The following is a 57,473-nucleotide window of genomic DNA, read 5'->3' as shown; positions in this document are numbered from 1 at the left end:
AAGACTTCAGTATTTTCTTTGATCCGAGCCGGATGGACGGATTTTGGTAGTGGCAAATAGCCGTGTTGTAACGACCAGCGTAAGCAGATCTGAGCGACAGATTGGCCCTTTGTTTCTGCTAGAGCTTTTAGTGTTTCGTCATTAAAAATCTGACCGGTTCCAAATGGACTGTAAGCTTCCAATAAAATATCGTGCTGTTGACAGTAATCAATGGTCGGTCGATCGACGTCACCTGGGCAGATTCGGATCTGGTCGACCATCGGCTGGATCGTTTGTGTCTCAGCCAAGATCTCAAGGTGCTTTGGCTTGAAGTTTGAAACGCCGATAGCTCTGACTTTGCCAGCTTTATAGGCATCTTCTAAAGCACGCCAAGTTTCTTGGAGATGTTTTTTCCAGTCTTGGTCACGAAAGGCCTTTGGATTAGGCCAATGGATCAAAAATAAGTCCAAATAATCGGTCTCAAGGTCGGATAAAGAACGATCAAGGGCTTGAGTAGCCAGTTCGTAAGTATGAGCCTGATTATCCAATTTGCTTGTGATAAAAAGGTCATTACGAGCGATTCCGCTTGCTTTGACGGCTTGACCGATACTTTTTTCGTTGCCGTACATTTCAGCTGTATCAATATGGGTAAACCCGGCATCCAATGCGGCTAAAACAGAATCTGTTGCTGTTTTACCGGCTGGAGTTTGCCAGGTACCAAAGCCCAAAACTGGAATCTTAACGCCATTTGCAAGTGTGTATGTGTTCATCAAACTCATAAATTCCCACCTATCCTTTATTGAATTATTGTGTACTACACGCCTCGATTATACCATAATTAAGTAAATGTCCACTTTTCGAGTGCTTACAAATCAAAGAAAATTAATCTTTTTTGAATAAAAGCATTTTCACGTCTAATATTTGTGTGAAACACAATATAAGTATGCTATACTACTAAATGAGTTGTGGACGAGTTAGTCTGCTATTTTTGTTGATCACTTTTTTGAAAAATGTAGTTTATTGCTTTATTTAGGGGGAAACGATGTGAAATTTTGGGGCAAGACAACACAAGATGCAATTAGATCTGGCTTAGAGGAATTGCATAAGACTAAAAGCGCAGGTCGAAGTAAAAGTTATCAGCGAAGGAAGAAAAGGCTTTTTAGGGTTTGGCAAGAAACCAGCTGAGGTGGAACTCGTTGTTAAGGAAGAAACAACACATAAAAATGCTGGACGACCACACGCTAAAAAAGTGGCTGTTGCAAAACAAAAGGTTGAAGACTGGGAGAAATATCTGCACGAATTAGGTTACTATTTGGCAGATGTCACACAGAAGATGGGGATCAAGACAACGATAGATGTGGTGGTGGAAAAACGGGTCGTGACCTATAATTTTGAAACCGAGCAGGAAGGTAGCTTGATCGGGCGCCACGGAAAAACGCTCAATGCGTTACAGTTGTTAGCCCAGGATTTCTTGGATAGGAAGAGCAAAAGGAAGGTCCAAGTCATCTTAGATGCGGCTGATTACCGGGCGCGACGCAAAGAAACACTCCAGTTTTTAGCACGAAAAGTTGCACGGGATGCAATTCGCCAAGACCGGCGGCAACGGTTGGATCCAATGCCTTCGTTTGAAAGAAAGATCATCCACGCTGCTTTGGCTAGAAATACCGAGGTCAAAACCTATTCGAGCGGTAATGAACCGCGACGCTTCGTCGTTGTTGAGCCGGCGTATGCCAAAAATACAGGGAAGAACTAAGAGAGGATTTTGACTATGTTTGAGCATAAACCCAACCATTTGGAAGATGAATTGTGCTTTTCGATCTACACAGCACAACGCTTTTATAATCGTTTCTATACTGAAGCCTTGAAGAAGTATAACTTGACCTATGCACAATACATCACGTTATTAGTTTTATGGGAAAGTAAAGAAAAGATGATCATTCGTGATCTAGGTCTACGTTTGAAACTCGATACAGGTACATTGACACCTTTATTGAAGCGCATGGAAAAAGAAGGCTGGGTAACTCGTACGAAGACAAAGGCTGATGGACGCAAAGTTTATATCACTTTGACTGACAAAGCACTTGAATTGGAAGATCAGATCAAGGGCCGTGTCACTGGTTTCTTTGGTTCAGTCGATATGTCCAGTGACGAGTATAAAAATGCCGTCAAATTTATCCAAGACATCGCTAAGAAATTAGAAGATAACAACAAGTTGTTGGTGGAAAAAACTAAATTCTAGTAGCGTTATATCCGCTAGGCAGATATCTGCTTAGCGGATATTTTTTTGGGAAAATTCCCACAAGTTGACACTTTATCCCACTAGAGGAAAGGAAATGCCACTTTACTAGAAAATGATGAAAACGGATACATTAAAATGGTATGCTTAGTTTGGTAAGAAAAGCTAAAGTTTTTTAGGAAAGGTAGTGAAGTTTTATGATGGAGAAGATCCAGCGCTTTGGGGGCGCAATGTTTACGCCAGTCTTGCTTTTCTCGTTTGCCGGGATCATGGTCTCGATCGCGATCGTAGCGACGAATCCAGTTTTAGTCGGTGATCTAGCTAAAGAAGGCACGATCTGGTATAACTTTTGGAAGATCGTTGAAAATGGTTCTTGGACTGTTTTTAACAACATGGAGCTCTTGTTTGTGATCGGTCTACCGATAGGGTCAAGCTAAAACGGCTAATGCGCGGGCGGTAATGGAAGCCGTAGTCACATATTTGACCTTTAATTATTTCATCAGCACAATGTTGCAATTATTTGGCTCAAGTTTTGGCGTTAATTTCAAACAAGCAGCTGGTGGCGAAAGTGGATTGAAGCTGATCGCCGGGATCAAGACGTTAGATACTGGGATCATCGGTGCGATCTTTATCTCAGCGATCGTGGTCTACTTGCACAATCGCTATTTTGAAAAGAAATTACCTGATTTCTTAGGGATCTTCCAAGGATCATCTTATGTTGTTGTTTTAGGATTTTTTGCAATGTTACCGATCGCCTTATTGACCTGCTATATCTGGCCTAAGATCCAATTTGGGATCAGCTCATTACAAGCGATCTTAGCTACTTCAGGCGTAGTCGGAGTCTGGATCTACACCTTCTTAGAACGGATCTTGATCCCAACAGGCTTGCATCACTTTGTTTATACCCCATTTGTCTTTGGTCCCGCGGTCGTTGAAGGTGGGATCACACAATACTGGTTTGCTCACTTAAACGAATTCTCACGTTCGACCCAACCGCTTAAGACGCTGTTCCCAGAAGGTGGTTTTGCTCTTCATGGTAACTCTAAAGTCTTTGGGGCACCAGGGATCGCGTTAGTCTTTTACTTCACAGCGCGGCCAGAGAATCGTAAAAAAGTGCTCTCCATGTTGATCCCTGTAACCTTGACAGCCGTCTTGTCCGGGATCACTGAACCGTTAGAATTTACGTTCTTATTCCTATCACCACCATTGTTTGCAGTTCATGCTGTTTTAGCTGCAACTTTGGCAGCAACACTATACACATTTGGTGTTGTTGGTGATATGGGCGGGGGCTTGATCGATCTGTTGACGAGAAACTGGATCCCAGTCTTTTCAAATCATGCCGGTACGGTGCTCATCCATATCGTGATCGGACTATGTTTCACATTTATCTGGTTTGTTGTTTTCAAATTCTTGATCGTAAAATTCAACATTATGACACCAGGGCGCGATATCGACAAGGAAGCTGACATCAAGCTTTACTCCAAGCAAGATTACAAAGATAAAAAAGCGGGTAAAAGTGATGAAAAGGCGGCTCCAGCAAATCGTTATCGGGAACAAGCAGCGATCTATTTGGAAGCAGTCGGTGGACGTGACAATATCGAAAAAGTCAACAACTGTGCGACACGCTTACGTTTGACCGTCAAAGATCCAGCTTTGGTCGAAGATGATGCTGCCTTTAGAGCCGGTGGCGCACATGGTGTCGTGCGAAATGGCAATGCTTTACAAGTGATCGTGGGCTTAGATGTGCCCTAAGTCAGAGAACAATTTGAAGAATTAATGAACATTGGTGATTAGAGGAGGAATTTAACATGGATAAGAAGTTTTCAGTTGTAATTGCTGGTGGTGGGAGTACCTTTACTCCAGGGATCGTCTTGATGTTATTGGAGAACTTAGATAAATTTCCGATCCGTCAGATCAAGTTTTATGATAATCTCGAATCGCGTCAAAAAGTGATCGCAGATGCTTGCGAGATCATTTTAAAAGAAAAGGCACCCGAGATCGATTTTGTTGCAACAACTGATCCAAAGACAGCCTTTACTGACGTAGATTTTGTCATGGCTCATATTCGTGTCGGACTATATGCGATGCGTGAAAAAGATGAAAAGATCCCACTTAAATATGGGGTCATCGGGCAAGAGACCTGTGGACCAGGGAGGATCGCTTACGGGATGCGTTCGATCGGGGGCGTCTTAGAGTTGATCGACTACATGGAACAATATTCACCAGATGCATGGATGTTGAACTATTCCAACCCAGCAGCGATCGTGGATGAAGCAACACGCAAGTTACGGCCTAACTCTAAGATCATCAACATTTGTGACATGCCGGTCGGGATCGAAGAACGGATGGCGCATGCGATCGGGCTCAAGTCACGCAAAGAGATGGAAGTGCGCTACTACGGCTTAAATCACTTTGGCTGGTGGACTGATATCAGAGATCATGCTGGCAACGACTTGATGCCACAGATCAAAGAGCACGTAGCTAAATACGGCTATTCACTCAAAGAAGAATTAGGTGAACATGAATCACAACATACTGATCCAAGTTGGATGCACACCTTTGCTAAAGCCCGTGAAGTCTATGCAGTCGATCCAGATACCTTACCAAATACGTATCTCAAATACTATCTCTATTCACAAGATGAAGTTGAGCATGCCGATCCAGAATATACTCGGACAAATGAAGTTATGAATGGGCGTGAAAAACACGTCTTTGGCGAATGTGAAAAGATCGCACAAGCCGGAACAGCTAAAGATACCAGTTTAGAAGTTGATGAACATGCCAGCTATATCGTGGATCTAGCACGGGCGATCGCCTACAATACGCATGAACGCATGCTGTTGATCGTGGAAAATAACGGTGCTTTGAGTAACTTTGAACCAACCGCGATGGTCGAAGTTCCATGTATCGTAGGTAAAAACGGACCTGAGCCATTAGTTCAAGGCCAGATCCCTCGTTTCCAAAAGGGCTTGATGGAACAACAAGTTGCAGTCGAAAAGCTCGTTGTTGAAGCTTGGGAAGAACACTCCTATCAAAAATTATGGCAAGCCCTCACTTTATCCAAGATCATTCCAAGTGCGCGTGTCGCTAAACAGATCTTGGATGATCTGATCGAAGTCAACCGTGATTTTTGGCCAGAACTCAAATAGTGTAATCGCTTTAGTTGATTGTGCGAAATATGCTATAATTTAGCATAGTTAAACAAAGTAGGGGGACGCACATGACACTGGAAGAATTGATCACAAAACATCAAAAGGCCTTAGGAGATCTTGATAAGACAGTCTTGCGTTATGTGCTGGATAACAGACCAAAGATCCAACAGATAAGTATTACTGAATTAGCAACTGCCACATATACCTCTAAATCGACAGTTTTGCGCCTAGTCAGGAAATTAGGCTTTACTGGTTTTTCAGAATTCAAATACTTTTTAAAGACGAGCACTAAAGAGGCTAAGCCAGCTACGGAGATGTTTGCCGATCTCCAGGTCTCAGATATCATTAAGACGATCAAAGGCTTGGAACATATCGAATGGGATGATCTGACAGCCCAGCTCAAAGAGGCCCAAACGATCTATTGTTACGGCACGGGTTTTTCGCAACGGCGAATCTTAGATGAATTTGCTAAAAATCTGTTGCAACTAGGTAAACGGGCGATCACGATCCCCAATAAGACAGAGCTTGATATGGCGATGAAGATGATCACGCCGCAAGATGTAGTTTTGTTGGCCTCGCTTAGTGGAGAGACGGAAAATATCAAGGAAAACATCTTCATGTGGACGCTAAAAAATGTCCCCCTTGTAAGTATGACCCGAGCAGGCGAGAACACCTTTGCGAGTCATTCGGATTTTGCTTTGCATTACTATGTGACGCCATTTTCCGTTATCAAAGAAAAAAAGGTCGAGTCGTTAGTCACATTATCAGTCGTTGTTGATTATCTTTTTCGAAAGTTGACCGAAAAAATGAGTAAAGATAGGTGAGAAAAATGTTGAAACAAGTACTGGCAAGACCAGCTGTATACAAGAAGATCTTATTAGGCTACTGGATCGGTTCAAGTGTGATCTTATTTGGATATCTATATTTGGTCGCACTTGACCTTGGCAAAAGTCTGCCAGCGACTTTACAAGCAATGCCTAGTTTAGCTCTAGTAACGATCATTGCAGGTCTCAACTTATTGTTAGCGGCGGGTTTATGGAAGATCTCAGCCACGGATAGTCCACTATTTTTGAGTCTAGCTTTGGTACAACAACTCTTGAGTTTAAACTTTGTAGGGGCGTTACTGATCTATTTTTACCAACGTTTCAGTCAACAGAAGTTTCTCCAGAAGCCGACAAGAGATCAAGGTGCGCTGGTAATTTCCTTTACGCTGGTCATCTTACTGACACTTTTTGTTCTCTTGATCAGGATCAGATTGGAATTTGTAAACTAACACAGTGCGCAAGAATGCGCTTATTTCCTAGGAGTTGCATTCTGGAGCACGACTATGAGCACAGTACGTAAGAATTGCATAGTTACACAAAAAAGCATGCCAAAACAATTTTGGCATGCTTTTTTATATTAAAATGAGTATTGTTCGACCGGGGTTTCAAACCAGTCGTAACGTAAAAGTTGTTTGAGTTTTTTATTTACAGGGATCCAGATCCCACTCTTTAAGATGTCTTTCATTGTTTGGATGAAGAGCATGTCATGTGCCACGCTGTCAGGGCGGGCAACTTCAATGACTTCATCATCTTCAGTTTTTAAGGTGATCTTGTTTGATTTTACGTCTACAACTTGTGCAGAGACAATATCAGTCTTTTTATCCATATAGATGTTCCTTTCTGGATGGTATCTTAACTTGATACTGTCTTAACTATACGCTAGTTGCTTAAATTTGTTTATAAATATGCCTTAAATTTAGTTTAAGAATCACTTGTTTGAACTTGAGTGATCAATTTTTTGACTAACTGTTGAGTTGCTTGCTCTTGTAACTCTTTGAGCACATTCTCCCGTTCGGTGCTAGACATCGTTGGGTTTTGTTGCAATTTCTGCGCTAATTCTTGTTGAATTACCTGGGAAATATTTTCCTTGAGCTCGGTGTCATGTTCTTCGAGTAATTTTTTAAGCTGTTTAGCTTGTTTAGTGCTCAAAACAAACCAATTATCAGTCAATTTGAATTCATAAGTTCGATGTTTGAGACGATCATTATTGTCTAAAATGCCAAAGAAAAGCTCGGAAAGGCCATTTTGGTAGACATAACGCTCTTCAGTTACGACTAATTGCGGAGTTTTGCCAGTTTGCGAGTATTTGGTAGTCGTATCAGTCGTTGGCGTTTGGCGCAATTTCTTCTCATCAGAAGAATTGTGGTAGAGATAAACTCTTTCTGACTTAGTACCAAGTGGTTGGTACAGCAATACATCGAGGTGATCGGGGACTGAAGAAACGAGTTTTTGTTTTTTGGTGACCGTTTGAACTTTCATCCCCCAATTATAGGAATCATTTAACACGATCGCACCGGTACAGAGCACCATGATCGCCAATGACAGTAAAGCATATAAAACGCGATGCTTAAGGGTAGGTAGGACTGTAAAACAAAAGAAACTGATCGTGGCTAAAACTAAAATAATGATACTCATTTACTTAGCCCCCTTTTTAGTGATCGTGACTTTAGGTGCATTATTGCCCTTCTTTAAGAAGAAAGCAAAGAACAATGCGACAGCTGCAAAGAGGATCGAAATAAAGAATGCAGCATGATAACCATTCAAAACAGCCCCAGTAGCGAGGTCAGCATATTTGAGCGGTGTTTGGACCAAAACACTGTGGGCTGGCATTGAGTTTTTGGTGACCGAGCTCAAAACGGAGATCAAGATCGCAGTCCCGATCGAGCTTAAGACTTGGCGGAAAGTATTGTTGACCGCCGTCCCGTGAGAGATCTTATTGAACGGTAAGACATTCATCCCTGAAGTCGTGACGGGCATCATTGTTGCGGAGATCCCAAACATCCGGATCGCATAAAAGACGATGATCAACATGATCGAAGTCTCTTTAGTGATGAAAAGAAATGGGATCGAGCCTAAAGTCAACATCGTCATCCCGGCAAGCGCCATGAATTTAGCTCCGTAACGGTCAAATAAGCGTCCCGTGATCGGTGACATGATCCCCATTGCTAGAGCTCCGGGTAATAAGATCAAGCCAGAATGAAAGGCGGATTCGCCGCGAATATTTTGGATGTAAAGTGGGATCACCATTTCTGAACCAACTAAAGCCAAGTTAGCCACCCCACTTAAGATCGCAGCCAGGCTAAATTCACCATATTTGAAAACTGTGATGTCCAAGAAAGGTTCGTCCATTTTTAATTGGCGCCAACAAAAGAGAACAACAAAAATCGCCCCGACAGCTAGATAGACGAGGACGTAGAAATCGCTCCAGCCGTCGTTACCAGCTTTAGAAAAGCCATATAATAATGCTCCAAACCCGATCGTTGAGGTGATGATCGAAATGACGTCGATCTTTTGATGGGTGTTAGGCACCACGCTTTTCATAAAGAAGAAGGCTAAGATGATAACGGCGATCACGATCGGAATGATCATGCCGAATAATTCACGCCAAGTCCAGTTATCGACGATCCACCCAGAAAGTGTTGGCCCTAAAGCTGGTGCAAGCCCGATCACAAGTCCGACCGTCCCCATAGCAGCTCCACGTTTTTCCGGGGGAAAGATCGAGAGCATGATCGTTTGAAGTAACGGCATTGAAACGCCGACCCCGATACCTTGGATCAAACGACCGGCGAGAAGGACTCCAAAATTTTGGGCGGTAAAGGAAACGACTGTCCCTAGTAAAAAGGTCAACATCGCCCAGAGATACATCGTTTTTGAGCTGAAGCGGTTGATCAACCAAGCTGAGATCGGGATCATGACCCCATTGACCATCATAAAACCAGTCGTTAACCATTGAACGGTTGCCGTTGAGATCGAAAAATCCTTCATGATCGCAGGAAAAGCAGTGTTCATCAAGGTACTATTCAAAAAAGTACAAAAAGAACCGACCATTAAAACTAAGACCAATAGATTACGATTATAACTATTGCCATTGATGTCGGTCGGATGTGTAGCATTATTCAAACAAGTTCACTCCTTTATTATTTTAGATATTATTTTCAATTTATGTGCGTTGCCTACTATAAACCTTATTTACCAACTTTGTCAAGATAGTTGACAAATCGCCTAAACAATATAAAATCTAAAGTAGGAAAATTATTTGCGAGGGGGAAGAAACTTGAAAGAGACGAAGCACAAGATGCACAAACCCCACTTTATCCATGACATTCGGATCGGGATCGGTGATATGTGTAAGATCACAGGGGTCACAGGGCGGCAATTGCGCTATTGGGAAGAGCGTGGTTATATCAAGTCGCTAGCTGATGAGAAGAATTCAGTGCGTAAGTATAGCTGGGAAATGTTGTACAAAGTCGGTTCGATCAAAGTTTTTATCGATGAGGGTTATACTTTAGCCAAAGCCGTAGAAAAATCTGAATTGCGTGAAAAAGAAATGGCGATCATCCGCAAATTTATGGCAGCCAATATGCATGGCGTGGAGATCACGGATGAAGAAAAACTCTACGGACAGTTAGATCTAGGGCAATGTGAAGGTAAAAAGATATACGGTGTTGTCGATGAAAATGGCAGTCATTTGGAATTTGGTGAAGGGTAATGTTTGTCCATCATATTGCGATCATTTGTAGTGATCGAGCGCAAGCAGTTGATTTTTATGTCGACAAATTAGGCTTTAAGATCGTATCTGAGCATGTTCGTCCCGAAAAAGATGATATTTTGTTGAATGTAGCTAAAGATGGGCTAGTATTGGAGTTATTCATCAGGCCCAATGCACCAAAACGTGTCAGTGGAGCTACTGGAGAGGCAAGGGGTTTGCGTCATTTGGCTTTCAAATGTGACGATGTTGCAGCGGAAAGGAAGCGTTTGTTGGCGTTAGGCGTCAAATGTGAGCCGTTGCGGCGTGATGACTTTGATGGTAAGTTGATGACCTTTTTCTTTGATCCCTACGGCTTACCCCTCGAATTACATGAATAGAAGGAATCGTAATGGTAGAAAAATTAAAACAATATCCAGTCACAGCTATTACTGTGGTAGCAATGGTGTTGATAACATTATTATTAGGTGATCTGGCTTGGTTTAGAAAATTAGCAGTAGTCTTATTGACCTGGTGGGTCGGAGTAGGCTTTGAAAAACCGGTCAATGAGATGATCGCTCAAGAAAAATTAGGAAAGCTCATGGGCAAAGGCTTTGTTTTGATAGCAACAGCAGTTTTTGCGGCCGTAGTGACCTATGTTCAAATAAGATTTTAAGAGTGTGAGACAATGCGGTCAGCGCCGTATGAATAACACGGAGAGCCCCATAATGCGTATTTTGCATTGTGGGGCTCTCCGTGTTATTTACTAGGCGTTGCATTGTCGAACACGTTTCCACTATATAACTCAGATGCGTATTTTTGCATCATGGGGGATCTTCTGTTATCTGCTAGGAGTTGTGCTGTCGAACACGTTTCAGCTACATAGCTTGGATGCGTATTTTGCCCGCTTGAGCTAACTTTCAGACCGTTTGCCTATCATTACCGACCATTTAGGCGTCTTTAGCGAAAATCAGCCTAATATTTGCTAGAATTTAGCTAAAGGAAGGGGGAAAGCCAAAATGAAAAGTAAATTTGAGATCGACCCTAAATTACCCGAAGAATGGGCCGAATTTCATGTGCATGAATTGACGGCCAAGTTACAACAAGTCATCCAACTACTTGAGCATGATGAACAAATTTGGGGCTATGCTGATCAGATCGTTAAGCCGTTAGCCTTAGCTCAGATCATTTCCTTAAATAGCCAAGCTGGTAAGGTCTATGCTATCACCGAGCACGGTAGCTATCAGATAAAGAAGAAATTGTATGAAGTGGCTGAACTTTTATCCCCGGATTTTGTTAAGATCAGTCGCAGTGAATTTGTTAACTTGAATTATTTAGATCATTTGGAATTGACTGTGCAAGGAACGATCGCTTTAAAACTAAAAAATGGTACTACGACCTTTGTGGCTAGACGTTGTGTCAAAAATCTCAAAGAAAGGCTAGGGATCTAAGATGAAAATATTTAAAAAGATAATTAATGCTAGTTGCCTGGGGATCGCGATCGGGGTGATCTTATCCGTCATCTTTTCCAGTATTTTGGGGCAGGGAGAATATATGCCCTCAACGCCAACGTTTATGGAACTATTTACGACCCCAGTTAGAGCGATGGCAAGCTCGATCATTTTGTGGGCTCTAATGGGAAATGTTTTTTATTTTTCCGGATCGATCTTCAAACAAGAACAGTGGAGTTTGCTCAAGATGTCGCTCCTTCATTATCTTGTGACATTGATCTGCTTTTTCCCGTTAGCTTATCTGGCGGGCTGGTTTCCTCATAATATTTTGTGGATCGCTAGCTTTTTACTGATGTATACGGGAATTTATCTCATTATTTACCTTGGAAATTATCTTTCCACATGGTTAGAGATAAAAAAGATCAATCAAAAAATCAAATAAAAGCCTAGTCCTAAGCGGTTTTATAGCCTACTTAGGGCTTTTTATATCAAATTTAATTTATTTTACAATATTAGTTGACTCTATATATTATACATCATATAATATTAGTGAAGTTAAGATATAACAGAGAAAAAAGAAAGGTGGGAAAAACCGCATGGAAATCAAAGTAACAGCTGATCTATTAGATGGTTTGGTCTTAGCCTTGTTAGAAAGTCAAGATTACTATGGATATGCGCTGACACAAGATATGCAGCAAGCGATCTCGATCTCAGAATCAACGATGTATCCGGTCTTACGTCGCTTACAAAAGGCAGAATATGTGACCACATACGATGCGCCTTATCAAGGACGCAATCGTCGTTACTACAAGATCACTGAGAGCGGGGAAAACCATTTACAACGTATCAAAAAAATGTGGAATGATTATAAGGAAAGTTTAGATGCTGTCTTTGCCGCAGCGGATAAGCGCAAGCAAAATGCACAAGATGAGGAGGGGCAACATGAATAGGGAAAAATATCTGGCTGAATTAGAAGAATACTTACAACCTTTAACGCCAGAAGAACGTGCCGATGCCATTATGTTTTATTCAGAATTTATCGATGATGCAGGGTTAGAGACCCGCAGTCAGATCGAAGAACGGTTAGGCACACCACGGCAATTGAGTCGGAAAGTCTTAGCTGATTATTCGATCAAGACGACCGATGAAGAAGTCAAGTATCAACGCACGGCGACCCCACAGTCAAATGTGAAGATGATCTGGTTGATCTTACTAGCTTTATTAGCTTCACCATTCCTCTTAGGTTTTGGTGGGATCATGATCGCAGTGTTGATCGGGATCTTAGTCTTACTGGCAGGGTTAGTTTTTGGCGCTGGCGTGCTCTTATGCGCCGGTGTAGTTGTAATGGGGCTCTTGATCTATATCGGGGTCGCAATGCTATTTAGCAGTTGGGCAGTCGGGCTCTTTTATCTAGGCTTAGGGCTGTTAGCCTTAGGGGGGCTTTTAGTCGTTATCCCGCTAGTCTATTGGTTGATCCGCTTGATCTTGCAAGGGATCGCCAACTTCTCCAAGTATCTCTATGATAACTTGAGTAAGAAACGCAAAGAAAAAGGAGGCAGTGACCATGAAGAAGACATTTAAATTTGGTTGGTTGATCTTAGCTATCGGTGCCGTGATCGCAATTGTGGGCGCTGTGTTCCACGGCGTTAAGGCAGTCGAATTCGATGGCTTAAAGGTCCAAGCCGTTAAAAAAGATAGAGATATTCAAAAGACGTATGCTAAAAAAGAATTTGATCGGATCGAGATCGAAAATGGGTCGGGTTATTTTGCGCCGGTCGATCTTGATATCAGACAAGGCTCTGATTATAGCGTTTCTTACAGTGGAAGTTCACGCTTTGAACCAAAGATCAGTTATCAAAATGGAACATTGAAGATCATTCGGGGGCGTAATATATCTGGTACAGTGAGCTTTGATTTTACGGATCATCGCACAAAGATCGATAGCAAATTAGTCATTACGGTACCCGAAAATGTAAAATTGAGCACGTTAAAAGTTGAAGGTATCTATAATAACCTCGACTTGGAAAAACTAAATGTTGGAATGCTAGAGCTTGACTTAAATCACACTAAAAAACTTGAATTAAATGAAGTGACGGCAGAAAGAACAGACGTTGATACTGGTATTGACGCTGGTCAGATCATCAACTCTAAGCTCAACAATGGTAAATTAGAATTTACTGCAGAGGCTGATCTAGACCTAGTGGTTTCAGGTGGTGAACTAAATAACATCAAAGTCAAAACAGAAGGTCGAGGCAGAGTCTACTATAAAGACGGGCTAGTCTTGAATGGTGGGAGTACACAATTAGCTGACATCGAATACGGTTATGAGTATAGCGATGATGAAAGTGATAGCGAAGATGTTGATGACACCGAGCCAAGTCCAGATCTTGATGCCGATACGATCACAGTCAAGGGTAAATATGAGATCAAAAACACAAATGGTGCGATCCGTGTCGGCAATGTAACAGTACAAGGTTACCGTTTGACCAACAAACATAGTAAAAATACATTACATGACCAACAACAGACAAATGGTGGTACACTAGAAGAAAATGCAGATCAAGCTGATGTCTTGACTTTAGATAATCAAACCGGCGAAAATACGGTAAAGTAAATCAATTAATTGAAAGGATGAAGTTGCGATGGCAAAAACAAAAAAAGAATTAACAAAATCAAATGATAAAGTAGTTTCAGGTGTCTTTGGTGGTGTCGCAGAATACTTTGGCTGGGATAAAGCGATCACCCGGATCATTGGTGCGATCTTGATCATTTTCCCGGGAAATATTGTCCTTGGTTTATTGATCTACTTCATTGCCGCTTTAGTTATACCTGATGCACCAAGTAATGGTCGTAAAGATTCACACCATTCAGAAGATGATAGTGTGATCGAAGGCGAATTTAAAGAAAAATAATGTTAAGTAATAGAGCTTCGCTGGTCGGATAGATCAGCGAAGTTTTTTTCTATTTTTAATTTTTTATTCAAAAAAATAGGTATAGTATTTTAGACAATTCCTCGGTATCATAAAAATAAAAAAATGACTGAGGTAATGAAAATGACATTTTATACCTTACAATATCTTCAAAATCAACGTGAGGTAAATCAGTTGGTGATCTATACCTTAGCTGCGATCGGTTTAGTTATATTATTGTTTGCAGTTTTGATGTATTCACGCAATCGTTTAGATACTAAATACCGCGATATCAGTATCATTATGTTACTGGTGATGCTTTTCTTGTTTGGCTTAGGCTACAGTAACTATGAGCAACACCGTACGCAAACATTAACGACTTCACAGGTCCAACCATTTTTACGTTCGGTTGTACGTGAAGAAGGTGTCAGTACAAAAGACGTGGCTGTCAACAGTCGTAGTCTTGCGGATGGGATCATCGTGAAAGTCAAAGATAAGTACTATCGGGTCGAATTAAGTGTCGATCGTAACAGTTATAAGTTGGCCCGGACGCATTTGATCAATAAAGATATTACGATCCAATAGGGGGATTTTAACGTGGAATTTTATGGACCGATAATTGGCAAATTTATTTTAGGGATGTTATGTATCATCTTACAGATAAATATTGTTGGTAAACGAAATTTAGCCCCAGTGACAGCACTCGATCAAGTACAAAATTACGTACTTGGTGGGATCATCGGGGGGATCATTTATAATCAAGATATTACGGTGCTACAGTTTTTGATGGTGCTCATCATTTGGACTTTAGTGGTGATGGTCTTGCAATTTTTAAAAAATCATAATCGCTTAGCCAAGGTGATGATCGATGGACGCCCAGCGATCTTAGTCAAAAATGGCAAGCTCGACGTGGAAACTTGTTTAAAACGCGGGGTGACGGCCGATGAATTGATGTTTAGATTGCGGGTCAACGGGATCTATGAGTTAGCGCGGGTCAAACGGGCCGTTTTGGAACAAAATGGCCAATTGACAGTGCTCGAATACGGTGATGATGAAAGTATTCGCTACCCCTTGATCAGTGATGGGATCATCAATTACGATATTTTAGAAATGATCTCACGGGATGAAGCCTGGCTTGATGAGCAATTGCAAAAGAACGGCTTTAAGAGCAGTACAGAGGTCTTTTTAGGCGAATACATCAGTGGTAAGTTACATTTTGTGGGTTATCCAAAGAAATAATTAGCAGTTTTTAGCTAATAGGTTTAGAATAGTCCTAGTGCTATACTAATAAAGTAAGTCTGCTGAAAGAAGGATGAATTATGCCATTAAATGAAATTAATTTGGCCTTAGGACCAGAAAAAATGTTGACGACGATCTCAGACCGTTACGCTGACCGGAATTTTTTACTTTATCGTGCATTAGCCAATAAAGATGGATATTTGCTCGTTGATATTTCCGGTGAACATACAGTGTTTGAATCTGGTTTGAATTATCGCGTCTTAAAAGAGATCGGTGAAACGGATTGGGACGGCCTACTAGAATTGCGGTATGTGACTTTAGATACTGATCAACAAAAAGTTTTCAATGCAGTTGTTGATTCTTGGAACAACAAAGCTGCGCGTCCCCTTGGGTTGAAGGCTTCTAAAGTGTTGATCTCTTTGAAAAAGGATTTCCAATTCCTCTTGTTGAATGTCTGGGAAGATGAACAAGACTATTTGGCTTGGAATAATTCACCTGAAAATAAATTAGCGCAATTTGGACACGATGGTAACCGTGCCCCAGTAGATAAGCTCTACATGCGCGTAAGATAAGCTACACAAGAATATGAGATATGACAAGGGATCCACTGTGATACAAAAATATGTATCACAGTGGATCCCTTGTTGCATAGCCTGTTCATAGTCGTGCTCCAGAATGCAGCCTCTAGAAAATAGCAACACCCCAACTTTGAGGTGTTTTTTGCCTCGGAGTTGGGGTGCAGTTATTTCTACGGAGCTGAGCGCAATCCTCCGCACTGTGATTAGTCTTCGTTGATGTGTTCTTCTACTTGCTTGAAGATCGTGATGATGTGGTTGTCGGCTAGCGTGTAGTAGACGTGTTGCCCGTCACGCTTGCTGGAAACTAGTCCCGTTTGGCGCAAGATCTTTAATTGATGTGAGACCGCTGATTGCGTCATACCGATCGCCTCGGTGATCTCATTTACTGTAAGTTGTTTTTCAAATAATAAATACAAGATCTTATAGCGAGTCTCATTGCCAAATGCTTTGAAGATCTGTACACTGGCTTCTGTTTCCTCCTTTGAAGGGAGATTTAAATCATTATCCATCATAATATTCACCTTGTGTCTTGCTAGAGTTAATAGATTTCCTAACTATTATAGCAAAACTATTTTTAAATTGAGTGGTTGAATAAAAATTAAAATTCCGCTAGACTTGTACATACGAAGCAAAAATGTCTTAATAAATTTATCATTATGGAGGGGAATATGGAGATCTTAAAACCACACTTGAAAAACTATTTGGGTGCGATCATTGGTGCGGTCATTTCGATCATTGTGGCTGCAGGTGCATCTCTATTGCAACCGCGTATCCTACAATTTATCTTAGATAATTTATTAAAAAATGATCGCCAGGCAATGTTCAATTACGGGATGATCTTGATCGCTTTAGCGGTGATCGGGGTGATCGCTGGGATCTTGAATGTTTATTTTGCCGCTCGGGTCGCTCAAGGCGTTACCAGTGATCTGCGGGAGGAGACATACCGTAAGATCCAAACATTTTCTTTGAGCAATATTGAAAAATTTTCGGCTAGTACCCTAGTCGTCCGTTTGATCAACGATATGAATCAAGTGCTAAATGTTGTGATGACGACCTTTATGCAAGTTTTACGGATGCCGATCATGATCATCGGGGCTTTTGTGTTGGGGATTGTCACTATTCCACGTTTTTGGTGGCTACAAGTCGTGATGTTTTTAGCCGTTGCTTTAGTCATCGGGCTGACTTTCCCGCAATTAGGTAAGATGTTTGATCGTTTCCAAAAGAAATTAGATCGCAGTAATACGATCGCTAAGGAAGCGATGCAAGGTATTCGAGTGATCAAATCTTTTAACCAACAAGAAAACGAAGAAGAACGTTTTGGTGAAGTTTCAGATGAGATGAATGATCTAAATATCAAGATCGGTTATGTGTTCTCCTGTTTATTGCCAGCCTTTTTCTTAGTCTGCAATGTGGGGATCACGGCAGTCGTTTATTTAGTTGGGATAAATGTAGAAAATAACCCGGGTGAACTGGCAGCGATCACTTCATATATCGGGTATCTGATGCAGATGTTATTTACATTAGCCTTTGGTGGGATGACGATGGCGATGTATGCGCGTGGTTTTGTTTCTTTGGGCCGAATAAAGGAAGTTTTAGATACAAAACCAGATTTAACATTTGATCCAAATGCACCAGAAGTAGAGCTTGATGGGACTGTTGAATTTGATAATGTCTCATTTGCTTATCCTGGGGCTGAAAATGAAACGCTCAAAAATATCAGTTTTAAAGTTGCTCCAGGTGAATCGATCGGGGTCATCGGGGCCACTGGCTCAGGGAAATCGACCTTAGCTCAGTTGATGACTCGTTTATACGATCCGACTTCTGGGGTCGTTAAAGTTGGTGGGGTCGATCTGCGTGAGGTAAATGAAGGTTCATTGCGTAAGGCGGTATCACTAGTCTTACAAAAAGCCTTACTCTTCTCAGGTAAGATCTCAGATAACTTGCGCCAAGGTGATCGGAATGCTACCACTAAAGATTTTAGATGGGCAGCCCGGATCTCACAGGCAGCTGAGTTTGTGGAGCGCTATGATGATCAATATGAACATCCCGTTGAAGAGCGTTCGGCGAACTTCTCTGGTGGGCAAAAGCAGCGTTTGTCGATCACGCGTGGGGTCGTCGGTAAGCCAAAAGTTTTGATCTTGGATGATTCGACCTCGGCTCTAGATGCTAAGTCGGAAAAACGAGTCAAAGAAGCGCTAGAAAAAGAATTGACGCAGACGACGACCTTTGTGATCGCAGAAAAGATCTTCTCCGTGATGGATGCTGATCGGATCATGGTCTTAGATCAAGGTCAGATCGTAGCATTGGGATCGCATCAGGAGTTATTAGCGAATTCACAGGTCTACCGTGAGATCTATGAGACGCAACGTGCTAAAGATAAGATCGAGGAAGGGGAGCTGTAAATGAAGGATTTTAAAATTGCCTGTGGCTACTTTTGGAAGTATTTGAAGCAATATTGGCTAGCTGTGACAATTATGATCGTTTTGACTTTACTAGCGACCTTTTTCCAAGTGATCGCACCGATCTACATGGGAAATGCGGTCACGGCTTTGACTAAGTATGTCGCTCAATTAGCTGACCCAGTGACACGTGCGAGTGCCTCAATGGCTGCTTTTTATACGGCATTGAAATTGATGGCACTGTACTTCTTATTGAATGTGTTAGCTCAATTCATTGCTTGGATGATCATGTCTAAGTTTAATGCGGACGCAACCAATGGCATGCGCAAAAACTTATTTGCTAAATTGCAACGTATGAAGATCCGTTATTTTGATACGCATCAAGACGGGAAGATCTTATCGTTATTTACGTCAGATATCGATAATATCTTCAACGCTTTGAACAATGCGGTCTTTGAGATCGTTTCTCAGGGGGCACTTTATATCGGAACATTGATCGTGATGTTTTCGATCAACGTCAAACTAGCTTTGATCACTGTAGCCTCGACACCATTTGTGCTAGTGATCGCTCTAGTTATCATGTCAAAGGCCCGGAAATATTTAGATGCCCAACAAGATGAGATCTCAAATCTAAACGGTTATGTCAATGAACAGATCAACGGTGAACAGGTCATTTTGAGCAACGGTCTCCAACAAGAATCGATCGCTGGGTTTAAAAAATATAACCAGCGTGTTAAAGATACGATGTTTAAAGGTCAATTCTATTCCGGTCTCTTGTTTCCTTTGATGCAAGGTCTGTCATTATTGAACCTAGCGATCGTGATCGTTGGGGGGATCTGGTTGATCGTGGCGGACTCGATGAATACAGCGACTGGTCTAGGCTTGATCGTGATGTTTGTGCAATATTCGCAAACCTATTTCCAACCACTGACACAATTGACCTCGATCTACTCGATGATTCAGCTGGCATTGACCGGTGCGAGACGTTTGGCTAAAGTCGAAGCCCAAGCAGAAGAGGATCTAGTTTTGGACGGTAAAAAGCAGGAGGGCTTACGTTCAAAAGTAGCTTTAAATGATGTGCATTTTAGCTATGATGAAGGTAAAGAGATCTTGCATGGGATCGATCTGTCAGTAGATAAAGGTCAGATGCTAGCCTTAGTTGGACCAACGGGATCAGGTAAGACGACGACGATGAATCTTTTCAATCGCTTTTATGACGTTGATTCTGGGTCGGTGACTTTTGATGGAGTGGATGTACGCGACCTTACACTCAAGTCATTGCGTTCAAAAGTTGGGATCGTATTGCAAGATTCGTTGCTCTTTACCGGAACGATCGCCGATAATATCAAATACGGCAAACCAGATGCTAGTGATGAAGAGATGATCGCCGCGGCTAAACAAGCACAGATCCACGATTTCGTCGTTAGTTTGCCCGATGGATATGCAACTAAAGTCAGTGATGAGCAGTCGATCTTTTCAACGGGGCAAAAGCAATTGGTAAGTATTGCGCGGACTTTACTGTCCGACCCTGATTTCTTGATCTTAGACGAAGCGACATCTAACGTTGATACGGTGACGGAAGAAAATATCCAACAAGCAATGGATGCAGTCCTAGCTGGACGCACGAGCTTTGTGATCGCGCACCGCTTAAAGACGATCGTCAATGCCGATAAGATCGCAGTTCTACGCGACGGTAATGTGATCGAGCAGGGCAGTCATGCAGAGTTGATCGCCCAAAAAGGTTTCTATTACGATCTATATACAAACCAAATGGTGCTGGATTAACGAACACAGTGCGCAGAAAAGCGGGTAACTCCGTAAAAATCATGTATCCCACTTTTGAGACCGTTTTTGTCTCGAAAGTGGGATCTTTTTATTTCCGGGGAAATATTGATTTGAGCGTATCAATTGTATTTTTGCTTACTTTCCGTCAGACTAGATGATATGAAAGTACGAGGTGAAAGCGATGATCCATTATCAAGATGTAGGGATGAAATATGGTGAGAACACGATCTTAGAGCATATCGATCTTGAGATAGATGCTGGGGAATTTTTTGTGCTAGTGGGTCCCAGTGGTAGTGGTAAAACAACGCTCTTACGGATGTTAAATCAACTGACGATCCCCACTCAAGGCAATATTTATCTAAATGACAAGAAGATCAAAGAGTATGATAAGCAAAAATTACGCCTAAATACTGGATATGTGTTACAAGATAGCAGTTTATTCCCAAATTTGACACTGGAAGATAATATCACGATCCAACTCGAACAACTCGGAGTAGGCAAGGAAAAACGCCGGGCGCGAGCACATGAATTGTTGCGAGCGGTCGAACTTGATCCTAAAGTATTTGCCAAACGTAAGCCAGCTGAACTTTCAGGTGGCCAAAAGCAACGCGTGGCGATCGTCAGAGCTTTAGCCACTAAGCCAGACTTAGTTTTGATGGATGAATCATTTAGTGCCTTAGACCCTGTGTTGAGGCGCCAGTCGCAGGATCTGATCTTAGATCTGCACCAAAAATTAAAGCCGACGATCGTTTTTGTGACACACGATATGCAAGAAGCTTTGCGTTTGGGTGATCGGATCGCTGTTATCCATGCGGGACATTCACAACAAGTCGGCACACCTACGCAGATCATGCAACATCCTGCCAATGAATTTGTAAAGGACTTCTTTGATCCTGAATGCCCTCACTTTTGGAACTTGGAATATTTATTACAAACTACGTATCCGACTAAGATCGCAGATGCTAAATATGCGATCGAGCTCGAGAGTTTTGATGACTTATTGATCCAACTGCAAAAAACGCCTGAGTTGCAATTCACGTATCAAGCCCAGACTTATCAGATCACCTATCAAGCGCTCCTGGCTTATCTAGCAGAACAAGGGGGACGGAGCTAATGGCAAAATTATTTGAAACGCTCAGTGTGCAACGCACTGAGATCTTACAGGCACTGGGGCAGCATTTGACGATCTCACTTATTTCATTAGTGATCGCTATTTTGATCGCAGTCCCTTTAGCGATCAGTTTGCGTGATCGACCATTTTGGGGCGAGGCTGGTTTGCAGGTAGCTGGGATCATCCAAACGATCCCCAGTTTAGCGTTATTAGGGCTCTTGATCCCATTAGTTGGCATTGGAACGCTCCCAGCTGTGATCGCTTTGACGTTATATGCGATCATGCCGATCTATCAAAATACGTATGCAGGGCTGAAAAATGTCGATCCCAATTTAAAAGAGGCTGCTCAAGCATTTGGGCTTTCACGCTGGAAACAACTGCAACGGCTCGAATTTCCGTTAGCTTTACCGTTGATCTTATCGGGGATCAGGATCGCCTTAGTCATGGTCATCGGTACGGCAACTTTAGCTGCTTTTATCGGTGCTGGTGGCCTAGGAAGTTATATCATGCTGGGGATCCAGCAAAATAACAATGATTATCTGCTGATCGGGGGCATCTTGTCGGCAGCTTTAGCCTTTATCTGTAGTGGTCTTTTAAAATTTATCGGCAAAAATTCTCGTCGGATCTATGCAACTTTGGCGCTCTTAGCTCTTTTGGGAGCAGGCGTTGGTGGGGTAAAAGTATACGAAACTTTACAGCCCAAGCCCGTTAAAGTCGTGATCGCCGGCAAACTTGGCAGTGAACCCGAGATCTTGATGAATATGTATAAGGAATTGATAACCCAAGCTGATCCTAAAGCCGAAGTGACATTAAAACCTAACTTTGGTGGAACGACATTTCTGTTCAAAGCACTGCAAAAGGGGCAAGTTGATATCTATCCTGAATTTACTGGGACAGTCTTAGAGGCGTTGGTCGATTACGATCAAAAGACACCTGGTGATCCAAAAAAGACCTATACGCTAGCGCAAAAGCAATTATTAAAGCAGTATGATCTGCGCTATTTAAAACCGATGGCGTATCAAAATGGTTATGATCTAGCAGTGACTAAGGAATTTTCGCAAAAATACAATGTGACTAAATTAAGTGATCTGGCACGGGTCAATGATAAGGTCCATGCCGGCTTTGATCCCGATTTTTCCAATCAAGAAGATGGTTATTTGGGCTTAAAGCAAGCCTATAATTTAGATTTTGGCAAGATCTCGGTCATGGAGCCCGCCCTACGCTATCAAGCGATCGCGCAAAAGAAGGTCAATTTGGTCGATGGATATACGACTGACCCGCAAGTGCGCCAATATGATCTAGTGGTGCTAGAAGACGATAAGAACTTTTTCCCACCGTATCAAGGAGCACCGTTGATGAATGAAAAATTTGCCAACGATAATCCTAAAATCGTACAAAGTTTAGAAAAATTAGCTGGCAAAATTACGACTAAAGAGATGCAAGAAATGAACTATGAAGTCAGTGTTAAGCATCAAAAGGCCAGTGTAGTCGCCCATAAATATTTAGTCGAACATGGACTGTTAAAATAAGCGGGATACAAAGAGGGTCTACCATGATGACTTTACATCATGATAGACCCTTTTATTATTTATATTTTACTTTTTACGCATGAAATATCCGATCAGACCGATGACTAGGCCTAACAAACTAAAGCAGACCCACCCAAAGCCGAGCTCAAAGAATGGGAAATAAGTTTGAGCAAACTTGAGCAGTGTTTGGACTAGCACAGTTTCTTTTAGCCCAGCTGGCAAAACATTCAACATGTCAAAGAAAGCAGGGATCAAAGTCAGAAATGTCGTAGTTTTGTAGACCAAAGCGTAATTGTTGAACAATGGTGAACAAACACCTAATAAGATCAAAGTGATCGCTAACGGGTATAAAAACATCAAGACTGGTAATGACCAAGCGATGATCGCATCAAGTCCGAGGTTAGCGATCGCAAATGATAGCAAGCAATAGACCAGTAAGATCGCTTTATATGAAAAACGACTGAATAGTTGATGGAAGGCTTGGGAACAGGCGATCGCAAGCCCCATTGAAGTCGATAAACAGGTGATCGTCGTCAAAGTCGCCAACAATGCATCACCAAAAACGCCCATATAGTGATGAGAGATCTGCGTTAAAGTGATCCCACCGTTTTCTGCCAAGCCAAAAGTCGAGACACTTTGCGCTCCTAATAAGATCAAGGCAATATAGATGATCCCGATCGAAAGGATCCCAAGTGAACCACCTTTAGCAGTTGCCAAAGCGATATCTTTTTTATCCTTCAGACCAAATTGGCGAACGGCCGTAACGACAGTGATCCCAAAAGCGATCGAAGCCAAAGCATCCATCGTGTTGTAGCCCTGGAGAAGCCCCGAGGTCAAGGCGCCCGTCAAATATTCCTTAGTGATCGGTGCACTCGCAGCTGAACTGAGCGGGCTGATAAAAGCTAGTAAAAAGATCACAAATAACATTACTAAAAAGACAGGGTTGAGCACCTTACCGATCAAAGCGGTGATCTTACTTTCTCGACTAGATAGAAAGTATACCAATAAAAAGAAGATCGCTGAATAGATCAATAGGCCTAATGATTGCTGATTTTGTGGAATATGTGGTGCAAATCCGATCGTAAAGGGAACGGTCGCCGTTCTAGGGGTCGCAAAAAATGGTCCGATCGTAGCGTAGATCAAGATCATAAAGAGTAACGCATAGCTGTGCCCGACTGGACGCGCTAATTCATAAATGCCACGTGATTGCGTGATACTGATCGATAGTAGACCTAAAACTGGTAGTAAAACACCTGAGGCTAAAAAGCCAACTGCAGCGCTTAGCCAGTGGCCCCCAGCCATTTGGCCTAAATGAACGGGAAAGATCAGGTTGCCAGCCCCAAATAACATCCCAAAGATCAAAGAGCCGATCATTAGATAATGTCTGAAAGTTAATTTCTTACTGTCCATAAAATCCTCCTATACTATTTATAAAAAAAGTCCTCTCAGGTCAAGGCGGCCAGACAGGACACAAGTAATATTTAACTTTTAAGCTACATTATTTTTGCTTAAAAGTCAAAGTAATTCAAATAGTTGCATGGTGAAATTAAAAATGCTACACTTTAATTGAAAATATGAACATATATTCATAAATTTAGAGGTGAGAATAATGAGGGAGATCATTTCCGCAAACAAAAATAAAATTATTCAGATCGTAATTACAATTTTGCTATTTTTAGTGGCACATTTGCCAAATTTAAGTACTGGACTGGAATTTGCTATTTACCTAGTGGCTTATCTGATCATCGGGTTTGGTGTGATCAAAGAAGCGATCGAGCATATCTTTCAAGGTAAATGGTTCGATGAGAATTTTTTGATGATGATCGCAACAGTTGGAGCTTTTGCTGTCAAACAATATCCCGAAGCGGTCGCCGTGATGTTATTTTATGCTTTAGGTGAACTCTTTGAAGATATTGCAGTTGAGCGTTCACGCGCTTCGATCACACAATTGTTAGATATTCGTCCAGAATATGCTAATTTAGTCGCCGAAGATGGCAGTGTAACTAAGATCGCGCCCGCACAAGTCCAACTTGGTGAAGTGATCAAGATCAAACCAGGCGAACGTGTACCTTTGGATGGTAAAGTTATTAGTGGAAGTGCATATTTAGATACGGCTGCGTTGACGGGTGAATCTGAACCGCGCTTGGTCGAAGCTGGAACCCAGATCTTGAGCGGTGCGATCGTGTTAGACAGTGTTCTCGAAGTTCAAGTGACCAAGCCGTATGGTGAATCAACGGTCGCTAAGATCTTGGAATTAGTTCAAAATGCAAGTCAAAAGAAGGCGCCAACGGAAAAATTCATCACCAAATTTGCGCAAGTCTACACACCGATCGTGGTCGGAGCTGCGTTATTATTGGCGATCATTCCACCGCTATTTTTTGGCCAACCATTTAACGAATGGTTCTATCGGGCATTGATCTTTTTAGTGATCTCATGCCCATGTGCGTTAGTCATTTCGATCCCTTTGGGCTTTTTTGCCGGGATCGGTGCCTCATCTAAGGCTGGTGTTTTGGTCAAAGGAAGCAACTACTTAGAATTATTGACGCAGATCCAGGCTTTAGTGTTTGACAAGACTGGAACTTTAACAGAAGGCAAATTCCGGGTCGAAAATGTCTATCCTAATGCAGGTATCAAAGAAGCTGAATTAGTTGAATTGGCAGCGATCGCCGAGATGCATTCACCGCATCCGATCGCGCGTTCGATCGTGGAGTATTTCCCAGGAAAATTACCGACCGAAAAATTAGCAATTGTAAAAGAAGTGGTCGGTCAAGGGATCAAGGCGGTTTTTGCTGACCAAGAATTATTGGTCGGTAAAAAAGCTCTGTTGAATGAACACGGGATCGCGTTGGCAGAATTACCAACAACAACTACGGGTACACTAGTCTATGTTGCTTATGCTGGCAAATATTTGGGCTGCTTAGAGATCGCTGATACGCTCAAACAAACTTCCGCAACAACGCTAAAAGAACTCAAAAAACAAGGGATCAAGACGGTGATGCTGACGGGGGATCGGCAAAAAACAGCGGATGCGATCGCGTCTAAATTGGCGATCGACACGGTCAAAGCAGAACTTTTACCGCAAGATAAGTTGACTGAAGTTGAAAAGTTACAACAAGCTCAAACTAGCAAAGTCGGCTTTGTCGGTGATGGGCTAAATGATACCCCTGTTTTGGCGAGTGCTGATGTTGGGATCGCTATGGGAGCTTTAGGCTCTGATGCGGCGATCGAAGCAGCGGATGTTGTTTTGATGCGTGATGATCCAGCGGCGATCTTACGTGTTTTAAATATTGCGCGTTGGACTAAAAAAATTGTTTGGCAAAATATCTGCCTAGCTTTAGGAATTAAATTTGTCTTTTTGATCTTAGGTGCCTTTGGTGACGTAACGATGTGGGAAGCTGTGTTTGCGGATGTTGGGGTCACTTTGATCGCAGTTTTGAACGCTTTGCGGATCATGCGTAAATAACACACAATACTAAATAAACCGATCTGACTAGTATCTGGCTGGTCAGGTCGGTTTATTTAGCTAAAAACAACTTCAAATTCTTCACAGACGACTTCGAGTTCAGGCGTAAAGTCCAGCTTTACTTCGGCTAATTCATCAGTGAAGAAAGCTTGATGGACTTTACGCCAATAGGCTAGGCTCCGATCGCCTTCGCCCTCTAAATAAGCATGGCGTGCGGAAACGTTTTTAAATAATGTGCGGTAGACTTTGGTCGTTTTGGTGATGCAGATCGCCTTGTCGTTGCCATCTAAGATGATATTATATTCACCGACTTGAGGAAGGGGCTCATTTTCTAGCGCATATAAGGGATAAGAAGATGTAGTAGCTGTTTTTTGCCCGCGCAAAACAAGTTTGGCTAAAAGATCAGGTTCACAGCCAAAAGCCCAAGCTTCATGAGGGGCATTGGCAAGCGTTGGATCACCGGCACAAAAGGCGTGCCACATTTCAGTTGCATTCATCGGCTAGTACCTCGACTAAATTTTTTCAAAGTATAGCATAATTTTTTGATGAATGCTTGCATAAAGATATTTTGACGGTATATACTTAGATTTATGCAAACGTTTTTATGGAAGGTGGTGCTCAGATGGCAACGATAAAAGATGTCGCTAAAAGAGCTGGTGTTTCGCCGTCAACGGCTTCACGCGCGATGCATGATAGTCCGTTGATCAGCGAAGAGACCAAGGATAAGGTGCGCCAGGCGATGAGAGAGCTGGATTATTCGCCTAATTTTGCTGCTCAAAATTTAGCTAATCAAACCTCAAATACGATCGGGGTCATTTTGCCAGCCCGCGAAGAAGCTGTGGGGGACAATCCGTTTTTTATCCAGATCATCCAAGGCTTAGCTTCGATCTGCAATGCGCACGATCAGTTAGTCTCGGTTGCGTCTGGTCAAACGACTGAAGAACTGATCAAAAATATCGAAACGATGATCAAGCGCGGAAATATTACGCGCTTCGTATTTGTCTATTCCCAAGCCAATGATCCGGTGCTGGAATGTATCAAGCAACATTCAAAGATCCACTATGTTGTGATCGGTTCACCATATACCGATAAAGAGACAACGTGTTATGTAGACAATGATAATTTCAAAGCGGGATATGATGCAACTAAATTCTTGCTGGACAAAGGAATTGCCCAAGTCGTCTATGCCCACACTAATTTAGCTGAAAAAGTACAAAATGCACGGTATAAGGGGTATTTAGCAGCTTTAGCTGAAGTTGGTCTAGCTGAATCACCGCTGTGTTTGAGTACAGTTCCGGCTGCTGAAATGCAAAATGCCCAAGCTTTTAGTAAGATAATGGCTAAAAGTAGTGGTAAAGTCGGGGTCGTAGCGTGTGATGACATATTGGCGCTTGAGATCCAGCACCTCTGTGATATTTGTGAGGTCGAGCGATCTGAACTTGCTTTGTTGGGCTTTAATAACTCATTGCTGGCTAAAACGGCACGCCCAGCCTTGACTTCAGTTGAGATCTTTCCACGCTTTTTAGGTTCCGAAGCTGCGGCGTTAGCGATCAGCACTAAGGAAAATGACAATTTAAAGCTGGAGACCGATCATGTAGTCGTACCACATAAGATCGTGGAACGAGCTTCGACCAAAATCTAAAAATCTCAGAAAAAGAGATTTTTTTTGCTTGCAAATGCAACCGATTGCATTTATAATCAATATGTAAAATGAAAACGTTTAAATTATATTTTTAAAAGGTGGTCAGTGTAATGAAAAGAATTTTTGAAATCGATCCATGGAAAGTAGTCACACATGAATTTAAACCCGAAGAAAAACGACTCCAAGAAAGTATGACAAGTATTGGAAACGAATACATGGGTATGCGTGGGATGTTTGAAGAAACATATTCCGGCGATACACATAAAGGTATTTATCTTGGGGGCGTTTGGTATCCAGATAAGACACGTGTTGGTTGGTGGAAGAACGGTTATCCTGAATATTTTGGTAAAGTTATCAATGCGGTCGACTTCACTAAAGTTGACATCAAGTTGAACGGCTCTTCTGTTGACTTGGCTAAGGATGAATTTTCAGACTTTGAACTTGCACTCGACATGAAGAAAGGGATCTTGAACCGGAGCTTTATCGTTGAAAAAGACGGTCAAAAATTCCGTTTGAACTTTGAACGTTTCGTCAGTGTAGCACAAAAAGAACTCTACGCTTCCAAGATCACGGTTGAAAACTTAAACGATACTGAAGCAAACGTTGAGATCAAATCATACATTGATGCGGATGTTTTTAATGAAGATGCAAACTATGATGAAAAATTCTGGAATGTTTTGGCACAAAATGTAGCTGAAACACATATGTCTTTAACGGCACAAACGATCCCAAATAACTTTGGTACACCACAGTTTACAACTGAAATGTTAGCTGACCACGTAACAGATCTACGACCAATGGCAGCTGAAACGACTGAAAAGAGCGTAGTCAATATCTTTGCAGGCCAAGTTGCGGCTGGTCAAACAGTAGCCTTTGAAAAACGCGTGATCGTGGTAACTTCACGTGATTACGATACACAAGAAGCTTTAACACAAGCTACGCAAACTTTGAGCCAAAAACAAGCTGAAAAATCATTTGAAGAATTGAAAACAGAACAAGCAGCTGGTTGGGCTAAGCGTTGGGAGAAAGCTGATGTTGAGATCTCAGGTAATGCTGAATCACAACAAGGTATTCGTTTCAACTTGTTCCAACTCTTCTCAACTTACTACGGTGATGATGCCCGCTTAAACATCGGGCCAAAAGGTTTCACCGGTGAAAAATATGGTGGTGCCACATACTGGGATACAGAAGCTTTCGCAGTTCCATTGTATTTAGCTTTAGCTGACGAATCGGTGACAAAGAACTTGCTCAAGTATCGCTATGATCAATTAGCAGGGGCTTACCACAATGCACAACAACAAGGTTTGAAGGGTGCATTGTATCCAATGGTGACTTTCAATGGGATCGAATGCCACAACGAATGGGAGATCACATTTGAAGAGATCCACCGTAACGGAACGATTGCCTATGCGATCTACAACTATACTCGTTACACCGGCGATGAAGAATATGCGACCCACAACGGCTTTGATGTCTTAGTCGGGATCGCACGCTTCTGGGCTGATCGTGTGCATTACTCCAAGCGCAAGGGTCAATACATGATCCACGGCGTAACGGGACCAAACGAATACGAAAACAACGTCAATAACAACTGGTACACCAACATGTTGGCTAAATGGTGCTTGAACTATGCAAATGAGATCGCTGATAAAGTTTCAGCTGAAAAATTAGCTCAACTCGATCTTGGCGAAGCAGAACGTCAAAAATGGCATGAAATTGCGGATAACATGTACTTGCCTGAAGATCAAGAACTCGGGATCTTCGTTCAACATGATACCTTCTTAGACAAAGATCTGACACCAGTTAAAGATCTTCCAGAAGGACAATTACCATTGAACCAAAACTGGTCATGGGATAAGATCTTGCGGTCACCATATATCAAACAAGCTGATGTTTTACAAGGGATCTATTACTTTGTAGAAGACTTCACGCCAGAACAAAAAGAAAAGAACTTTGATTTCTACGAACCATTGACCGTGCATGAATCAAGTCTTTCTCCATCGATCCACTCTGTTTTAGCTGCTGACCTTCACAAAGAAGATAAAGCTTTTGAAATGTATTCACGGACAGCACGCTTAGACTTGGATAACTATAACAACGATACTGAAGATGGCTTGCACATCACTTCAATGACTGGTTCATGGTTAGCGATCGTTCAAGGCTTTGCAGGGATGCGTGTGATCGATGGTGAACTTGAATTTGCACCATTCTTACCTAAGGAATGGGACGGCTACAAGTTCCGGATCAACTTCCGCGGCCGTTTATTGAGCATCGAAGTCGATAAGACAGGTTCTAAGATCGAATTGTTGAAGGGTGAACCTTTGAAGATCAAGTTAAATGGCGAAGAAACAGAATTAACAGTAAAATAGGAGGAAACTAATGAAAGGTGCAATTTTTGATTTAGACGGTGTGATCACCGATACAGCGAAGTTTCACTTTGAAGCTTGGAGCCAACTAGCAAAAGAACAATTAGGACTAGTTTTGCCTGCCGAATTTGAAGCTGAATTAAAAGGGATCAGTCGGACTGATTCTTTGATCAAGATCTTGGAATTTGGTGGTTTACGTGATAACTATACTGAAGAAGAGATCTTGGCGATGGCCGAAAAGAAAAATGGCTATTACTTGCAAGCGATCGAAACTTTGACAAAAGAAGATATTTTGCCAGGGATCACCCGTTTGATCGGTGAATTAAAAGATCATGGTGTTAAATTATCAATTGCTTCAGCTTCCAAGAATGCGCCGGCGATCTTAGAAAAGTTAGGCTTATTGGACGAGTTTGATGCGATCGCTGATCCAAGTAAAGTCGCTAACGGCAAACCAGCACCCGACATCTTCTTAGCTGGTGCCAAAGCAGTTGAGCTTGAACCAAAGGATTGCGTTGGAGTCGAAGATGCTGTTTCGGGTGTAGCTGCGATCAAAGCTGCGAAAATGACAGCGGTGGCCGTAGGAGATGAGACTGAATTAGCTCAAGCAGATGTAGTCGTTCCAACGACAGCAGATTTCTCCTATGCCCTTTTTGAAAAGACATGGGAAGCTGCTAAATAAGTAAATAATTTTAGAGGTCAGGGGGAAACTCTGGCTTCTTTTTTGTCCTCTCGACTAAAATCTATGTTATGATTCAAATAAGAGTATTTTAGAGAATGGGGAGAGTAATTTGGCTTATTGGCAAGGTTTATTGATCGGTTTTGCCTTCGTGGCACCGATAGGGATGCAAAATGTGTATGTGTTCAACAACGGCTTATCATATAAATTGAGTCGAGCTTGGCTGTATACTTTTTTAGTTTGGGTCTTTGATGCGCTCTTTTGTTTAGCGGCTTTCTATGGTATCGGGGCTTTGATCACCCATAATCATACATTGAAATTATTTATCATGTTAGCCGGTGGTCTCTTGACGGCTTATATCGGCTGGGGGATCATCCGGGCCGCTAACCAACGTGCTTTGACGAGTGATGATAACAAGATCAGCTTAAAACAAGCGATCACGACCGCTTTTGTAGTCAGTTGGGCTAATCCGCAAGCTTTGATCGATGGGACGATGATGTTGGGGGCTAGTCGCGGGACTTTGACCTTTGCTGAAAGTATCTTTTTCATCATCGGAGTCGTCAGTGCTTCCTTTATTTGGGATATGGGGATGACAACGGCATTTAATGTCTTTCGTCACAAGATCCCAGATAAACTGCTGTTGTGGATCAATTTGATCAGCGGGATCATTGTTGTTGCTTACGGTATTTTCTTATTTGTCGAAGGTGGCAAACAATTATTTTAATAGACCGACAATAAATAAAGCGGGCCTCACTACGTATTTGTATCGTGGTGAGACCCGCTTTTCTGCGCACTGTGATCAAAAAACGTTCGCGATCTTAGTTAGTTGTTTTTGGCAATGCTTTAACGAAAGATCGCAGCTGGTGCAACAATTTGTTAAACCTTCAATATGTAGTGTGGTAAAATCCTTTAACCCGTGGAAGGCCAAAAGCTTTTGGAGATATTTATTTCCCAGGTTATGTTTGTGTTTATATGTGTCCCAAAAATACTTGAGTGTTCTGGGATGATAGGTCCGAACTGTTGCTTGGAGATGCAAGGCTTTTTTGTGTGGTGCCAGCTCGCTCAATGTTGCTACGATCAGATCTAAGTATTGTTTGAGCTCCGCGGGTAAGAACCGTTGTTGGATCGGAGCGACGAAAAGATATTTATCAGCAAGCATAAAATTATTAAGCCATTCATCATGCTCGCAAAGCAATTTTTGTTCAAACGCTGATAGTGGCTTTTGATGTTGCTTTTTCCGCAAGGCCATTAACATTTGTGAGTTTAGCGTAGGTGTACCACCATTGATAAGATCGTGAAAAATGATCCGATCTTTGGGGTGAGCTTGCTAATAACTTGTAATAAAATGTTGGTTAAGCCGATCCAAATGCGTACTTTTATCTTTGGCGTATGCTTGGATGACTAAAAGTGTTGACATAATAATACCTCTAGTTCTTTATCTATAAAAATTTATGATATGCCAACTTAGTGGGGATGTCAACCTGCCAAAGTGAAGGGGGTATAAAAAGCCACCTAGAGTAATTGATCCTCTAGGTGGCATTTATTCTATTCTTCTTCGTTATATGGATCGATCAGTAAGGCTTCAGCTAAGAGAAGTTCTTCATAGATAAAGTAGGCTTCTTCAAAGGTGAGCTTGCCTTCGTGGATCGCTTGGCGAATATAGGCGCGTTCGGCAAAGAAACAGCGCTGGAAGATCCTGACCTGCATATGTTGAAAACGTGAATTACGGATCTTTGGTAATCGAGTGATCCGATGCCAACGCTTGGTAAATTCTTTCAAGGTCGATTCGCGGGATTGGTCTTTTAAATAGGCGATCACGAGTTTTGTTATCGGTGTCGGTAACTTCATTTTGTGAACTTCAGTGATCCCGGCTTGGACCATTTCTGAGCGAACTTGGTCAAGTTTGGCTAAAGTTTCAGCGCGATTGGGTTCTTTAGGTAAGATGAAGCGTAAGACGATCGTTGGAACTAGCATGCTTAAAATGATCAAAGTCAATTCGGACATCAAGATCAGATTAAAGTGTTCGCTGGCAACTCCCAGACCAGGTAGTGTGAAAACTAAGGCTAGTGTAACCGCCCCATGAACACCGCCGATCGCAAACAGCCATGCATCTAAATTATTTTCCTTTAATTTGAAACGTGCATAACAGTAGCGGACGAGTAGATTGACGAGATACAAGATCAAACCACTCAAGCCCCAGAGCGAAATATTCAACCAGCTGAATTGTTCAAGCATGATCTTGGTCGAGGTGATCCCAAAGACGACAAAAACCAAACTATTCAATAGATCAGCGAAGACTCGCTGGAATTCCCGGGCAGTAAAGTTTTGGCGCGCATCAGCAAATAAGGCGACGCGTTCCTCGCTGTTATGCAACAGACCTGAGACAACAACGGCGATGATCCCAGAGAGATGAAGTTCCTCAGCGATGATATAGATCATAAACGGGGTGACCAGATAGATCAGCGTTTGGATCGAAACGGTATTGATGAAAACACGCAAAATGTGTTGTCTAAAATACATTAATAACATTGAGATGATAAAGCCGACCAGAACACCACCAATAGCCAAAACGAAAAAGTCGGTCATGATATGCTGGATACTCAATTCATCTAACACGAGCCAGACAGCAGTTGCTTGCAGTAAGACTAGCCCAGAAGCATCGTTAAATAGCGATTCGAGTTTTAAAAGGGAGTTGGTCTTTTTGGGTAATTCAAGTCCTTCCGAAACAGAAGCGGTCGCGGTCGCATCGGTCGGAGTGCTGATCGCTGCCATAACAAAGGCCAAAGGCAACGATAAACCCAGGAAATAGTGCAACGAAAACCCAGCAAGCAAGGTACTTAAGGCCACCATGATAACGGTGATCCCCACGATGACTTTTAGATGGTGACGCACAAAACTAAAAGCAGTAGCTTGTCCTTCATAAAAGAGCAAGGGTGCGACTAATAAGATCATGAAAACTTCGGCATTGAATGTGGCAACGTGTTGACTGACAGGTGGTATCAGGCCACATAAGATCCCCACAAAGATACTCACATAGTTAGGTGAAATTTTGGGAATATATTTTGATACGATCAAACTAAAAATAGCTGCAAAAATCAAAATGAAGGCTGTAGCTAACACTAGATGGACCTCCTTGATAAATTTAGGTTGTTTACAATTTTAACATGTTTTTAGTCCAAAAATTAGCCCTTAACGAAATTTTGGACTAGAATAGAGTTAGTAAATATTTTAGGGGGCTTTATAATGACAAAAACAGCAGCAGTGATGATCGCACCTGGTTGTGAAGAAGTTGAAGCACTATCAAGCGTTGACGTTTTACGGCGTGCCGGGATCAAATGTGATATGGTCGGTTTATTCGATAAGATCGTCAATGGTGACCATAATATCGTGTTGACTTGTGATAAGGTCATGGATGAAAGTTTATTGGACTATGATATCGTGATCTTCCCAGGTGGCTTGCCCGGTTCAGAAGCCTTGCGGGACAACGAGACATTGCGTCAGTTCATGGTCGAACGTAAAAAAGCTGGTAAGTGGAATGCAGCGATGTGTGCTGCGCCGATCGCTTTTGCACGCTATGGCTTGTTGGATGATAGCCAATATACGTTATATCCAGGAATGGAAGCTGGGATCGCAGATGAAGTCAAAAACGGTAACTTTGACGAAGCTTTAGTTGTCGTAGATGAAAAGAATCATTTGATCACCAGTCGCGGACCAGCCACAGCTTGGGCTTATGCTTATGAGATCGCCAAAGTTTTAGGCGCAGACGTGGATAAATTAAAAGATGGTATGCTTTACAACATGTTGATGTTGAGCCGTTAGTGATGAAAGACCAGAAGTTATTTTCTGGTCTTTTTTTGCGTACTGTTCGTGGTCGTGCTGCGCATTGTGTTATAGTCGTATTACACACTGTATTCAAAATTTGGTATCTTTCTCCTAAATAATGTATCCTTAAGGTAGAAATAATTGAACAAATTGAATATAACGGAGGATGAGATCATGAATAAATTTTCAAAAGTGACCTTGGCGTTACTCTGTACGGTCGTTTTGGCGGGGTGCTCCAGTAATAATGAATCAAAAACCAATGCTAAAGAACAAAGCACCTCTCAAACGACTAAAAAGAGCAGTAGCCAAAAGCAAAGCTCGACTAGTCAGGATAAAGATAAAGAAAGTCAAAGTTCTGAACAAAGCAGTAGCCAAGAACAGAGCTCAAACACCGAAAGTAGTGCGACCGATGAAAGTCAAGCAGCGGCTAATAAACTTTCTAATAACGAATTGATGCAACAAGGTGCGATCTCGATGCGCCAAAATTTGGGAGATACTGCCCTTGTAGCGACACTATCCGGCAAAGAAGATAGTCATAAAAAAGTTAGCGTCTCTTATAGTGGCGATCTAAATAACTATACTGCTAACTATTATCTCGAAAATGACGCTAAACCAGTCAACGATGAAAGCTTAAAAGATAAATCACCATACGCTACTTTGACAAAGAAAACTTATGCTTCGACCGATGAAGCAGTTAGCCAGATCGAGTATCAAAATGATGCTTCACAAGGGAATTTACCTAAGATCAGCTTAGGTTACGGCTTGCAAGCTACCGTCAATAGCGGTGCCGGGCAACGCTACTTGCATTGGAATGAAGGAAACTGGTCCTTTACCATGCATGGAAGCCCATTTGCCGGTGAAGATCCAGCAACAGCTGCCCGCAAGGCCGTTACCCTTTTGGAACGCTATCGTTTACCAGCACCATCACAACGTGGGAGTGGTCGCTTGGAAGCTTCCAACAAAGCAGGCTTTTTGACCCAATCGCTTACTTGGAATAAAGATAATGTGGTCTACGAATTTAAGGCTGATAATTTAGAAACTTTAGTTCTAGTAGCAGCTAGTTTACAGTAAAAAATTTAGTTTAAAAAAATTCTAAAAAACCTTTATTAACCCCAGTATATAAAGATTGACAAATAGATTTACTAGACTATACTAAGAGTTGTACCAAAGAAAAATAAAAAGTGAGGCGTTCTTAGATGAATTACATTGGGCAAGAGATTCAAGATTTTTCAGTTAAGGCATATCAGCAGGGCGAATTAAAGGATGTCACCAAAAAAGACGTTTTGGGTAAATGGAGCGTGTTCTTCTTTTATCCAGCTGACTTCTCCTTTGTCTGCCCAACTGAATTAGAAGATTTACAAGCTAAATATTCCCAATTCAAGGCAGCTGGAGCAGAGATCTACTCTGTTTCCGAAGATACTGAGTTTGTGCATAAAGCATGGGCTGAAGCTTCTGATGGTATCGGTAAGATCGAATATCCGATGTTAGCTGATCCAGCTGGTAAATTAGCTAAAGCATTTGATGTATTGAATGAGGAACTCGGTCAAACATACCGTGCTGCCTTCATCGTTGATCCAGATGGTGTGATCCAATCATATACGATCAACAACATGGGGATCGGCCGGAACGCCTCTGAGATCTTCAGAACGCTTCAAGCAGCCTCCTTTGTACGCGCACATGGCGATAAGGTCTGCCCAGCTAGCTGGCAACCAGGCGATGATGTGTTGGAACCAGGCTTAGATCTAGTTGGTAAATTATAATTAAAGAATGAGACTGAAAAAAGTCAAAAAAATAAGATGATCTGTAGCACACGGATCATCTTATTTTTTGGCGCGGAAATCTGTAGAGTTGTCCCGGGTTATTTTTCATGTCGCAATAAATAAAGGTACCGCAGCATCACTGCACTCAAAATCACAGTGATCGCCCAGATCGTATGGATCCCCCAAAGTTTTTCCAACTCAGCTGAACACAGAGCACCGAGCGCAAAAGCAAGGGTGATCGCTAAATATAATTTAGCTGCATGCTTATCAGCTAAACTGTGAGAGAAGAAAAATCCGTTCCAAGCGATCATGCCTTTTTTGATATTTCCCGTGGAAAAGGAGTTGTTGTAGGGGATGCCCTCGATCTTGCTAAATGAAGTCGTTTGGATCCCGATCCCAAAGGCCAGTGGTGGCACGACTAGATAGTCGGGGGTACTGACGGGCAAGAAACCAATCAATAGACAAGCCAAGATACAGGGGAGCAATGATAAAGGTTTGACGTAGGGAGAGTCTAGTTTTTTAGCGAGGAAGCTGATGACAAAGATCCCTAAAATAAAGAAGATAAAGGTAAAAAAGCGCGTTTCCGTGATCGTAAGTCCCTTGCTGGCAATATCGACGGCTAAGAAGACGATGTTACCGGTCTGCCCCGCGACCAGCGAATGTTCCCGCAAGACATAGGTATAGGCATCGATATAGCCACCACAAAATGCTAAAGTCAGCCCAATCAAAAGCGATTGGGCGTATTTTTGTTTGATGATTTCATAATTATTGATAAGACCACTTCCAGATAAAAAATTAACTATCTCTTATTTTAGCACTTGCCGTAGTTTTGAGTACGTATTTTGTGGCTGATTCCGATATAATTAAAATTGGGCGCGGGGCCCGTGAATACCAAAAAGGAGAGAATGCATATGTATACAGAACAGATCAAAGCAGTTCAAGGGGCTGCGAGTAAGAAGTTAGCTTTTTTGCGTCAAAATCCGCTGGGGTATTTTCTATTATCCATGTTAGCGGGAATGTATATCGGTTTTGGGATCTTATTAGCCTTTACCGTCAGTGGACAGTTGCAAGGTGCTCCAAGCACTAAGTTGTTGATGGGGACAGTTTTTGGCGTGGCACTTAGCTTAGTGATCATCGCTGGGGGCGAGTTGTTTACTGGCAATAATTTTGTTTTAGCAGTTGGAGCTTTGACTAAGCAAAATACGTGGTTTCAGGCAAGCTATCTATGGGTGATCTGCTGGTTAGGTAATGCTTGCGGAGCGATCTTATTGGCAATTCTATATAATGCGACCGGTTTGCAAGTTGACGGGGTGGCCAAAGCACTTACTGCGACTGCTGTGGTCAAGACGACGGCTGGTCCAGTAGCCTTGCTCATGCGGGGGATCTTGTGTAATATCCTCGTCTGTTTAGCGTTATGGTCGAGTTTTCAGACAAAAAATGATGCTGCTAAATTGATCATGGTCTTTTGGTGTTTATTGGCCTTTTTTACGACTGGTTTTGAGCATAGTGTGGCCAATATGACTTTACTGACGGCAGCACTTATCGAACCAGCTGGGCAAGTGATCACAGTCGGAGCGTGGCTGTATAATCTGTTTTGGGTCTCGTTAGGAAATATGCTAGGAGCGATCTGCTTTTTAGCCGTACCGTATGTGATCGCAGCTAAAAAATAAATCATAGACTCATAGTTTTGACTATGGGTCTTTTTAAAAGCGGGAAATGTTTAGTATAATGGAGATTAGTTTCTATTTTGGTAAAGGGGTGGCAAATTATGAAAGAACCAATTATTTCTTTTAAAAATGTCGTTAAAAGCTACGATGACGATGTCCCAGTGTTGAAAAAAGTCAGCTTTGATATCGAAGAGGGCAAATTCTATACACTTTTAGGACCATCTGGTTGTGGTAAAACGACGATCTTACGGATGATCGCAGGTTTTTCAGAGCCGACTGCAGGTGATATTTACTTTGAGGGAAAGCGGATCAACGATATTCCTGCGAATAAACGTCAAGTTAATACCGTTTTTCAAGATTATGCGCTCTTTCCGCATATGAATGTTTTTGATAATATCGCTTTTGGATTGAAGATCAAAAAGACACCGAAAGCAGAAATTGAAACTAAAGTCAAAGAAGCCTTGCGCTTAGTGCAGTTAGCCGGTTATGAAAAGCGTGGGATCAGCGAGATGTCTGGGGGACAACGGCAACGTGTTGCTATTGCCCGGGCGATCGTCAATGAACCTAAGATCTTATTGCTAGATGAACCTTTATCAGCTTTAGACCATAAATTGCGGCTAAACATGCAATATGAATTGCGCGAGTTACAACAACGTCTGGGGATCACCTTTATTTTCGTGACCCATGACCAAGAAGAAGCTTTGGCGATGAGTGACGAGATCTTTGTTTTAAATAACGGAAATATCGTGCAAAGTGGTAGTCCGGTCGATATTTACGATGAGCCGATCAATCACTATGTAGCTGATTTTATCGGTGAAAGTAACATTGTCGATGGGGTGATGATCCAGGATTGTCTTGTAAAATTTGCCGGCAAAGAATTTGAATGTGTGGATGAGGGGATGCGTCCAAACGAACCAGTCGAAGTCGTTTTGCGACCTGAAGATCTCGAGTTGACCACGGTCCAAGCGGGTAAATTAAAGGTCAAGGTCGATACCCAATTATTCCGCGGGGTCCATTATGAGATCGTCTGTCATGATGAGATGGGCAATGAATGGATCGTGCATTCGACCAAAAAAGCTCAAGTCGACAGTGAGATCGGCTTGTACTTTGATCCCGAAGATATCCATGTTATGCGTTTCAATGAAACAGAAGCAGAATTTGATGCACGTTTAGAAAGTTACGACGATTAAGGGGGACAATATGAAAAAGTATAATACTTTATTAGCAGTCCCATATTTTCTCTGGTTGCTCTTTTTTGTTCTAGCACCAGTTGTTTTGGTGATCGGATATTCTTTTTTTGATCAAAGTGGACATTTTACTTTAGCTAATTACGCAGAGTATTTTGGTTCGGGCAAGTATCTATTGATGACGTTCAATTCGGTCTGGTATGCTTTTTTGATCACCTTGATCACACTTTTGATCAGTTATCCAACGGCGTATTTTTTGACAAAATTAAAGCATAAAGATCTGTGGTTGTTGTTGATCATTTTACCGACATGGATCAATTTATTGTTAAAAGCGTATGCCTTCATCGGGATCTTCGGCGTTCATGGTGGTTTGAACAGCTTTTTAGGCTTTTTTGGGATCTTACCCAAGCAATTACTGTTCACCGATTTTAGCTTTTTGATCGTGGCAGTCTATATCCAGTTGCCCTTTATGATCATCCCGCTTTTCAACGCCCTGGAGGAATTGCCACCGTCATTTATTGCCGCTAGCAAAGATCTTGGGGCCAGTTCGACGCAGACATTTTTTAAAGTGGTCTTTCCATTATCGTTAAATGGGGTCAAAAGTGGGGTCCAAGCGGTCTTTATCCCGTCACTTTCGCTCTTCATGTTGACGCGTTTGATCGGGGGAAATCGCGTGATCACCCTGGGGACGGCGATCGAAGAGCATTTCATGGTGACACAAAACTGGGGCAAAGGGGCAACGATCGGGGTCGTTTTGATCATTGCAATGGTGATCGTGATGCTCTTTACTGGTGAAAAGAAAGCAGGTGGCAAATGATGCAACAAACTAGATCTAAATGGGCAGATCTGTATTTGGTCTTAGTCTTTATCTTTTTATATTTGCCGATCTTTTATTTGGTCTGGTATTCTTTTAACGCAGGCGATACGATGAATGATTTTACCGGCTTTTCGTTGCGCCATTTTAGTGAGTTGTTTTCCGATACACGGCTGGTGATCATCTTGCTAAATACCTTCTTATTGGCGTTTTTGTCGGCGTTGATCGCTACGGTGATCGGGACTTTTGGGGCGTTATTTATCTATTATTTGAGAAAACGACGTCACCGCAATACATTATTATCGTTGAACAATATCTTGATCGTTTCGCCCGACGTAACGATCGGGGCTAGCTTTTTGATCTTATTTATCACGTTAGGCTCGATCTTTAGTGGCTTTTCGCTCGGTTTTTGGACGGTACTTTTGGCGCATGTTAGCTTTAGTATCCCGATCGTAGTCTTGATGATCTTGCCAAAACTTCAAGAGATGAATGACTCGATGATCACGGCTGGCTATGATCTTGGGGCCAATAACCGCCAGATCCTAAAAGATATCATCTTGCCGTATCTTTCACCAGGGATCATCGCCGGGTATTTTATGGCATTTACCTATTCGCTCGATGATTTTGCGGTCACTTTTTTTGTGACAGGAAATGGGTTTACCACCCTTTCAGTCGAGATCTATTCGCGGGCGCGGCGCGGTGTCAGTTTAGAGATCAATGCCCTAAGTACGCTAGTCTTCTTATTTGCACTTGTATTGGTAGTCGGTTATTACTACATCAGTAAGGATAACCAACCACGCTCCAAGAAAAAGAAACGGGGGCTCTTGCGATGAAAAAATTACGTTCACTTTTGATCGGGATCCTCTTGATCATTGGCTTGCTCTTTTTAGGGACGGTTTGGCTCGAACGCTCGACCGGTATGTCAGATGCTAAAGTTTTGAACATTTATAACTGGGGCGACTACATCGATCCTAAATTGATCACCAAATTTGAAAAGCAGACGGGTTATAAGGTCAATTATGAGACGTTTGATTCAAATGAAGCGATGTTGACGAAGATCAAACAAGGCGGGACTTCGTATGATATCGCGGTTCCAAGTGACTATATGATCCAGAAGATGAAAAAAGAGCATCTTTTGTTGAAACTCGATCACAGTAAGTTACCGAATTTAAAAAATATCGATCCTCAGTTTATGGATCTCGCCTTTGATCAGCATAATGAGTATTCAGTACCGTATTTTTGGGGAACTTTAGGGATCATTTATAATGATAAATTCTATCAAGCTTCACAGTTCAAGACATGGAATGATCTCTGGGATCCACAGTTGAAAAACAAGATCATGTTCATTGATGGGGCGCGTGAATTTATGGGGATCGGTCTGGCTAGCATGGGAAGATCGCTCAACAGTAAAAATGATGCTGATCTTGATCGAGCCTACAATAAGCTCAAGGCTTTGACACCTAATGCCAAAGCAATCGTTTCCGATGAGATCAAGACATACATGGCAAATGAAGAGAGCAGTGTAGCGGTGACCTTTTCGGGGGAAGCGGCTGACATGATGGAAAAAAATAGTCATTTGCATTATGTGATCCCAGAAGGTGGGACTAATCTGTGGTTTGATAATTTGGTGATCCCCAAGACAGCTAAAAATAAGCAGGGCGCCTATGAATTTATCAATTTCATGTTAGATCCTAAAAATGCGGCGCAAAACACGGAATACATCGGTTATTCCACTCCAAATAAAGCGGCATTGAAATATTTGCCAAAAGCGATCACTTCCAATAAGGAATTTTATCCAAGTGCTGCTCGGATCAAACAGATGGAGATCTACGAAGACCTAGGTCCTAAGTATTTGGAAAAATATAACGACCTATTTTTGGAGCTAAAAATGTATCGAAATTAGAAAAGGCAAATCGTTTTTAATCATGGTTTAAACTAGGGTATAATGTGCAGTGAGGAGTAGAACTCCTTTAAGTATGCTACACGTAGTAAGTTTCAAAAATGCATTGTGTGATGTAGAGATTCGCTCTTTATATTACGATGTATATCCTCAACCCAGGCAAGTGCGAGTGATAGCGCACTTGTCTTTTTTTATATCACAGTGCGGAAAAATGCGGGTAGCTCCGTAGAAATAACGGCATCGCAAGTTTGAGAAGCACGACTACGATCACAGGATGCAAAAAAAGAGCTGGGAGATATCTCCCAGCTCTTTTAATGATATTTACCTTCCACAGTAAATATCGCACCGTATAATAGAAACTTCAGAATAACATGGTTTTGGTAGATTGTCAATTATATTCGAAATTTTTAATTTGATTATAAATATTAGCGCTTGCTAAAAGTTTGGCTTTATGTTATAAAATAAGTGAGGGGTCTAAAGATTCCCACAATTAGGGCGTCCAAATGTTAGTCACTGTTCCTATAATTAGGTTGGAGGGTGATGGAACCAACAAGTTGAGTTTAAAACCAAAAAATGTTGTAGTCTCTTTAGGCAAACGCCACTAATTGCAATTAGTAAAGAGGATCTTGTTGAGTGCTTTTGGAAAGCGAACAGGATCAAAAACAGATAAAGGATGTGGGGAAGATTACTCCTTATAGTAATTTAACAGCCACGTACTCAGTTTCTTGATGATATCTTAGGAGCAACAGGTGAACCTCCAAGATGATGTTTCCGAGTATTATTTACTGAGTACGGGCTGTTTTTTTGTGTCCTACATTCGCACTTATATTTATGGGGGATGGATAGATGTGTGCTAAAAAAGTGACGATCCGTGAAGTTGCCAAACGCGCTGGTGTCTCGATCGCAACGGTTTCACAGATTTTAAATGGTAAAGCGATGAAGTTTGATCCACTGACAGTTCAAAAAGTTCAAGCAGCTCGAGATGAATTAGGTTATGAAGCAGATCATTTGGCACGCCAAATGGTCGGTAAACAGAGTAAAACGATCGGGATCCTCGTGCCGGAGATAACTAACTCATTTTTCAGTACTTTAGTCAAAGGCATCGAAGAAGAGCTGTTACACTCGGGTTATATTTCAATGCTATGCAATGGGGGCTTTAATGGAGCTAAGGAAGAAAAAGCCTTGCTCGAACTAGCCCAAAGAGGGGTCGATGGCTTTATCATTGCTAGCCCTTCGATCTCAGATGAAGTATTAAAAGAGATTTTACAGATCAAAAAGCGTCCAGTCATTGTGCTAGATCAAAAAACGACCGTCGAACGCAGTGATGAGGTCGCGACCGATGATTTCAATGGTGGTTTATTGGCGGCACAGTATCTAAAAAAGATGGGTCATACAAAGGTTGCTGTAGTTGTACCTGATTTAGCAACGGTCAACATTATGCATCGGCTCCAGGGATTTCTAGTTGAATTTCCTCAAGCACTCCAGCTCAAGACAGAGCTTTCCAAAAACGGGGGCCAAGCAGTTGTCGCTGAGTTATTAGACCAAAAGATCGAGGCGGTTTTTGCGCTTAGTGATGAATTGGCGTTTGGGATCTATTTAGGTATGAGACAAAATGATAAAAGTGTTCCAGATGACCTCAGTGTGATCGGCTACGATGATGTTGAGATGTGTCGCTATGTTACGCCCGCTTTGACGACTGTTGCCCAGCCGATCTATGAATTGGGCAAACAAGCAGCTGATTTAATGGTAAAACGGCTAGCGGATCCGACTAGCCCGTATGTTAAGCGGATCTTGCCGGTTGAATTAGCGATCCGGGGCTCAGTCAAAGTTAAAATTTGAAACGCTTTCAAAAGTGTGTTATATTCTAGGTGCAGTAATTAAAACGTTTTAATAAGTACTACAAGTTACCAAAATTAATTTGCTAGAAAGACACGAGGTGGGTACAATGAATAAAGTAACAGTGATTGGAAGTATCAATTTAGACCGAACGATCAGAGTGAAAGAGATGGCTAAACCAGGTGAGACGATCCATGCCTCCGAAGTATTTTCAGCTGGTGGCGGTAAAGGTGCAAATCAAGCTGTAGCGGCTAAACGTTCTGGTGCCAAGACGGCTTTTATCGGGGCTGTTGGTAATGATGATGCTGGTAAGACGATGCGTGAACTTTTGGGTTACGAAGAGATCCAATTAGATGGGATCGCTGAATTGGATAAGGTCGCAACTGGACAAGCCTATATCGTTGTGGATGAAAAAGGCGAAAACAGTATTATGATCCATGCTGGGGCAAATGGCAAGATCACACCAGAACATGTAGTTGAACATGCGGACTTGATCAAAGAAAGTGATTTTGTGATCGCCCAATTTGAAAGCGATTTGGCAAGTACGATCAAAGCCTTTGAAGTAGCTCATCAAGCTGGCGTAAAGACGATTTTGAATCCAGCGCCTGCGATGCGAACAGTTCCCGAAGAATTGCTCAAGACGACGGATGTGATCGCACCTAATGAGACCGAAACTGAGATCTTGACTGGGATCAAAGTGGTCGATGAAGAAAGCATGCGAAAAGCGGCTGCTAAACTTCATGCCTTAGGGATCAAGGTGGTCTTGATCACGATCGGTAGCAAGGGTTCATTTTACAGCATGGACGGTCAAAGTGGGATCGTGCCAGCCTTTAAAGTTAAAGCAGTAGATACAACTGCAGCGGGCGATACGTTCATCGGTGCTTTGAGTACTGTGTTAAAACCTGACTTTAGCAATCTCGTTGAAGCGATCACATACGGTAATAAAGCTTCCTCACTGACTGTACAACGTTTTGGCGCCCAACCGTCAATTCCATACAAGCATGAATTAAATTAAAAAGAAGAAGGCATAATCATGAAAAAGACACAAGTCATTAATTCAGATATTTCCCGGGTAATTTCGCAAATGGGTCACTTTGACACATTGAGTATCGGTGATGCTGGAATGCCAGTACCACGTGAAACAGAAAAGATCGATCTAGCGGTTTCCAATGGTATTCCTAGCTTTCTCCAAGTTTTAGATAATGTGTTGACTGAATTAGAAGTTCAACGGGTATATTTAGCAGAAGAGATCAAGGACCAAAATTCAGCTCAGTTGGAAGCAATCAAAGGACGTTTCCCAGAAACAGAGATCGTCTTTATCCCACATGTTAAAATGAAACAAGACTTACACAAGTGTCATGCATTTATCCGTACCGGTGAAATGACACCATATTCCAACATTATTTTAGAGAGTGGCGTTACGTTTTAACGGTTAGGAGGAAATTGAATTGAATACAACGGCAATTTTAGTTGGTTTAGGACCATTATTAGGTTGGGGGCTTTACCCCACGATCGCATCTAAGATCGGCGGTAAACCGGTCAATCAGATCTTAGGTTCGACATTAGGGACCTTGATCTTTGCTTTAGTACTAGCGATGATCAAAGGTTTGGCACTTCCAAGTGGTGCAGCGCTCTTTTTCTCAGTTCTTTCTGGGATCGGTTGGGGAACGGCACAGATCATCACGTTCCACTCATTTACTTTGGTCGGCTCTTCAAAAGTAATGCCGATCACGACAGCTTTTCAATTATTAGGGGCGTCACTTTGGGGCGTATTTTACTTAGGCGATTGGCCGACTGCAACGGCTAAAACGATCGGCTTTATCGCACTTGCAGTTATCATTTTAGGCGCATGGATGACGGTCTGGAGTGAAAAGAAGACACCTGAAAACAAGAGTGCTTTGACCAAGGCTGTGGCTTTATTAGCCGTTGGTGAGATCGGCTACTGGTTATATTCTGCTGCACCGCAACAAGCCAAGATCGATGGGATGCATGCGTTCTTACCCCAAGCGATCGGGATGGTTTTAGCAGCGGTAGTCTATGCGATCATGATGACAGTTAAGGGTAAGGAAAGATCACCATTTGTTGAGGCTGTTTCTTACAAACAGATCTTTTCTGGTTTCTTCTTTGCCTTCGCAGCGTTGACATATTTGATCTCGGCCCAACCAGATATGAATGGTCTAGCAACTGGCTTTATTTTGTCGCAAACATCAGTTGTACTAGCAACTTTGACCGGTATTTGGTTCTTAGGTCAAAAGAAGACTTCAAAAGAAATGGTAGTTACAGTATGTGGCCTAGTGTTGATCCTAGGCGCAGCTGCAGTGACTGTTATGCTATAACACAGTATTTTTCGGAGCACGATTAAAAAAGTTTATAAAAATAATAGGTTCCCAACACCAGTGTAGCGAGGTGTTGGGAACCTTATTTTTTAATGTAAACTAGTGTAAAAGGTAATGAAGCCTAAAAAGACACCCGGTAAGTTGGCGATAAAAATAGGCCAGTCGCGTTGTGATTTAAAGTAACTATAGATCACCCAGATCGTGCAGTTGATCCCGGCGACCAGTGGCTGGATCGGACTGCCGTAATTACCATTCAAGTTATTCATGATCTGTGGAATATAGGATACATACATGATAACAGATAGCACCGAACCGATTCGTCCTAGCAGTAAAATTGCCTTGCTGTCTGTATTCTTCAAAAAAGTCACACTCCGTTATATATATTTGTTAATAGAATATACATAACACCTTAAAATAAATTTAATGATTTTGCAAACAATACGAATTATTCGAAGATCTTGAAGCGGACATCATCGGGTAAAAATTCTTTTTCTCCAGCCGGTGCTTCGATCGAACCAAATGGCATTTGTGCGCGTAATTCCCAGCTTTCAGGAATGTCAAAGGCTTCTTTGATCTTTTCATCGATCAACGGATTGTAGTGTTGCAAAGAAGCGCCGATATTTTCAACAGCTAATGCAGTCCAAACCGCTTGTTGAGCGCCTCCCAGTCCTTGTTCAGCCCAGTTGGCAAAGTTGGCAGCGTAGAGTGGGAAATCTGCTTCTAATTTTTGCACCGTTTGTGTTTCAGTGAAGTATAAGATCGTCCCAAAACCAGCTCTAAATGAGGCGATCTTTTCTTGAGTCGCGGAAAAACGGTCAGCTGGAGTAACTTTTTTCAGTTCAGCTTCAACGATATCCCAAACACGGTCGGAATTTTCACCAAAAGTGATAACAGCGCGGACTGTTTGTGAGTTGAAGGCAGTTGGGGATTGGCGGATCGCTTCTTTGATCGTTTCACTGATCTGAGCCGGTGTTTGAGCAACATTTTTCCCCAAGGCATAGATCGAACGGCGTTGTTTGAGTTCTTGATTTACTGGATTTGTCATCGTAAAGTCCTCGTTTCGTTAGTTTATATCTAAATTATAACACATGCTTTTTGTAAGTAAAGTGTATTTTGCAAAATCTTAAAAGTTAAATCCTTGCATTCTAAAATAAAAGGACTACAATAAAGGTGAAGAAATGAAAGGAAGTCTTATTTATGGCAAATGAATTATCGAATCGTTTCTCTGACTTAATGAATGGTAGCGATACGTTTTTCAATAATTTAGGACGTTCATTTTTCAACTTTGACGACTCAGAGCTAAAGATGCGTTCTGACGTGGAGGAGACCCCGAAGAGTTATCGGTTGTTGATCGATCTGCCTGGGGTCGATAAGAAAGATATGCAACTGGACTATCGCAATGATATTTTGACAGTTACAGCTAAGCGGGATAGCTTCAGTGATGAAAGCGATGCTGACGGCAATTTGCTAGCGAGCGAGCGTTCATATGGTCGGGTCAGTCGCCAATACCGGTTCCCTGATGTTGAGCGTGATAAGATCACCGCTAAATATGAAGATGGTGTCTTGACAGTAACTCTTCCTAAGGAAAAGGATGCTGTTGCTACTGCTAATAAGATCGAGATCCAATAACAATGATAAAAAACAGGCTTGGGAGCTATGCCTAAGCCTGTTTTTTGTGGTCTATTTTTTGAAATGCCGATGCAATTCACTGATGATCAAAATAATGACAACGATCGCCGAGAGAAGATAGCCCAAGACCCCGATATTATAAATGGCGGGATGAGCAGCACTTCCCTGGACTAAGAGTGAGGAACTCATGATCAAAGCGGCTAAAATGATGGCCAAGATCACGCGGTTGACGATCTTTTCGAGCCGATCTAGTAATTTATCTTGATCTTTGAGTTTAAAGGAGATCTTTCCTTGCCCCTGTGTCAAAATATCGAGGAGCTGTTCAAACTTAAGTGGGATCTTCGGGGCTGCTTTTGAAGCTTGGTAGAGTTCAAAGCCTAACTCTTCCAAGCTTTTTTTGACGTTGAACTGCTTTTTGAAATACTCCCGGGCAAACGGACGAGCGACCTCCATTAGAGATAACTCAGGATCTAGGGCAGCGACTATGCCTTCTAAAGAAGCAAAGGCTTTGATCAGTAAAGTTACTTCTGATTTCAATTGCAAGTTATTTTTACGACAGAGATTTACAATACTGAACAATAAACTCGAAAGATCGATCTGGCCCAGTCCTAAGTTGAGGTATGGAGTCAAAAAGACCCCGAGTTCATTATAGAAATCTTCTTCATCGACGGGGCCAGTGCGGTTACAAACTGCTAATACAGCTTTACCGATCTGGCGCGTATCTTTAGTGTTGAGAGCGATGACGATCTGGGCGATCCCATCTGCGAGATTTTTGGTCAAATGGCCCATCATGCCAAAATCTAAGTAGACCAAGCGATAAGGTGGCAATGTCGTGGCAGAAGTAGCTTCAATGCTTGTATTTTTGAGTTGTTTTTTGAACTGGTGTGTAGGCTGGAGTTCATTGTATTCGGGATCATCAGGCTGAAGTTGGTAAAATAATATGTTTCCCGGATGTGGATCAGCGTGGAAATAATTATCGATAAAAACTTGCTTGATGAAATTTTTGACTAGCGTTTTAGCCAAGGTCGTACGTAAAGGTTTATTCGTTTCGGTGGCTTTAGTGGCTATTAGTTTTTTGATACTTTGTCCAGGCATGGCCTGATTGACTAAGATCTTACTAGCAGAGTATTTAGGGTAAACTTTAGGCACCCGGATGATACCGTCATTGTTGTTTAGACGGTAGAATTCGATCCCATTTTTGATCTCGATCTGAGTGTCGATCTCAGTCAAAAGGGATGTCTGGATCTCGGTAAAGATCTCTTTAGGGTCGATCACACTGAGGTCAGGGACGAATTTTAAGATCCGTAAAGATTCTTTGAATAAAGAAAGGTCAGTTTCGACTAGTTCGGAAACATTGGGATGTTGGACTTTGACGACGACCGGGGTGTGATCATGAAGTAAAGCATGGTGTGTTTGCCCGATCGAACCAGATGCGAAAGGTCGTTCATTAAATTGAAGGAAAATATCGCTCAACGGACAGTTATACTCAGCTTCAAGTGTTTTTTTGACAGTGGTAAAAGGATCGATCTGGACATTATCTTGGAGCTTGCGAAATTCTTTGATAAAGGCAGGTGAGATCAGATCGGGGCGCGTTGAGAGCAACTGGCCCGCTTTGATGAAAGTGGGACCTAGTTCTTCTAGTGCGAGTCGAACTTCTTTAGGATCTTTTTGTTTTAAAAAGTTACGTAAGACTTCATGCTGACGCAATACTTTGATGATAAAAAGTAGGCGGTCACGTTTTTCTTTGCTAGTAATATTTGGCATCACAAGACCTTCTTATCTATAGTAGATTTATCTCAATTTTAACCAAAAAATAGCTTAAGGGCTAGCAGTTGCAATTCTTTGCTTCAGTTGATACAGAAGTGATACACTAATAGCAGAATGACTAAAAGGAATGGGATTTTATGACACGAAAAGAGAAGATCTTAGCTTATGTTCAAGCTAAAAATAAAGCGGTTACTACCAAAGAGATCGCTGATGATCTAGGGATCTTGCGCAATAATGTCAGTAAAGAGCTCAATGTATTGGTCCGGGCAGGCCAACTGAGCAAAATTGCCGGACGACCGGTAAAATATCAAAGTCTAACCGCTAAAACTGATACAGTGATCGCAGAAACTGTATCAAAAATACCTGATCCGACCGAACCATCACTTAGATCAAGTATTTTTGATACAATGATCGGCCAAAAGGATAGTTTAAAGACGCAGATCGAGCAAGCTAAGGCCGCGATCTTATATCCGCCTCACGGATTAAATGTTTTGATCACTGGCCCCACAGGATCGGGGAAGACCTATTTTGCTAATGCGATGCACCAATTTGCGATCAATCAGGCAATGGTCGAAAATAAAAATTTTGTGACCTTCAACTGTGCTGACTATGCTCATAATCCGCAATTACTGATGTCGCATTTATTTGGATATGTCAAAGGTGCCTTTACTGGTGCACAAGAAGATCGTGATGGCCTGATCCAAAAGGCCGACGGTGGGATCTTATTCTTAGATGAAGTCCATCGTTTGCCCCCAGAAGGCCAAGAGATGATCTTTTATTTTATGGATCATGGAACTTACAGTAAGCTAGGTGAGATCACCAAGGTCCATCACGCTGATGTTCGCTTGATCTGTGCCACAACGGAAGATCCCGAGAGTTCGCTATTAAAGACTTTTGTACGGCGGATCCCGATCACGATCCAGATGCCCCAATTTGAAGCGCGCAGTGTACGAGAGCAACTTGCGCTCTTGAAGCGTTTGTTGACGTTAGAAGCTAATCGGACACAAAAAAACATCACAGTGACTGAAGATGTTGTGAAAGCTTTGCTGGGTAGTGTCACATTTGGAAATGTGGGTCAATTGAAATCAAATATCCAGCTAGTCTGTGCCCAGGGCTTTTTGAATAGTGTCGATCAAGCCGAACAGATCAATTTAAAATTCGAGCAACTTCCCCAAAACATCAAGGATGGGATGTCGCGTTTAGCCAGTGATCGTGCTCGCCTAGGTAAATTATCGCAGTTATTAGAGCCAGTCTTGTTGATCCAACCCGATGGAGCGGCTGAGAGTATCAATGAAAGTGACCGCTATGAGTTGCCTTATAATCTGTATGAGGTCATCGGCAACAAAGCGGCTTTGTTAAAAGAAGAGGGGCTAGAACAAGGTGCGATCAATAACTTCATCATGACAGATATCAATGTCCACTTGAAGTCATTTTATCGTGATAATAAGATCTTGCGGACTGAAAAGAATTTAAATGAATTAGTCGATCAAGATACCCTGCAGTTGACTAAAGATATCATGCAGATGCTGAAAAAAGATTGTGGTTATCATGTCGGTGAAAACTTTATCTATGCGATGAGTTTACATCTGAGTTCATTTATCAAACGTGTCCAATCGGGGCGCCCGATGCGTGAAGTCTCAGATGATTTGGTGGCAATGGTCAAAGATTATCCCGCTGACCTAAAGCTAGCCGAAAAGATCAAAGCAATGTTAGAAGACCACTATGATTTTATCGTGCCCGCTTCAGAAGTGTACTATTTAGCCGTACTTTTGATCTCATTGAATTCTGTGCCTAAACACGGAAAAGTCGGGGTCGTTGTCGCGGCGCACGGTAATCATACCGCTTCTTCGATGGTCCAGGTAGTAACAGAGTTGTTGAATGTCGATAATCTAGTGGCGTTTGATATGTCACTTGAGATGAGCCCGACTGTGGCATTAAATGAGATCATCGCCAAGGTCAAACAAGTCGATCGTGGTAATGGGGTCTTGTTACTAGTCGATATGGGCTCGCTCAGTACGTTTAGTGCCAAGATCACCGAAGAAACCGATATTAAGGTCAAAACGATCGATATGGTGACGACTGCCATGGTCTTAGAGGCCGCTCGGAAAACAGCTTTGATCGATAGTGATCTTGAGTTGGTCTATCACGAGTTAAATGAATTTAACGGATATTCCCGCAAAGCAGAAGAACCTACGCAAGGTGAACTAGAAGATGTTAGGCAACGGGCGATCTTGGCGCTGTGTTCGACCGGTAAAGGGACAGCCGAAAAGATCAAGCAAATGCTGGATGAGATCTTGGCTGACCAACTTATTGACGATGTTTCGGTCTTAACGATGTCAGTTGTGGGGATGAACGATAAGATAAGCGAATTAAATGAAGAGTATCGTATTATCGCCACGACGGGGATCGCTGACCCTAATCTAGGGGTGCCGTATATCTCATTAGAAGAACTGTTTCAAGGTGACCGTGGTAAACGGCAATTGATCGAGCATCTAGAAAATAGTCAGACTTGGTATGTTGAGTCTAAAACGCCGGCACCTAAAGTCGATCAAACTGCTGCGGCTAATTATTTGGAACAGTATTATACATTTATCAATCCTAAAAAAGTTATCGGTGTGCTTTGGCAGTACTGTGATCTGTTAGCTAAAGAACGGCAACTAAAATTAACGGATGCTAGGCGCTTAGCTTTGATCATGCATCTTGGCGGTGCGATCGAGCGGGTCTTATTATCCGCTCCAGTAACGCTGACCGAAGAACAAGCTGTTGAATTTGAACAAAGTGACTGGCCCCAAGTACTGAAATTAGCAGATGAATATTTAGAAGCTAAACTTAATTTGAAATTTCCGCCAGCTGAAGCGTATTATATTGCCAAATTGGTCGATACAGAAATGGTCGAAAGTTAATACACAAAATAGTGATACACAAAATAAAGTGTATCATTATTTTTATATGAATTTTTTTTGCTTTATTTATTAGGGGATCTAGCGTGATACACAAAAGTTGGCACGGTATTTGCTATATATAAAGTGTAAGGAATTATTTTTCGAAGGGGATGAGTAGATGTTAGGTTTGATCGTTGCCAGTCATGGCAATCTAGCGCAAGAACTTATCAAATCTTCTTATTTAATTTTAGGGCGACAAGAAAAAGTCATTGCGGTGACCTTTGAGCCAGCGGAAGACTTAGCCACTTTGGAAGATAAATATGAAACTAGCTTACAACAATTTGCTACAACTGATCGAGTCTTGTTTTTATGTGACCTTTATGGAGGCAATCCTTTATTAGCAACGCGACGCTTCGTTGAACGTGATCCGAAACGTTTTGCAGCAGTCGGCGGAGTCAATTTGGCGATGCTTTTGGAGGCTTGCACCTTGCGGACCGAAGCGCTTAGTTTAGACGAATTAGTCGAAAAACTGATAAGTGTTGGGCGTCAAGGTATCGGTTCAGTCAAGGATCTGGGGGCGATGCCATGGATGTAAAGTTATTGCGGATCGATTCGCGTTTGCTCCATGGGCAGGTCGCAACAGATTGGGCTAAAAATACTGCGATCGAGCGGATCTTGGTGGTTTGTGATCAAGCAGCAGGCGATAATATTAGAAAGACGCTCTTGATGCAAGCAGCACCACCGGGGATCAAGGTTCACGTACTTACTGTTTCTAAGATGTTACGGTTGTGCAGAGATGAGCGCTTTGATCATTATAAAGTTTTGGTGCTTGTTGAGACTCCGTTAGATGCGATGCGTTTGATCGCTGGTGGGCTGAATACGACAAGTGTCAATCTAGGGTCACTTAGTTTTGATGCGACACGTAAGATGATCACCGAAACGATCGCCGTCAATGAGCAAGATATTTTAGCCTTAGCTTGGATCAGACGGCGCGGGATCGAGCTTGATCATCGCAAGGTTTCCAGTGATCCGAAACGTGATCTGTGGAAGTTACTTTGTGACAAGGGTCTAGTCAAAGATGAGCTAGATCATAGTTAGTAGATGTTTTGAGTTAAGTTTTGAAAATATTATAGGAGGCGTAATAATGGTTGGTATTATTTTAGCAAGTCATGGTAGTTTTGCAGACGGCATTTTCCAATCTGGTGAAATGATTTTTGGCCAACAAGAAAATGTAGCTCATGTTACCTTAATGCCAAGCGAAGGTCCTGATGATATCAGAGCTAAGATGGAAGAAGCCATCAAATCATTTGATGACCCAGAAGAAGTATTATTCTTAGTCGATCTTTGGGGCGGTACACCTTTCAACCAAGCTAATAATTTGGTTGAACAACACAAAGACAAATGGGCGATCGTGGCTGGGATGAACTTACCAATGGTGATCGAAGCTTATGCATCTCGCTTCTCCATGGAAAAAGCCCAAGAGATCGCAGCTCATTTAGTCGATGCGGGTAAAGATGGTGTCAGAGTAAAACCAGAATTCCTTGAACCTAAGAAAGAAGCTAGTGCTGATAACACAGCTAAGGCTCAACCGACAGGAGCAATTCCACCAGGTACAGTTTTAGGTGATGGTAAGATCAAATATGTTTTAGCTCGGATCGATTCACGTTTGTTACACGGTCAGGTGGCGACATCATGGACCAAGTCAACAAATCCAGATCGGATCATCGTTGTTTCCGACAACGTTGCGCATGATAAATTGCGTAAGAACATGATCGTTGAGGCAGCTCCTCCTGGAGTACATGCAAATGTTGTGCCGATCGAAAAGATGATCGAAGTTGCAAAAGATCCTCGTTTCGGCGATACAAAGGCATTGATCTTGTTTGAAACTCCACAAGATGCGCTCAAAGCGATCGAAGGTGGTGTTGACATCGACACCTTAAATGTTGGTTCGATGGCACACTCAGTAGGTAAAGTTGCCGTTAACAAAGTTTTGTCTTTGGATAAAGATGACGTTGAAACATTCGAAAAATTGAAGAAAGACGGCGTTAAATTTGACGTCCGCAAAGTTCCAAGTGATTCACCAGAAAATATGGATTCGATCTTAGACAAAGCACGTCAAGAATTGAAGATGTAGATAACTTGGAAATACAATACGAATTAGGAGGATTATAACATGTCTGCTATATCAATGATTTTAGTAGTTCTTGTTGCCTTTCTTGCTGGTATGGGTGGTATCTTGGATGAATTCCAATTCCACCAACCATTGGTAGCATGTACTTTGATCGGTTTAGTGACCGGTAATTTAGAAGCCGGAATTATTTTAGGCGGTTCATTACAAATGATCGCTTTAGGTTGGGCTAATATCGGGGCTGCGGTTGCACCTGATGCTGCTTTAGCCGCTGTTGCCTCAGCTATTATTTTGGTCCAAGGTGGCCAAGGTGTTAAAGGTGTGGGTCCTGCGATCGCGATCGCTATCCCATTAGCTGTTGCTGGTTTGTTCTTAACAATGTTGGCACGTACGATCGCTGTTCCGATCGTGCACTTCATGGATGCTGCTGCTGAAGAAGGTAACTTCCGTAAGATCGAAATGTGGCAGATCATCGGGATCGTAATGCAAGGTCTTCGTATCGCCATTCCTGCTGCTGCTTTGTTAGTCATTCCTTCATCTGCAGTGCGTGGTTTCTTGGAATCCATGCCTGCTTGGTTGAATGAAGGTATGACGATCGGTGGTGGGATGGTCGTTGCTGTTGGTTACGCAATGGTTATCAACATGATGGCAACGCGCGAAGTATGGCCATTCTTTGCGATCGGTTTTGTGATCGCTGCTGTTTCTGATTTAACATTGATCGCTTTAGGTGCTTTAGGTGTATCCTTTGGTCTTATCTACCTTGAACTTAAGAAGAACGCTGGTAACGGTGGTAACAACGGCGGTTCAAGCAATACAGGTGACCCACTTGGCGATATTTTAAATGATTACGAATAGGAGGAAAGATACCATGGCTGAAAGCAGAGTTAAATTAAGTAAAAAAGATCGTTTAGCTGTCGCATGGCGTTCGACTTTCCTTCAAGGTTCTTGGAACTACGAACGTATGCAAAATGGTGGTTGGTGCTTCTCAATGATCCCAGCTATCAAGAAATTATATAAAACTAAAGAAGACCGCGCTGCCGCTTTGAAGCGTCACTTGGAATTCTTTAACACACACCCATATGTTGCTTCACCTATTTTAGGGGTGACCCTTGCTTTGGAAGAAGATCGTGCTAACGGGACTGAAGTTGACGATGCAGCGATCCAAGGTGTGAAAGTTGGTATGATGGGACCATTAGCTGGTGTTGGTGACCCAGTCTTTTGGTTTACCTTACGTCCAATGTTAGGTGCTTTGGGTGCTTCCCTTGCGATGGGTGGTAACATCTTAGGACCTATCATCTTCTTTGTAGCTTGGAACATCCTCCGTTGGGCATTTATGTGGTATACACAAGAATTTGGCTACAAGGCTGGTTCTAAGATCACAGATGATATGTCTGGTGGTATGTTGCAATATGTTACGAGTTTAGCTTCTATTATGGGTATGTTCGTCTTAGGTGGTTTGATCGAACGGTGGGTAAACATTACCTTTACACCAAAAGTTTCGACCGTTAAACTCCAACAAGGCGCTTATATCGAATGGGATAAATTGCCTAAAGGTGCAGAGGGTATCAAAGAGGCTTTGATCCAATACAACAATGGTAAAGGTCTATCCTTAACGCCAGAAAAGGTAACGACTTTACAAGATAACTTAAATTCGTTGATCCCAGGTTTGGCAGCTCTCTTGTTGACATTCTTATGTATGTGGCTTTTGAAGAAGAAAGTTTCTCCAATTATCATTATTATTGCGATCTTTATCGTAGGTATTTTAGGCCACGTGGTCGGTTTACTTTAAGCGACTGCTAAGACGGTCTTGTTTCATGTAAATGAAATGAGGCCGTTTTGTGCTATACTGAGACTAAATTTGACAATAATCGAGGAAAACGCAAATGGTGCAATCAATTAATTCTAAAGTCGATCTAGTGATGGCTGGTACATCCTATATGGGATTGACTGATTATGGCAAGATCATGATCGGCAATAAGGGTTTTGAGTTCTTTAATGAACGAGATGTGAACAAGTATATCCAAATACCTTGGGATGAGGTCGATAAAGTGATCGCTTCAGTTATGTTTAAGGGGCGTTTTATCCCCCGGTTTGCGATCCAGACGAAAAAAGATGGGACTTTTTCGTTTGCGGCCAAAGATTCAAAGAAATTACTGCGAGCGATGCAAAAGTATGTTGCTCCAGAAGATATGGTCCGCTCGTTGACCTTTTTCCAAGTCTTACGGCGCAATTTGAGCCAATTGTTTAAGAAGGATAATAAATAAGTTATAGAAAAGACGATCTACTGTAATGGATCGTCTTTTTGTTTGCGGTTGAAAAACGTATATTTTTGCATGAGTAGTTATAAAAATTCGGATGGGTAAAAAATCTTAATTTTTTTCGCAAAAAGTGTTGACGATAGCTAGAAATACCTGTATAGTTAATATCGTTGCTTGAGCGGATAACTAATTCGTTTGAGTGATCGAAAAAAATAAAAATTATCTGTTGACATCAAAAGTTGTTTTTGATAAGATATAAAAGTCGTCGCTTGATTGAAAGTTTTGAATTTTTATTCAAAATTAATTCAAAAAAGTGGTTGACAGATAAAAATAATTTTGCTACAATATAGTAGTTGTGATTGATAAGTTATTGATTATCGATCGACAGTAGATCTTTGAAAACTGAACAAAGTTTCGATAAGCAAATGTGCAGGGTCTCTTATCTAAGTGATAAGAGCAATAA

58 protein-coding genes and 2 pseudogenes (1 of these 60 running past the window's edge) are annotated in these 57,473 nt (G+C 42.0%); 47 read left to right on the top strand and 13 right to left on the bottom strand.

The features are described 5' to 3' along the window. On the bottom strand, positions 1–758 hold the 5' portion of the coding sequence (locus tag ABT996_RS02575) for an aldo/keto reductase (protein WP_010689979.1). 94 nt of this gene lie to the left of the window's left edge; 758 of the gene's 852 nt are visible here — the first part of the coding sequence; it begins with the start codon at positions 756–758; the stop codon falls past the left edge of the window. 323 nt (positions 759–1,081) lie between these two features. Between ABT996_RS02575 and jag the strand changes: the two genes are divergently transcribed. The 6 genes and pseudogenes from jag to ABT996_RS02545 all read left to right on the top strand — a co-directional run bounded on the left by jag (position 1,082) and on the right by ABT996_RS02545 (position 6,640). After that, the gene (gene jag / locus ABT996_RS02570; RefSeq protein WP_225361388.1) at positions 1,082–1,732 is read left to right on the top strand and encodes an RNA-binding cell elongation regulator Jag/EloR; all 651 of its coding nucleotides are present in this window, start codon (positions 1,082–1,084) and stop codon (positions 1,730–1,732) included. A gap of 15 nt (positions 1,733–1,747) precedes the next feature. After that, a complete protein-coding gene (locus ABT996_RS02565; protein WP_010689977.1) occupies positions 1,748–2,218 on the top strand; it encodes a MarR family winged helix-turn-helix transcriptional regulator in 471 nt (156 codons plus the stop codon). 194 nt (positions 2,219–2,412) lie between these two features. Beyond that, a pseudogene (locus tag ABT996_RS02560) lies at positions 2,413–3,967 on the top strand (alpha-glucoside-specific PTS transporter subunit IIBC). A 56-nt stretch (positions 3,968–4,023) separates the two neighbouring features. Continuing rightward, positions 4,024–5,364 carry a 6-phospho-alpha-glucosidase gene (locus ABT996_RS02555; protein ID WP_035447102.1) on the top strand — a complete coding sequence of 447 codons (1,341 nt, stop codon included), beginning with the start codon at positions 4,024–4,026 and terminating at the stop codon, positions 5,362–5,364. A 71-nt stretch (positions 5,365–5,435) separates the two neighbouring features. Beyond that, positions 5,436–6,191 (top strand): MurR/RpiR family transcriptional regulator, encoded by a 756-nt coding sequence (locus ABT996_RS02550; RefSeq protein WP_035447105.1) that lies wholly within the window; start codon positions 5,436–5,438, stop codon positions 6,189–6,191. A 5-nt stretch (positions 6,192–6,196) separates the two neighbouring features. Beyond that, complete coding sequence (locus tag ABT996_RS02545; protein WP_010689969.1) at positions 6,197–6,640, top strand: hypothetical protein; 444 nt, start codon at positions 6,197–6,199, stop codon at positions 6,638–6,640. A gap of 128 nt (positions 6,641–6,768) precedes the next feature. On the opposite strand, the gene ABT996_RS02540 is transcribed toward ABT996_RS02545, so the two are convergent. From ABT996_RS02540 to ABT996_RS02530, 3 genes are all read right to left on the bottom strand, one after another. After that, positions 6,769–7,017, bottom strand: coding sequence for a hypothetical protein (locus ABT996_RS02540; protein ID WP_010689967.1), 249 nt, complete (start codon positions 7,015–7,017; stop codon positions 6,769–6,771). Positions 7,018–7,112: 95 nt separating this feature from the next. Then, positions 7,113–7,826: a DUF4811 domain-containing protein gene (locus tag ABT996_RS02535; RefSeq protein ID WP_035447108.1), complete on the bottom strand. Its 714-nt coding sequence runs from the start codon at positions 7,824–7,826 to the stop codon at positions 7,113–7,115. Next, positions 7,827–9,311, bottom strand: a complete 1,485-nt coding sequence (locus ABT996_RS02530; RefSeq protein ID WP_010689964.1) for an MDR family MFS transporter — start codon at positions 9,309–9,311, stop codon at positions 7,827–7,829. Between the two features lie 154 nt (positions 9,312–9,465). Between ABT996_RS02530 and ABT996_RS02525 the strand changes: the two genes are divergently transcribed. From ABT996_RS02525 to ABT996_RS02470, 12 genes are all read left to right on the top strand, one after another. Next, positions 9,466–9,900 carry a MerR family transcriptional regulator gene (locus ABT996_RS02525; protein WP_010689963.1) on the top strand — a complete coding sequence of 145 codons (435 nt, stop codon included), beginning with the start codon at positions 9,466–9,468 and terminating at the stop codon, positions 9,898–9,900. Then, the gene (gene gloA2 / locus ABT996_RS02520) at positions 9,900–10,277 is read left to right on the top strand and encodes an SMU1112c/YaeR family gloxylase I-like metalloprotein (RefSeq protein WP_010689962.1); all 378 of its coding nucleotides are present in this window, start codon (positions 9,900–9,902) and stop codon (positions 10,275–10,277) included. The genes ABT996_RS02525 and gloA2 overlap by 1 nt, the downstream gene beginning before the upstream one ends. Positions 10,278–10,288: 11 nt before the next feature. After that, the gene (locus tag ABT996_RS02515) at positions 10,289–10,552 is read left to right on the top strand and encodes a hypothetical protein (protein ID WP_035447111.1); all 264 of its coding nucleotides are present in this window, start codon (positions 10,289–10,291) and stop codon (positions 10,550–10,552) included. A 343-nt stretch (positions 10,553–10,895) separates the two neighbouring features. Further along, the gene (locus ABT996_RS02510; RefSeq protein WP_035447114.1) at positions 10,896–11,327 is read left to right on the top strand and encodes a LytTR family DNA-binding domain-containing protein; all 432 of its coding nucleotides are present in this window, start codon (positions 10,896–10,898) and stop codon (positions 11,325–11,327) included. A 1-nt stretch (position 11,328) separates the two neighbouring features. Continuing rightward, positions 11,329–11,769 (top strand): DUF3021 domain-containing protein, encoded by a 441-nt coding sequence (locus tag ABT996_RS02505; RefSeq protein ID WP_010689955.1) that lies wholly within the window; start codon positions 11,329–11,331, stop codon positions 11,767–11,769. 154 nt (positions 11,770–11,923) lie between these two features. Then, complete coding sequence (locus ABT996_RS02500; protein ID WP_010689954.1) at positions 11,924–12,277, top strand: PadR family transcriptional regulator; 354 nt, start codon at positions 11,924–11,926, stop codon at positions 12,275–12,277. Beyond that, positions 12,270–12,908, top strand: a complete 639-nt coding sequence (locus ABT996_RS02495) for a DUF1700 domain-containing protein (protein WP_010689953.1) — start codon at positions 12,270–12,272, stop codon at positions 12,906–12,908. Before ABT996_RS02500 ends, ABT996_RS02495 begins: the two co-directional genes overlap by 8 nt. Further along, the gene (locus ABT996_RS02490) at positions 12,892–13,941 is read left to right on the top strand and encodes a DUF4097 family beta strand repeat-containing protein (RefSeq protein ID WP_035447116.1); all 1,050 of its coding nucleotides are present in this window, start codon (positions 12,892–12,894) and stop codon (positions 13,939–13,941) included. Before ABT996_RS02495 ends, ABT996_RS02490 begins: the two co-directional genes overlap by 17 nt. A gap of 28 nt (positions 13,942–13,969) precedes the next feature. Then, entirely contained in the window at positions 13,970–14,239 is a 270-nt protein-coding gene (locus ABT996_RS02485) for a PspC domain-containing protein (protein ID WP_035447119.1), read from the top strand. Positions 14,240–14,380: 141 nt separating this feature from the next. Beyond that, positions 14,381–14,821: a DUF3290 domain-containing protein gene (locus ABT996_RS02480; RefSeq protein ID WP_035447121.1), complete on the top strand. Its 441-nt coding sequence runs from the start codon at positions 14,381–14,383 to the stop codon at positions 14,819–14,821. A 12-nt stretch (positions 14,822–14,833) separates the two neighbouring features. Continuing rightward, the gene (locus ABT996_RS02475) at positions 14,834–15,475 is read left to right on the top strand and encodes a DUF421 domain-containing protein (protein ID WP_010689945.1); all 642 of its coding nucleotides are present in this window, start codon (positions 14,834–14,836) and stop codon (positions 15,473–15,475) included. An 80-nt stretch (positions 15,476–15,555) separates the two neighbouring features. Continuing rightward, positions 15,556–16,047 (top strand): antibiotic biosynthesis monooxygenase, encoded by a 492-nt coding sequence (locus tag ABT996_RS02470; protein WP_010689944.1) that lies wholly within the window; start codon positions 15,556–15,558, stop codon positions 16,045–16,047. Between the two features lie 209 nt (positions 16,048–16,256). On the opposite strand, the gene ABT996_RS02465 is transcribed toward ABT996_RS02470, so the two are convergent. After that, a complete protein-coding gene (locus ABT996_RS02465) occupies positions 16,257–16,565 on the bottom strand; it encodes an ArsR/SmtB family transcription factor (protein WP_035447123.1) in 309 nt (102 codons plus the stop codon). 156 nt (positions 16,566–16,721) lie between these two features. On the opposite strand from ABT996_RS02465, the gene ABT996_RS02460 reads away from it, so the two are divergent. The 4 genes from ABT996_RS02460 to ABT996_RS02445 all read left to right on the top strand — a co-directional run bounded on the left by ABT996_RS02460 (position 16,722) and on the right by ABT996_RS02445 (position 22,877). Continuing rightward, positions 16,722–18,455, top strand: a complete 1,734-nt coding sequence (locus tag ABT996_RS02460) for an ABC transporter ATP-binding protein (protein WP_035447126.1) — start codon at positions 16,722–16,724, stop codon at positions 18,453–18,455. Continuing rightward, on the top strand, positions 18,456–20,237 hold the full coding sequence (locus ABT996_RS02455; protein WP_035447129.1) for an ABC transporter ATP-binding protein: 1,782 nt from the start codon (positions 18,456–18,458) through the stop codon (positions 20,235–20,237). A gap of 181 nt (positions 20,238–20,418) precedes the next feature. Further along, entirely contained in the window at positions 20,419–21,351 is a 933-nt protein-coding gene (locus ABT996_RS02450; RefSeq protein WP_010689940.1) for an ATP-binding cassette domain-containing protein, read from the top strand. Then, on the top strand, positions 21,351–22,877 hold the full coding sequence (locus tag ABT996_RS02445) for an ABC transporter permease/substrate-binding protein (RefSeq protein ID WP_035447131.1): 1,527 nt from the start codon (positions 21,351–21,353) through the stop codon (positions 22,875–22,877). The genes ABT996_RS02450 and ABT996_RS02445 overlap by 1 nt, the downstream gene beginning before the upstream one ends. A 66-nt stretch (positions 22,878–22,943) precedes the next feature. Here the strand turns inward: ABT996_RS02445 and brnQ are convergent, their stop codons facing one another. Continuing rightward, a complete protein-coding gene (brnQ, locus tag ABT996_RS02440; RefSeq protein WP_035447135.1) occupies positions 22,944–24,287 on the bottom strand; it encodes a branched-chain amino acid transport system II carrier protein in 1,344 nt (447 codons plus the stop codon). Positions 24,288–24,486: 199 nt separating this feature from the next. Between brnQ and ABT996_RS02435 the strand changes: the two genes are divergently transcribed. Then, positions 24,487–26,340 carry a heavy metal translocating P-type ATPase gene (locus ABT996_RS02435; RefSeq protein WP_035447138.1) on the top strand — a complete coding sequence of 618 codons (1,854 nt, stop codon included), beginning with the start codon at positions 24,487–24,489 and terminating at the stop codon, positions 26,338–26,340. A 56-nt stretch (positions 26,341–26,396) separates the two neighbouring features. Here ABT996_RS02435 and ABT996_RS02430 read toward each other — a convergent pair whose 3' ends face one another. Next, positions 26,397–26,837, bottom strand: a complete 441-nt coding sequence (locus tag ABT996_RS02430) for an ASCH domain-containing protein (RefSeq protein ID WP_005922728.1) — start codon at positions 26,835–26,837, stop codon at positions 26,397–26,399. Positions 26,838–26,962: 125 nt separating this feature from the next. On the opposite strand from ABT996_RS02430, the gene ABT996_RS02425 reads away from it, so the two are divergent. From ABT996_RS02425 to ABT996_RS02410, 4 genes are all read left to right on the top strand, one after another. Continuing rightward, positions 26,963–27,982: a LacI family DNA-binding transcriptional regulator gene (locus tag ABT996_RS02425; protein WP_010689934.1), complete on the top strand. Its 1,020-nt coding sequence runs from the start codon at positions 26,963–26,965 to the stop codon at positions 27,980–27,982. Between the two features lie 110 nt (positions 27,983–28,092). Beyond that, positions 28,093–30,351 (top strand): glycoside hydrolase family 65 protein, encoded by a 2,259-nt coding sequence (locus ABT996_RS02420; RefSeq protein WP_035447143.1) that lies wholly within the window; start codon positions 28,093–28,095, stop codon positions 30,349–30,351. Positions 30,352–30,361: 10 nt separating this feature from the next. Beyond that, a complete protein-coding gene (gene pgmB, locus ABT996_RS02415; RefSeq protein ID WP_010689930.1) occupies positions 30,362–31,027 on the top strand; it encodes a beta-phosphoglucomutase in 666 nt (221 codons plus the stop codon). A 109-nt stretch (positions 31,028–31,136) separates the two neighbouring features. After that, positions 31,137–31,748: a LysE/ArgO family amino acid transporter gene (locus tag ABT996_RS02410; protein WP_010689928.1), complete on the top strand. Its 612-nt coding sequence runs from the start codon at positions 31,137–31,139 to the stop codon at positions 31,746–31,748. 75 nt (positions 31,749–31,823) lie between these two features. On the opposite strand, the pseudogene ABT996_RS02405 reads toward ABT996_RS02410, so the two are convergent. Both ABT996_RS02405 and ABT996_RS02400 read right to left on the bottom strand, forming a co-directional pair. Next, positions 31,824–32,336 (bottom strand): annotated as a pseudogene (locus ABT996_RS02405) (NAD(P)H-dependent oxidoreductase); the annotation flags it as partial. 233 nt (positions 32,337–32,569) lie between these two features. Then, positions 32,570–34,144, bottom strand: a complete 1,575-nt coding sequence (locus ABT996_RS02400) for a cation:proton antiporter (RefSeq protein ID WP_052006317.1) — start codon at positions 34,142–34,144, stop codon at positions 32,570–32,572. A 123-nt stretch (positions 34,145–34,267) separates the two neighbouring features. Here ABT996_RS02400 and ABT996_RS02395 point away from each other — a divergent pair, with 123 nt between their 5' ends. From ABT996_RS02395 to ABT996_RS02385, 3 genes are all read left to right on the top strand, one after another. Continuing rightward, positions 34,268–34,843 (top strand): DJ-1 family glyoxalase III, encoded by a 576-nt coding sequence (locus tag ABT996_RS02395; protein WP_035447149.1) that lies wholly within the window; start codon positions 34,268–34,270, stop codon positions 34,841–34,843. A gap of 177 nt (positions 34,844–35,020) precedes the next feature. Beyond that, positions 35,021–35,917 carry a hypothetical protein gene (locus tag ABT996_RS02390; RefSeq protein ID WP_010689923.1) on the top strand — a complete coding sequence of 299 codons (897 nt, stop codon included), beginning with the start codon at positions 35,021–35,023 and terminating at the stop codon, positions 35,915–35,917. A 125-nt stretch (positions 35,918–36,042) separates the two neighbouring features. Continuing rightward, positions 36,043–36,606 carry a redoxin domain-containing protein gene (locus tag ABT996_RS02385; protein ID WP_010689920.1) on the top strand — a complete coding sequence of 188 codons (564 nt, stop codon included), beginning with the start codon at positions 36,043–36,045 and terminating at the stop codon, positions 36,604–36,606. A gap of 98 nt (positions 36,607–36,704) precedes the next feature. Here the strand turns inward: ABT996_RS02385 and ABT996_RS02380 are convergent, their stop codons facing one another. Continuing rightward, positions 36,705–37,334, bottom strand: coding sequence for a YoaK family protein (locus ABT996_RS02380; RefSeq protein WP_081797062.1), 630 nt, complete (start codon positions 37,332–37,334; stop codon positions 36,705–36,707). 183 nt (positions 37,335–37,517) lie between these two features. On the opposite strand from ABT996_RS02380, the gene ABT996_RS02375 reads away from it, so the two are divergent. From ABT996_RS02375 to rbsU, 9 genes are all read left to right on the top strand, one after another. Continuing rightward, entirely contained in the window at positions 37,518–38,276 is a 759-nt protein-coding gene (locus ABT996_RS02375; protein ID WP_035447156.1) for a formate/nitrite transporter family protein, read from the top strand. Between the two features lie 98 nt (positions 38,277–38,374). Next, positions 38,375–39,463, top strand: a complete 1,089-nt coding sequence (locus ABT996_RS02370; protein WP_010689914.1) for an ABC transporter ATP-binding protein — start codon at positions 38,375–38,377, stop codon at positions 39,461–39,463. 10 nt (positions 39,464–39,473) lie between these two features. Then, positions 39,474–40,277: an ABC transporter permease gene (locus ABT996_RS02365; protein WP_010689911.1), complete on the top strand. Its 804-nt coding sequence runs from the start codon at positions 39,474–39,476 to the stop codon at positions 40,275–40,277. Continuing rightward, positions 40,277–41,107 carry an ABC transporter permease gene (locus ABT996_RS02360; RefSeq protein ID WP_010689906.1) on the top strand — a complete coding sequence of 277 codons (831 nt, stop codon included), beginning with the start codon at positions 40,277–40,279 and terminating at the stop codon, positions 41,105–41,107. The genes ABT996_RS02365 and ABT996_RS02360 overlap by 1 nt, the downstream gene beginning before the upstream one ends. Further along, positions 41,104–42,177 carry an ABC transporter substrate-binding protein gene (locus tag ABT996_RS02355; RefSeq protein ID WP_010689904.1) on the top strand — a complete coding sequence of 358 codons (1,074 nt, stop codon included), beginning with the start codon at positions 41,104–41,106 and terminating at the stop codon, positions 42,175–42,177. The genes ABT996_RS02360 and ABT996_RS02355 overlap by 4 nt, the downstream gene beginning before the upstream one ends. An 843-nt stretch (positions 42,178–43,020) precedes the next feature. Beyond that, positions 43,021–44,013 (top strand): ribose utilization transcriptional repressor RbsR, encoded by a 993-nt coding sequence (rbsR, locus tag ABT996_RS02350; protein ID WP_010689903.1) that lies wholly within the window; start codon positions 43,021–43,023, stop codon positions 44,011–44,013. A 106-nt stretch (positions 44,014–44,119) separates the two neighbouring features. Continuing rightward, positions 44,120–45,025, top strand: a complete 906-nt coding sequence (gene rbsK, locus ABT996_RS02345) for a ribokinase (protein WP_035447159.1) — start codon at positions 44,120–44,122, stop codon at positions 45,023–45,025. Positions 45,026–45,043: 18 nt separating this feature from the next. Next, entirely contained in the window at positions 45,044–45,439 is a 396-nt protein-coding gene (gene rbsD, locus ABT996_RS02340; protein WP_035447161.1) for a D-ribose pyranase, read from the top strand. 19 nt (positions 45,440–45,458) lie between these two features. After that, entirely contained in the window at positions 45,459–46,346 is an 888-nt protein-coding gene (gene rbsU, locus ABT996_RS02335) for a ribose/proton symporter RbsU (RefSeq protein ID WP_035447163.1), read from the top strand. 89 nt (positions 46,347–46,435) lie between these two features. Here the strand turns inward: rbsU and ABT996_RS02330 are convergent, their stop codons facing one another. After that, complete coding sequence (locus ABT996_RS02330) at positions 46,436–46,705, bottom strand: membrane protein (RefSeq protein WP_033193036.1); 270 nt, start codon at positions 46,703–46,705, stop codon at positions 46,436–46,438. 86 nt (positions 46,706–46,791) lie between these two features. Continuing rightward, a complete protein-coding gene (locus ABT996_RS02325; RefSeq protein WP_010689893.1) occupies positions 46,792–47,391 on the bottom strand; it encodes a nitroreductase family protein in 600 nt (199 codons plus the stop codon). A 152-nt stretch (positions 47,392–47,543) separates the two neighbouring features. On the opposite strand from ABT996_RS02325, the gene ABT996_RS02320 reads away from it, so the two are divergent. Continuing rightward, entirely contained in the window at positions 47,544–47,975 is a 432-nt protein-coding gene (locus ABT996_RS02320) for an Hsp20/alpha crystallin family protein (RefSeq protein WP_035447166.1), read from the top strand. Positions 47,976–48,026: 51 nt separating this feature from the next. On the opposite strand, the gene ABT996_RS02315 is transcribed toward ABT996_RS02320, so the two are convergent. Next, on the bottom strand, positions 48,027–49,739 hold the full coding sequence (locus ABT996_RS02315) for an ABC1 kinase family protein (protein ID WP_035447168.1): 1,713 nt from the start codon (positions 49,737–49,739) through the stop codon (positions 48,027–48,029). 140 nt (positions 49,740–49,879) lie between these two features. Here ABT996_RS02315 and ABT996_RS02310 point away from each other — a divergent pair, with 140 nt between their 5' ends. The 7 genes from ABT996_RS02310 to ABT996_RS02280 all read left to right on the top strand — a co-directional run bounded on the left by ABT996_RS02310 (position 49,880) and on the right by ABT996_RS02280 (position 57,016). Next, the gene (locus ABT996_RS02310) at positions 49,880–52,645 is read left to right on the top strand and encodes a sigma-54-dependent transcriptional regulator (protein ID WP_035447170.1); all 2,766 of its coding nucleotides are present in this window, start codon (positions 49,880–49,882) and stop codon (positions 52,643–52,645) included. 157 nt (positions 52,646–52,802) lie between these two features. Continuing rightward, the gene (locus ABT996_RS02305; RefSeq protein ID WP_005917806.1) at positions 52,803–53,219 is read left to right on the top strand and encodes a PTS sugar transporter subunit IIA; all 417 of its coding nucleotides are present in this window, start codon (positions 52,803–52,805) and stop codon (positions 53,217–53,219) included. Then, positions 53,210–53,722 carry a PTS sugar transporter subunit IIB gene (locus ABT996_RS02300; protein ID WP_005917803.1) on the top strand — a complete coding sequence of 171 codons (513 nt, stop codon included), beginning with the start codon at positions 53,210–53,212 and terminating at the stop codon, positions 53,720–53,722. The genes ABT996_RS02305 and ABT996_RS02300 overlap by 10 nt, the downstream gene beginning before the upstream one ends. A 46-nt stretch (positions 53,723–53,768) precedes the next feature. Beyond that, positions 53,769–54,758 carry a mannose/fructose/sorbose PTS transporter subunit IIA gene (locus ABT996_RS02295; RefSeq protein ID WP_035447172.1) on the top strand — a complete coding sequence of 330 codons (990 nt, stop codon included), beginning with the start codon at positions 53,769–53,771 and terminating at the stop codon, positions 54,756–54,758. A gap of 39 nt (positions 54,759–54,797) precedes the next feature. After that, positions 54,798–55,607, top strand: coding sequence for a PTS mannose/fructose/sorbose transporter subunit IIC (locus ABT996_RS02290; protein ID WP_010689880.1), 810 nt, complete (start codon positions 54,798–54,800; stop codon positions 55,605–55,607). A gap of 13 nt (positions 55,608–55,620) precedes the next feature. Then, positions 55,621–56,541 carry a PTS system mannose/fructose/sorbose family transporter subunit IID gene (locus tag ABT996_RS02285; protein ID WP_010689878.1) on the top strand — a complete coding sequence of 307 codons (921 nt, stop codon included), beginning with the start codon at positions 55,621–55,623 and terminating at the stop codon, positions 56,539–56,541. Positions 56,542–56,635: 94 nt separating this feature from the next. Further along, positions 56,636–57,016, top strand: a complete 381-nt coding sequence (locus tag ABT996_RS02280) for a DUF956 family protein (protein ID WP_010689876.1) — start codon at positions 56,636–56,638, stop codon at positions 57,014–57,016. Positions 57,017–57,473: the final 457 nt, after the last annotated feature.

The sequence above is a fragment of the Ligilactobacillus sp. RTP31139st1_D10_RTP31139_211217 genome, from assembly GCF_040226755.1.
Classification (GTDB): domain Bacteria; phylum Bacillota; class Bacilli; order Lactobacillales; family Lactobacillaceae; genus Ligilactobacillus; species Ligilactobacillus animalis.
The sequence above is the reverse complement of the archived record's forward strand: the minus strand, read 5'-3'. Positions and strand labels throughout refer to the sequence as shown.

What these genes read in the sequence shown, in the direction of transcription:
- ABT996_RS02565 (WP_010689977.1), top strand. Translation starts at nt 1,748, where the DNA reads ATGTTTGAGCATAAACCCAACCATTTGGAAGATGAATTGTGCTTTTCG.
- ABT996_RS02555 (WP_035447102.1), top strand. Translation starts at nt 4,024, where the DNA reads ATGGATAAGAAGTTTTCAGTTGTAATTGCTGGTGGTGGGAGTACCTTT.
- ABT996_RS02550 (WP_035447105.1), top strand. Translation starts at nt 5,436, where the DNA reads ATGACACTGGAAGAATTGATCACAAAACATCAAAAGGCCTTAGGAGAT.
- ABT996_RS02545 (WP_010689969.1), top strand. Translation starts at nt 6,197, where the DNA reads ATGTTGAAACAAGTACTGGCAAGACCAGCTGTATACAAGAAGATCTTA.
- ABT996_RS02540 (WP_010689967.1), bottom strand. Translation starts at nt 7,017, where the DNA reads ATGGATAAAAAGACTGATATTGTCTCTGCACAAGTTGTAGACGTAAAA.
- ABT996_RS02535 (WP_035447108.1), bottom strand. Translation starts at nt 7,826, where the DNA reads ATGAGTATCATTATTTTAGTTTTAGCCACGATCAGTTTCTTTTGTTTT.
- gloA2 (WP_010689962.1), top strand. Translation starts at nt 9,900, where the DNA reads ATGTTTGTCCATCATATTGCGATCATTTGTAGTGATCGAGCGCAAGCA.
- ABT996_RS02515 (WP_035447111.1), top strand. Translation starts at nt 10,289, where the DNA reads ATGGTAGAAAAATTAAAACAATATCCAGTCACAGCTATTACTGTGGTA.
- ABT996_RS02510 (WP_035447114.1), top strand. Translation starts at nt 10,896, where the DNA reads ATGAAAAGTAAATTTGAGATCGACCCTAAATTACCCGAAGAATGGGCC.
- ABT996_RS02505 (WP_010689955.1), top strand. Translation starts at nt 11,329, where the DNA reads ATGAAAATATTTAAAAAGATAATTAATGCTAGTTGCCTGGGGATCGCG.
- ABT996_RS02500 (WP_010689954.1), top strand. Translation starts at nt 11,924, where the DNA reads ATGGAAATCAAAGTAACAGCTGATCTATTAGATGGTTTGGTCTTAGCC.
- ABT996_RS02495 (WP_010689953.1), top strand. Translation starts at nt 12,270, where the DNA reads ATGAATAGGGAAAAATATCTGGCTGAATTAGAAGAATACTTACAACCT.
- ABT996_RS02490 (WP_035447116.1), top strand. Translation starts at nt 12,892, where the DNA reads ATGAAGAAGACATTTAAATTTGGTTGGTTGATCTTAGCTATCGGTGCC.
- ABT996_RS02485 (WP_035447119.1), top strand. Translation starts at nt 13,970, where the DNA reads ATGGCAAAAACAAAAAAAGAATTAACAAAATCAAATGATAAAGTAGTT.
- ABT996_RS02480 (WP_035447121.1), top strand. Translation starts at nt 14,381, where the DNA reads ATGACATTTTATACCTTACAATATCTTCAAAATCAACGTGAGGTAAAT.
- ABT996_RS02470 (WP_010689944.1), top strand. Translation starts at nt 15,556, where the DNA reads ATGCCATTAAATGAAATTAATTTGGCCTTAGGACCAGAAAAAATGTTG.
- ABT996_RS02465 (WP_035447123.1), bottom strand. Translation starts at nt 16,565, where the DNA reads ATGATGGATAATGATTTAAATCTCCCTTCAAAGGAGGAAACAGAAGCC.
- ABT996_RS02460 (WP_035447126.1), top strand. Translation starts at nt 16,722, where the DNA reads ATGGAGATCTTAAAACCACACTTGAAAAACTATTTGGGTGCGATCATT.
- ABT996_RS02455 (WP_035447129.1), top strand. Translation starts at nt 18,456, where the DNA reads ATGAAGGATTTTAAAATTGCCTGTGGCTACTTTTGGAAGTATTTGAAG.
- ABT996_RS02450 (WP_010689940.1), top strand. Translation starts at nt 20,419, where the DNA reads ATGATCCATTATCAAGATGTAGGGATGAAATATGGTGAGAACACGATC.
- ABT996_RS02445 (WP_035447131.1), top strand. Translation starts at nt 21,351, where the DNA reads ATGGCAAAATTATTTGAAACGCTCAGTGTGCAACGCACTGAGATCTTA.
- brnQ (WP_035447135.1), bottom strand. Translation starts at nt 24,287, where the DNA reads ATGGACAGTAAGAAATTAACTTTCAGACATTATCTAATGATCGGCTCT.
- ABT996_RS02435 (WP_035447138.1), top strand. Translation starts at nt 24,487, where the DNA reads ATGAGGGAGATCATTTCCGCAAACAAAAATAAAATTATTCAGATCGTA.
- ABT996_RS02430 (WP_005922728.1), bottom strand. Translation starts at nt 26,837, where the DNA reads ATGAATGCAACTGAAATGTGGCACGCCTTTTGTGCCGGTGATCCAACG.
- ABT996_RS02425 (WP_010689934.1), top strand. Translation starts at nt 26,963, where the DNA reads ATGGCAACGATAAAAGATGTCGCTAAAAGAGCTGGTGTTTCGCCGTCA.
- ABT996_RS02420 (WP_035447143.1), top strand. Translation starts at nt 28,093, where the DNA reads ATGAAAAGAATTTTTGAAATCGATCCATGGAAAGTAGTCACACATGAA.
- pgmB (WP_010689930.1), top strand. Translation starts at nt 30,362, where the DNA reads ATGAAAGGTGCAATTTTTGATTTAGACGGTGTGATCACCGATACAGCG.
- ABT996_RS02395 (WP_035447149.1), top strand. Translation starts at nt 34,268, where the DNA reads ATGACAAAAACAGCAGCAGTGATGATCGCACCTGGTTGTGAAGAAGTT.
- ABT996_RS02390 (WP_010689923.1), top strand. Translation starts at nt 35,021, where the DNA reads ATGAATAAATTTTCAAAAGTGACCTTGGCGTTACTCTGTACGGTCGTT.
- ABT996_RS02385 (WP_010689920.1), top strand. Translation starts at nt 36,043, where the DNA reads ATGAATTACATTGGGCAAGAGATTCAAGATTTTTCAGTTAAGGCATAT.
- ABT996_RS02375 (WP_035447156.1), top strand. Translation starts at nt 37,518, where the DNA reads ATGTATACAGAACAGATCAAAGCAGTTCAAGGGGCTGCGAGTAAGAAG.
- ABT996_RS02370 (WP_010689914.1), top strand. Translation starts at nt 38,375, where the DNA reads ATGAAAGAACCAATTATTTCTTTTAAAAATGTCGTTAAAAGCTACGAT.
- ABT996_RS02365 (WP_010689911.1), top strand. Translation starts at nt 39,474, where the DNA reads ATGAAAAAGTATAATACTTTATTAGCAGTCCCATATTTTCTCTGGTTG.
- ABT996_RS02360 (WP_010689906.1), top strand. Translation starts at nt 40,277, where the DNA reads ATGCAACAAACTAGATCTAAATGGGCAGATCTGTATTTGGTCTTAGTC.
- ABT996_RS02355 (WP_010689904.1), top strand. Translation starts at nt 41,104, where the DNA reads ATGAAAAAATTACGTTCACTTTTGATCGGGATCCTCTTGATCATTGGC.
- rbsR (WP_010689903.1), top strand. Translation starts at nt 43,021, where the DNA reads ATGTGTGCTAAAAAAGTGACGATCCGTGAAGTTGCCAAACGCGCTGGT.
- rbsK (WP_035447159.1), top strand. Translation starts at nt 44,120, where the DNA reads ATGAATAAAGTAACAGTGATTGGAAGTATCAATTTAGACCGAACGATC.
- rbsD (WP_035447161.1), top strand. Translation starts at nt 45,044, where the DNA reads ATGAAAAAGACACAAGTCATTAATTCAGATATTTCCCGGGTAATTTCG.
- ABT996_RS02325 (WP_010689893.1), bottom strand. Translation starts at nt 47,391, where the DNA reads ATGACAAATCCAGTAAATCAAGAACTCAAACAACGCCGTTCGATCTAT.
- ABT996_RS02320 (WP_035447166.1), top strand. Translation starts at nt 47,544, where the DNA reads ATGGCAAATGAATTATCGAATCGTTTCTCTGACTTAATGAATGGTAGC.
- ABT996_RS02315 (WP_035447168.1), bottom strand. Translation starts at nt 49,739, where the DNA reads ATGCCAAATATTACTAGCAAAGAAAAACGTGACCGCCTACTTTTTATC.
- ABT996_RS02310 (WP_035447170.1), top strand. Translation starts at nt 49,880, where the DNA reads ATGACACGAAAAGAGAAGATCTTAGCTTATGTTCAAGCTAAAAATAAA.
- ABT996_RS02305 (WP_005917806.1), top strand. Translation starts at nt 52,803, where the DNA reads ATGTTAGGTTTGATCGTTGCCAGTCATGGCAATCTAGCGCAAGAACTT.
- ABT996_RS02300 (WP_005917803.1), top strand. Translation starts at nt 53,210, where the DNA reads ATGGATGTAAAGTTATTGCGGATCGATTCGCGTTTGCTCCATGGGCAG.
- ABT996_RS02295 (WP_035447172.1), top strand. Translation starts at nt 53,769, where the DNA reads ATGGTTGGTATTATTTTAGCAAGTCATGGTAGTTTTGCAGACGGCATT.
- ABT996_RS02290 (WP_010689880.1), top strand. Translation starts at nt 54,798, where the DNA reads ATGTCTGCTATATCAATGATTTTAGTAGTTCTTGTTGCCTTTCTTGCT.
- ABT996_RS02285 (WP_010689878.1), top strand. Translation starts at nt 55,621, where the DNA reads ATGGCTGAAAGCAGAGTTAAATTAAGTAAAAAAGATCGTTTAGCTGTC.
- ABT996_RS02280 (WP_010689876.1), top strand. Translation starts at nt 56,636, where the DNA reads ATGGTGCAATCAATTAATTCTAAAGTCGATCTAGTGATGGCTGGTACA.